60 protein-coding genes and 1 pseudogene (1 of these 61 running past the window's edge) are annotated in these 54,654 nt (G+C 62.2%); 37 read left to right on the top strand and 24 right to left on the bottom strand.

Features of this window, described 5'->3' with window-relative positions; all coding sequences use genetic code 11:
• The 6 genes from eboE to B9A24_RS17520 all read left to right on the top strand — a co-directional run.
• Positions 1-260, top strand: the 3' end of a protein-coding gene (gene eboE, locus B9A24_RS17545) for a metabolite traffic protein EboE (RefSeq protein WP_084447306.1). Its footprint begins 973 nt before the window's first position; only the last 260 of its 1,233 coding nucleotides appear in the window; its start codon lies off the left edge, out of view; its stop codon occupies positions 258-260.
• An 82-nt stretch (positions 261-342) separates the two neighbouring features.
• Positions 343-1,716 carry an alkaline phosphatase family protein gene (locus B9A24_RS17540; RefSeq protein ID WP_084447305.1) on the top strand — a complete coding sequence of 458 codons (1,374 nt, stop codon included), beginning with the start codon at positions 343-345 and terminating at the stop codon, positions 1,714-1,716.
• Positions 1,717-1,902: 186 nt separating this feature from the next.
• Entirely contained in the window at positions 1,903-3,477 is a 1,575-nt protein-coding gene (locus tag B9A24_RS17535; protein ID WP_084447304.1) for a PQQ-dependent sugar dehydrogenase, read from the top strand.
• Between the two features lie 147 nt (positions 3,478-3,624).
• Positions 3,625-4,071 carry a GAF domain-containing protein gene (locus B9A24_RS17530; RefSeq protein ID WP_234997460.1) on the top strand — a complete coding sequence of 149 codons (447 nt, stop codon included), beginning with the start codon at positions 3,625-3,627 and terminating at the stop codon, positions 4,069-4,071.
• 144 nt (positions 4,072-4,215) lie between these two features.
• On the top strand, positions 4,216-5,682 hold the full coding sequence (locus B9A24_RS17525) for a PQQ-dependent sugar dehydrogenase (RefSeq protein WP_084447302.1): 1,467 nt from the start codon (positions 4,216-4,218) through the stop codon (positions 5,680-5,682).
• Between the two features lie 48 nt (positions 5,683-5,730).
• The gene (locus tag B9A24_RS17520; protein WP_234997458.1) at positions 5,731-6,147 is read left to right on the top strand and encodes a c-type cytochrome; all 417 of its coding nucleotides are present in this window, start codon (positions 5,731-5,733) and stop codon (positions 6,145-6,147) included.
• Here B9A24_RS17520 and B9A24_RS17515 read toward each other — a convergent pair.
• The gene (locus B9A24_RS17515; RefSeq protein ID WP_084447301.1) at positions 6,144-6,452 is read right to left on the bottom strand and encodes a nitrilase-related carbon-nitrogen hydrolase; all 309 of its coding nucleotides are present in this window, start codon (positions 6,450-6,452) and stop codon (positions 6,144-6,146) included. The genes B9A24_RS17520 and B9A24_RS17515 overlap by 4 nt on opposite strands.
• Positions 6,453-6,588: 136 nt before the next feature.
• Here B9A24_RS17515 and B9A24_RS17510 point away from each other — a divergent pair, with 136 nt between their 5' ends.
• From B9A24_RS17510 to B9A24_RS22425, 3 genes are read left to right on the top strand one after another with little or no spacing between them, the layout of a single operon-like run.
• Positions 6,589-7,356, top strand: coding sequence for a DUF6503 family protein (locus B9A24_RS17510; RefSeq protein WP_159452093.1), 768 nt, complete (start codon positions 6,589-6,591; stop codon positions 7,354-7,356).
• A 15-nt stretch (positions 7,357-7,371) separates the two neighbouring features.
• Positions 7,372-7,890: an SDR family NAD(P)-dependent oxidoreductase gene (locus B9A24_RS17505; RefSeq protein ID WP_200813958.1), complete on the top strand. Its 519-nt coding sequence runs from the start codon at positions 7,372-7,374 to the stop codon at positions 7,888-7,890.
• A 12-nt stretch (positions 7,891-7,902) separates the two neighbouring features.
• On the top strand, positions 7,903-8,160 hold the full coding sequence (locus B9A24_RS22425; protein WP_200813957.1) for an SDR family oxidoreductase: 258 nt from the start codon (positions 7,903-7,905) through the stop codon (positions 8,158-8,160).
• A 201-nt stretch (positions 8,161-8,361) separates the two neighbouring features.
• Here B9A24_RS22425 and B9A24_RS23005 read toward each other — a convergent pair whose 3' ends face one another.
• The 3 genes from B9A24_RS23005 to B9A24_RS17495 all read right to left on the bottom strand — a co-directional run bounded on the left by B9A24_RS23005 (position 8,362) and on the right by B9A24_RS17495 (position 10,153).
• Entirely contained in the window at positions 8,362-8,820 is a 459-nt protein-coding gene (locus tag B9A24_RS23005) for a nitrilase-related carbon-nitrogen hydrolase (RefSeq protein ID WP_262490608.1), read from the bottom strand.
• 40 nt (positions 8,821-8,860) lie between these two features.
• Positions 8,861-9,283 (bottom strand): nitrilase-related carbon-nitrogen hydrolase, encoded by a 423-nt coding sequence (locus B9A24_RS23000; RefSeq protein ID WP_200813956.1) that lies wholly within the window; start codon positions 9,281-9,283, stop codon positions 8,861-8,863.
• Between the two features lie 102 nt (positions 9,284-9,385).
• Positions 9,386-10,153, bottom strand: coding sequence for an SDR family NAD(P)-dependent oxidoreductase (locus B9A24_RS17495; RefSeq protein ID WP_084447299.1), 768 nt, complete (start codon positions 10,151-10,153; stop codon positions 9,386-9,388).
• Positions 10,154-10,329: 176 nt separating this feature from the next.
• Here B9A24_RS17495 and B9A24_RS17490 point away from each other — a divergent pair, with 176 nt between their 5' ends.
• Together B9A24_RS17490 and B9A24_RS17485 are read left to right on the top strand one after the other, a co-directional pair.
• Positions 10,330-10,746, top strand: coding sequence for a winged helix-turn-helix transcriptional regulator (locus B9A24_RS17490; protein ID WP_084447298.1), 417 nt, complete (start codon positions 10,330-10,332; stop codon positions 10,744-10,746).
• A gap of 288 nt (positions 10,747-11,034) precedes the next feature.
• The gene (locus tag B9A24_RS17485; RefSeq protein WP_143435012.1) at positions 11,035-11,301 is read left to right on the top strand and encodes a DUF1223 domain-containing protein; all 267 of its coding nucleotides are present in this window, start codon (positions 11,035-11,037) and stop codon (positions 11,299-11,301) included.
• A gap of 1,091 nt (positions 11,302-12,392) precedes the next feature.
• Here B9A24_RS17485 and B9A24_RS17480 read toward each other — a convergent pair.
• On the bottom strand, positions 12,393-13,967 hold the full coding sequence (locus B9A24_RS17480; RefSeq protein ID WP_143435011.1) for a PQQ-dependent sugar dehydrogenase: 1,575 nt from the start codon (positions 13,965-13,967) through the stop codon (positions 12,393-12,395).
• A gap of 574 nt (positions 13,968-14,541) precedes the next feature.
• Between B9A24_RS17480 and B9A24_RS22995 the strand changes: the two genes are divergently transcribed.
• The 7 genes and pseudogenes from B9A24_RS22995 to B9A24_RS17460 all read left to right on the top strand — a co-directional run bounded on the left by B9A24_RS22995 (position 14,542) and on the right by B9A24_RS17460 (position 19,426).
• Complete coding sequence (locus B9A24_RS22995; protein ID WP_262490606.1) at positions 14,542-14,670, top strand: hypothetical protein; 129 nt, start codon at positions 14,542-14,544, stop codon at positions 14,668-14,670.
• A gap of 222 nt (positions 14,671-14,892) precedes the next feature.
• Entirely contained in the window at positions 14,893-15,213 is a 321-nt protein-coding gene (locus B9A24_RS17475) for a hypothetical protein (protein ID WP_084447295.1), read from the top strand.
• A gap of 329 nt (positions 15,214-15,542) precedes the next feature.
• Complete coding sequence (locus tag B9A24_RS21765) at positions 15,543-15,767, top strand: DsrE family protein (RefSeq protein ID WP_159452092.1); 225 nt, start codon at positions 15,543-15,545, stop codon at positions 15,765-15,767.
• A 351-nt stretch (positions 15,768-16,118) separates the two neighbouring features.
• Positions 16,119-16,577, top strand: a pseudogene (locus B9A24_RS23280) (MFS transporter); the annotation flags it as partial.
• 97 nt (positions 16,578-16,674) lie between these two features.
• Positions 16,675-17,208, top strand: coding sequence for an MFS transporter (locus B9A24_RS23100; RefSeq protein WP_394334645.1), 534 nt, complete (start codon positions 16,675-16,677; stop codon positions 17,206-17,208).
• On the top strand, positions 17,177-17,314 hold the full coding sequence (locus B9A24_RS22130) for a hypothetical protein (protein WP_159452091.1): 138 nt from the start codon (positions 17,177-17,179) through the stop codon (positions 17,312-17,314). The genes B9A24_RS23100 and B9A24_RS22130 overlap by 32 nt, the downstream gene beginning before the upstream one ends.
• A gap of 66 nt (positions 17,315-17,380) precedes the next feature.
• Positions 17,381-19,426 (top strand): HelD family protein, encoded by a 2,046-nt coding sequence (locus tag B9A24_RS17460; RefSeq protein WP_084447294.1) that lies wholly within the window; start codon positions 17,381-17,383, stop codon positions 19,424-19,426.
• 166 nt (positions 19,427-19,592) lie between these two features.
• On the opposite strand, the gene B9A24_RS17455 is transcribed toward B9A24_RS17460, so the two are convergent.
• Positions 19,593-19,784 (bottom strand): hypothetical protein, encoded by a 192-nt coding sequence (locus B9A24_RS17455; RefSeq protein WP_084447293.1) that lies wholly within the window; start codon positions 19,782-19,784, stop codon positions 19,593-19,595.
• Between the two features lie 452 nt (positions 19,785-20,236).
• On the opposite strand from B9A24_RS17455, the gene B9A24_RS17450 reads away from it, so the two are divergent.
• A complete protein-coding gene (locus B9A24_RS17450; protein ID WP_084447292.1) occupies positions 20,237-21,004 on the top strand; it encodes a TIGR04283 family arsenosugar biosynthesis glycosyltransferase in 768 nt (255 codons plus the stop codon).
• Here B9A24_RS17450 and B9A24_RS17445 read toward each other — a convergent pair.
• From B9A24_RS17445 to B9A24_RS17405, 9 genes are all read right to left on the bottom strand, one after another.
• Complete coding sequence (locus tag B9A24_RS17445; RefSeq protein WP_084447291.1) at positions 21,001-21,975, bottom strand: radical SAM protein; 975 nt, start codon at positions 21,973-21,975, stop codon at positions 21,001-21,003. The genes B9A24_RS17450 and B9A24_RS17445 overlap by 4 nt on opposite strands.
• On the bottom strand, positions 21,965-22,714 hold the full coding sequence (locus B9A24_RS17440) for an ABC transporter ATP-binding protein (protein WP_234997453.1): 750 nt from the start codon (positions 22,712-22,714) through the stop codon (positions 21,965-21,967). Before B9A24_RS17440 ends, B9A24_RS17445 begins: the two co-directional genes overlap by 11 nt.
• 101 nt (positions 22,715-22,815) lie before the next feature.
• Positions 22,816-23,469, bottom strand: a complete 654-nt coding sequence (locus B9A24_RS17435; protein ID WP_084447290.1) for a hypothetical protein — start codon at positions 23,467-23,469, stop codon at positions 22,816-22,818.
• Complete coding sequence (locus B9A24_RS17430; RefSeq protein WP_084447289.1) at positions 23,462-24,082, bottom strand: hypothetical protein; 621 nt, start codon at positions 24,080-24,082, stop codon at positions 23,462-23,464. The genes B9A24_RS17435 and B9A24_RS17430 overlap by 8 nt, the downstream gene beginning before the upstream one ends.
• A gap of 20 nt (positions 24,083-24,102) precedes the next feature.
• Complete coding sequence (locus tag B9A24_RS17425; RefSeq protein ID WP_084447288.1) at positions 24,103-24,867, bottom strand: ABC transporter permease; 765 nt, start codon at positions 24,865-24,867, stop codon at positions 24,103-24,105.
• Positions 24,857-25,705: an ABC transporter permease subunit gene (locus tag B9A24_RS17420; protein WP_084447287.1), complete on the bottom strand. Its 849-nt coding sequence runs from the start codon at positions 25,703-25,705 to the stop codon at positions 24,857-24,859. Before B9A24_RS17420 ends, B9A24_RS17425 begins: the two co-directional genes overlap by 11 nt.
• Positions 25,686-26,918, bottom strand: a complete 1,233-nt coding sequence (locus tag B9A24_RS17415) for an ABC transporter substrate-binding protein (RefSeq protein WP_084447286.1) — start codon at positions 26,916-26,918, stop codon at positions 25,686-25,688. The genes B9A24_RS17420 and B9A24_RS17415 overlap by 20 nt, the downstream gene beginning before the upstream one ends.
• A gap of 27 nt (positions 26,919-26,945) precedes the next feature.
• The gene (locus tag B9A24_RS17410; protein WP_084447285.1) at positions 26,946-29,969 is read right to left on the bottom strand and encodes a TonB-dependent receptor; all 3,024 of its coding nucleotides are present in this window, start codon (positions 29,967-29,969) and stop codon (positions 26,946-26,948) included.
• Between the two features lie 107 nt (positions 29,970-30,076).
• A complete protein-coding gene (locus tag B9A24_RS17405) occupies positions 30,077-30,772 on the bottom strand; it encodes a TIGR04282 family arsenosugar biosynthesis glycosyltransferase (protein ID WP_200813955.1) in 696 nt (231 codons plus the stop codon).
• A gap of 427 nt (positions 30,773-31,199) precedes the next feature.
• On the opposite strand from B9A24_RS17405, the gene B9A24_RS17400 reads away from it, so the two are divergent.
• From B9A24_RS17400 to B9A24_RS17380, 6 genes are all read left to right on the top strand, one after another.
• Entirely contained in the window at positions 31,200-32,690 is a 1,491-nt protein-coding gene (locus B9A24_RS17400) for a cellulose synthase family protein (protein ID WP_200813954.1), read from the top strand.
• A 48-nt stretch (positions 32,691-32,738) separates the two neighbouring features.
• Positions 32,739-33,206: a GNAT family N-acetyltransferase gene (locus tag B9A24_RS17395; protein WP_084447283.1), complete on the top strand. Its 468-nt coding sequence runs from the start codon at positions 32,739-32,741 to the stop codon at positions 33,204-33,206.
• A 480-nt stretch (positions 33,207-33,686) separates the two neighbouring features.
• The gene (locus B9A24_RS21760; RefSeq protein WP_143435009.1) at positions 33,687-33,977 is read left to right on the top strand and encodes a YgaP-like transmembrane domain; all 291 of its coding nucleotides are present in this window, start codon (positions 33,687-33,689) and stop codon (positions 33,975-33,977) included.
• Between the two features lie 4 nt (positions 33,978-33,981).
• A complete protein-coding gene (locus B9A24_RS21755) occupies positions 33,982-34,389 on the top strand; it encodes an SRPBCC family protein (RefSeq protein ID WP_143435008.1) in 408 nt (135 codons plus the stop codon).
• Positions 34,386-34,799, top strand: coding sequence for a hypothetical protein (locus tag B9A24_RS17385; protein WP_143435007.1), 414 nt, complete (start codon positions 34,386-34,388; stop codon positions 34,797-34,799). Before B9A24_RS21755 ends, B9A24_RS17385 begins: the two co-directional genes overlap by 4 nt.
• Positions 34,796-35,692 (top strand): RNA polymerase sigma factor, encoded by an 897-nt coding sequence (locus B9A24_RS17380; RefSeq protein ID WP_084447280.1) that lies wholly within the window; start codon positions 34,796-34,798, stop codon positions 35,690-35,692. Before B9A24_RS17385 ends, B9A24_RS17380 begins: the two co-directional genes overlap by 4 nt.
• A gap of 96 nt (positions 35,693-35,788) precedes the next feature.
• Here the strand turns inward: B9A24_RS17380 and B9A24_RS17375 are convergent, their stop codons facing one another.
• Positions 35,789-37,141, bottom strand: a complete 1,353-nt coding sequence (locus B9A24_RS17375) for a dihydrolipoyl dehydrogenase family protein (protein ID WP_084447279.1) — start codon at positions 37,139-37,141, stop codon at positions 35,789-35,791.
• Positions 37,142-37,585: 444 nt separating this feature from the next.
• On the opposite strand from B9A24_RS17375, the gene B9A24_RS17370 reads away from it, so the two are divergent.
• The gene (locus tag B9A24_RS17370) at positions 37,586-38,185 is read left to right on the top strand and encodes a sigma-70 family RNA polymerase sigma factor (RefSeq protein WP_084447278.1); all 600 of its coding nucleotides are present in this window, start codon (positions 37,586-37,588) and stop codon (positions 38,183-38,185) included.
• Between the two features lie 22 nt (positions 38,186-38,207).
• On the top strand, positions 38,208-38,489 hold the full coding sequence (locus tag B9A24_RS17365) for an anti-sigma factor family protein (protein ID WP_084447277.1): 282 nt from the start codon (positions 38,208-38,210) through the stop codon (positions 38,487-38,489).
• Positions 38,490-38,494: 5 nt separating this feature from the next.
• Here B9A24_RS17365 and B9A24_RS17360 read toward each other — a convergent pair whose 3' ends face one another.
• The 3 genes from B9A24_RS17360 to B9A24_RS17355 are packed head-to-tail and all read right to left on the bottom strand — an operon-like array spanning position 38,495 to position 40,126.
• Positions 38,495-39,385 (bottom strand): alpha/beta fold hydrolase, encoded by an 891-nt coding sequence (locus B9A24_RS17360; RefSeq protein ID WP_084447276.1) that lies wholly within the window; start codon positions 39,383-39,385, stop codon positions 38,495-38,497.
• Positions 39,386-39,413: 28 nt separating this feature from the next.
• A complete protein-coding gene (locus B9A24_RS22990) occupies positions 39,414-39,542 on the bottom strand; it encodes a hypothetical protein (RefSeq protein WP_262490605.1) in 129 nt (42 codons plus the stop codon).
• Positions 39,539-40,126 (bottom strand): NAD(P)H-dependent oxidoreductase, encoded by a 588-nt coding sequence (locus B9A24_RS17355; RefSeq protein WP_084447275.1) that lies wholly within the window; start codon positions 40,124-40,126, stop codon positions 39,539-39,541. Before B9A24_RS17355 ends, B9A24_RS22990 begins: the two co-directional genes overlap by 4 nt.
• Positions 40,127-40,380: 254 nt before the next feature.
• Here B9A24_RS17355 and B9A24_RS17350 point away from each other — a divergent pair, with 254 nt between their 5' ends.
• Positions 40,381-40,977, top strand: a complete 597-nt coding sequence (locus B9A24_RS17350) for a carboxymuconolactone decarboxylase family protein (RefSeq protein WP_200813953.1) — start codon at positions 40,381-40,383, stop codon at positions 40,975-40,977.
• Between the two features lie 154 nt (positions 40,978-41,131).
• Positions 41,132-41,977 (top strand): HAD family hydrolase, encoded by an 846-nt coding sequence (locus B9A24_RS23375; protein WP_449404357.1) that lies wholly within the window; start codon positions 41,132-41,134, stop codon positions 41,975-41,977.
• 114 nt (positions 41,978-42,091) lie between these two features.
• On the opposite strand, the gene B9A24_RS17340 is transcribed toward B9A24_RS23375, so the two are convergent.
• Positions 42,092-42,535: a DUF6789 family protein gene (locus B9A24_RS17340; RefSeq protein ID WP_143435006.1), complete on the bottom strand. Its 444-nt coding sequence runs from the start codon at positions 42,533-42,535 to the stop codon at positions 42,092-42,094.
• Between the two features lie 232 nt (positions 42,536-42,767).
• On the opposite strand from B9A24_RS17340, the gene B9A24_RS17335 reads away from it, so the two are divergent.
• The 3 genes from B9A24_RS17335 (at position 42,768) to B9A24_RS17325 (ending at position 45,049) form a co-directional block, all read left to right on the top strand.
• Positions 42,768-43,373 carry a peroxiredoxin-like family protein gene (locus B9A24_RS17335; RefSeq protein WP_084447273.1) on the top strand — a complete coding sequence of 202 codons (606 nt, stop codon included), beginning with the start codon at positions 42,768-42,770 and terminating at the stop codon, positions 43,371-43,373.
• 50 nt (positions 43,374-43,423) lie between these two features.
• Positions 43,424-44,281 (top strand): AraC family transcriptional regulator, encoded by an 858-nt coding sequence (locus B9A24_RS17330; RefSeq protein ID WP_084447272.1) that lies wholly within the window; start codon positions 43,424-43,426, stop codon positions 44,279-44,281.
• A 216-nt stretch (positions 44,282-44,497) separates the two neighbouring features.
• A complete protein-coding gene (locus B9A24_RS17325; RefSeq protein WP_084447271.1) occupies positions 44,498-45,049 on the top strand; it encodes a carboxymuconolactone decarboxylase family protein in 552 nt (183 codons plus the stop codon).
• 125 nt (positions 45,050-45,174) lie between these two features.
• On the opposite strand, the gene B9A24_RS17320 is transcribed toward B9A24_RS17325, so the two are convergent.
• From B9A24_RS17320 to B9A24_RS17310, 3 genes are all read right to left on the bottom strand, one after another.
• Positions 45,175-46,623, bottom strand: a complete 1,449-nt coding sequence (locus B9A24_RS17320; protein ID WP_084447270.1) for a dihydrolipoyl dehydrogenase family protein — start codon at positions 46,621-46,623, stop codon at positions 45,175-45,177.
• Positions 46,624-46,749: 126 nt separating this feature from the next.
• On the bottom strand, positions 46,750-48,891 hold the full coding sequence (locus B9A24_RS17315; protein ID WP_234997427.1) for a thioredoxin domain-containing protein: 2,142 nt from the start codon (positions 48,889-48,891) through the stop codon (positions 46,750-46,752).
• Positions 48,892-49,247: 356 nt separating this feature from the next.
• Positions 49,248-50,300 carry a cysteine hydrolase family protein gene (locus B9A24_RS17310; protein ID WP_084447268.1) on the bottom strand — a complete coding sequence of 351 codons (1,053 nt, stop codon included), beginning with the start codon at positions 50,298-50,300 and terminating at the stop codon, positions 49,248-49,250.
• A 512-nt stretch (positions 50,301-50,812) separates the two neighbouring features.
• Here B9A24_RS17310 and B9A24_RS22780 point away from each other — a divergent pair.
• The 5 genes from B9A24_RS22780 (at position 50,813) to B9A24_RS17285 (ending at position 53,780) form a co-directional block, all read left to right on the top strand.
• Positions 50,813-51,160, top strand: coding sequence for a GDCCVxC domain-containing (seleno)protein (locus B9A24_RS22780; RefSeq protein ID WP_449404356.1), 348 nt, complete (start codon positions 50,813-50,815; stop codon positions 51,158-51,160).
• Positions 51,161-51,270: 110 nt separating this feature from the next.
• Positions 51,271-52,164: an IPT/TIG domain-containing protein gene (locus tag B9A24_RS17300; protein WP_084447267.1), complete on the top strand. Its 894-nt coding sequence runs from the start codon at positions 51,271-51,273 to the stop codon at positions 52,162-52,164.
• 2 nt (positions 52,165-52,166) lie between these two features.
• Positions 52,167-52,391, top strand: coding sequence for a hypothetical protein (locus B9A24_RS17295; RefSeq protein WP_084447266.1), 225 nt, complete (start codon positions 52,167-52,169; stop codon positions 52,389-52,391).
• 160 nt (positions 52,392-52,551) lie between these two features.
• Positions 52,552-53,031 (top strand): hypothetical protein, encoded by a 480-nt coding sequence (locus tag B9A24_RS17290; RefSeq protein WP_084447265.1) that lies wholly within the window; start codon positions 52,552-52,554, stop codon positions 53,029-53,031.
• A gap of 428 nt (positions 53,032-53,459) precedes the next feature.
• Positions 53,460-53,780 carry a hypothetical protein gene (locus B9A24_RS17285; protein WP_143435005.1) on the top strand — a complete coding sequence of 107 codons (321 nt, stop codon included), beginning with the start codon at positions 53,460-53,462 and terminating at the stop codon, positions 53,778-53,780.
• A 180-nt stretch (positions 53,781-53,960) separates the two neighbouring features.
• Here B9A24_RS17285 and B9A24_RS17280 read toward each other — a convergent pair whose 3' ends face one another.
• Positions 53,961-54,509, bottom strand: a complete 549-nt coding sequence (locus B9A24_RS17280; protein WP_084447263.1) for a chlorite dismutase family protein — start codon at positions 54,507-54,509, stop codon at positions 53,961-53,963.
• Between the last annotated feature and the right edge of the window lie 145 nt (positions 54,510-54,654).

The following is a 54,654-nucleotide window of genomic DNA, read 5'->3' as shown; positions in this document are numbered from 1 at the left end:
AGGTGCGGGAATGGCGCTCCCACTTTCACGTCCCGGTGTTTCTGGCCCGCTACCAGCGGCTACAGTCCACGCAGGCTGAAATCGAGCAGGTGCTGCACCTGCTCGCCACGCGGCCCTTTACCCGCTACTTGGAAGTGGAAACCTACACGTGGGAAGTGCTCCCCGAGGCAATTAAGCAGGACCTGGGCACTTCCATCGAGCGGGAGCTTCGCTGGGTGCAAAGCCAACTCCAGCCGCTACTGGAAGCCGTGAGGCCGTGAAGCCAGCCCCGTATACCAGCACCATACCGCATGAAAACCGTCATGGGGCACCTCATAAAGCGGCCCCGAATAGCAAACCCCTATGAAAAAAACTGTCGTCATTGATGTGGTGGGCCTGACGCCAAACGCTATTGGAGCAAACACGCCCTTTCTCCAGCAGTGGTCCCAAAGCGCCAGGATGGCTTCGGTGGGGCACGTACTACCAGCCGTAACCTGCTCCGTACAGGCCACTTACCTCACCGGTAAATGGCCCACGGAGCACGGCATCGTAGCCAATGGCTGGTACTTCCGCGATGAATGCGAGCCGCGGCTGTGGCGGCAATCAAATAAGCTGGTCGAAGCCCCCAAGATTTGGGAGGTGGCCAAGGCCGAAGACCCCACGTTCACTTGCGCCAACATCTGCTGGTGGTACGCCATGTACAGCACCGCTGATTATGCTGTCACGCCGCGCCCGCAGTACCTGTCGGACGGCCGCAAGCTGCCCGACTGCTACACGTACCCCCTGGAGCTCCGCGGGCAGCTGGAAGCCAAGCTGGGCACGTTTCCGCTGTTCGATTTCTGGGGCCCGCGCACCAGCATCAAGTCCAGCCAGTGGATTGCCCAGGCCGCCATTGAAACCGACAAGCGCCACGATCCCACCCTGACGCTAGTGTATCTGCCCCACCTGGACTACAACGCCCAGCGCTACGGCCCCGCCGACGCCCGGGTAGCCGCCGACCTGCGCGAAATCGACACTGTATGCCGCGACCTGGCCACTTATTTTGAGGGCCGGGGGGCGCAGGTGATTTTTCTGTCCGAGTACGGCATTGCGCCCGTCTCGCGGCCCATCCACCTAAACCGGGTGCTGCGCGAGCACGGGTACCTTTCCATCCGCGAAGAGCGGGGCCTGGAGCTGCTCGACGCCGGCACCTGCCAGGCTTTCGCCTTGGCTGACCACCAGGTAGCCCACATCTATGTCAACGATGCGACGAAAATCGAGGCCGTGCGAAGCCTGCTGGCCCAGGTGCCGGGGGTTGAAAAGATAATTGGTCCCGAGGAGAAAGCCGCTTACCACCTGGACCACCCACGGGCCGGCGAGCTGATTGCGGTAGCGGAAAAAGACGCGTGGTTTACCTATTACTACTGGCTCGATGACGCGAAGGCCCCGGACTTTGCCCGGATTGTCGACATCCACCGCAAGCCCGGCTATGACCCCGTGGAGATGTTTGCCGACCCCACCATCAAGTTCCTGATGCCCAAAGTAGGTCTGAAGCTGCTGCGCAAGAAGCTGGGGTTCCGGATGCTGATGGACATCATTCCCCTGGACGCCACGCTGGTAGGGGGCTCGCACGGCCGGCCGCCCGCTACTCCCGGCGAAGGCCCACTGCTCATGAGCCGAAGGGCGAACCTGCTGCCCGGGGATGCCATCGACGCCCCCGCCGTCTTTGACGTTATTCTCGCGCATTTGCGTGGTTAAAAGGAAGCGACCGGCATTAAGTGCTGATGGGACCTGCCGTAAACCAAGCAAAATGCTCCGGCAATGGTTTCTCCGTTTTTGGGGCAGTTAAATAGAAAATATTCGGCATTTCTTTCCTGTTTTCAACCAGTTCCAATGGCTGTCTCGTACTAAAAATCAGCTGATTCCTCACTTAAACCCAACACCATGAGCACAGAAGAAGAACCAAAACGTGGTCCTATTGCCTCGGCCATGGCGGGCTCGGTCAGCGTCGGCATCAACATGCTGAGCGAAAAGTTTACCGAGCTAACCCACGACGCCGACAGCAAAAAGCTGACGGCGTCCGCTAACTTTCCCATGGTGCGGCTGCCGGAAGGCTATGAAATTGAAAAGATAGCAGCGGGCCTTACCTACCCTACCTCCGTTGCCTGGGACGACCAGGGCAACCTGTACGTGGCCGAAGCGGGCGGCACCTTCCTGGCGGAGGAAGGCGCCTCGGCCCGAATACTGCGCGTAGGAGCCAACGGTACGACCACGGAAGTGGTTAATCTGGATGGCCGGATTTACCCGGCCATCTCCGGCATGACCTGGCACGAAGGCGCCTTCTACATTACGCACCGGGACCAGGAATTGAATGGGGCGGTGTCCCGGGTGACCCTGAACGGGGAGGTAACCCAGATACTCGGCGGCATCGTCGACAGCAAGTCGGACCACCAGCCCAACGACCTGCGCATGGGCCGCGACGGCCGCATGTACGTCTGCGTGGGCATCGCCGGCAACTCCGGGTTTATGGACGAAAACATGATTCCGTTTGTGCTCAAAGCCCCCGACGGACGTCCTACCGCGGCGCAGGACATTGTTCTGAAAGGCGTTAACATTGAATTGCCGGACTTTCGCGAAGGCGGCAAAGGAACGGTTCTGACCGGGGCATTCGTGCCCTTTGGCACCGCGACCGAGCCGGGCCAGGTCATCAAAGGCAGCAACAAATGTGGCGGCTCCATCCTGGTGTTTGACCCGAACAATGCCGAGGCGACGGTACGGCCCTATGCCTGGGGCTTCCGCAATGCCATCGGCATTGCCTGGAACCAGAAAAATGAGCTGTTTATCGCGGTAAACGGGTACGATAATGCCGCCGGCCGCCCCATTAACGACTACCACGACGGCACCTACCGGGTGAAAGAAGGCGCCTGGTACGGCTGGCCGGATTTCGCGGCTAATTTCAGCCCCGTGACCGATGCGAAATTCAAGCCCAGCAGCTCCGCTATTCCGCCTACTTATATCGGCACAAAACGAGTCGCCAAGGAGCTGCACTTTTTGATTGACCACGAAGCCAGCGGCCTGCAACAGCCCGACACCTCTCTGATTCTGGGCTTGCACGAAGTGAATTCCTCGCCTTCGAAACCCGATGTAGCGCCGGAGTCCTGGGGAGCGTATGCGGACCAGCTGTTTGTTCCCGAGTACGGGGATTTCCAATGGATTACCAACCCCCTGCGGGACAAGTTTTCCGGGAGCCGCATCACCCGGATAGAGACCAGCGGCAGCGGGGAAAACACCGTCCACGCCTTTGTTCAGAACGAAAAATCCGGTCCGGCTTCGCAGCAGGGCCAACTGGGCGAGGGGATTGAAAGACCGTACGATGTGAAGTTCGGCCCGGACGGCGCCATGTACATCGTTGATTTCGGCTCGAACCGGACCAGCCTGAAGCGCATCGCGGACGGGCATTTCCCGATTGAGTTTGATAAGGAGTCCGGGATGGTCTGGAGAGTGACCAAAGTAAAATAAGCACTCGAATAAACAGCAGGCCTGACTTTCGTCAGCCCTGCTGTTTATCTATAAACGCCTTTCCGCTAAGTGGTTTAGGCAAATAAACCGTGAATCTAAAAATGCCCCAATATGGCTTCTGTCATTTCCCCTTTACTCGCTGCATCCGTGAATCAACCTGCTGTAAACTGGCAGGAGGCGCTGTCGGATATCATTTCAGCCTTTGGCTGTACGACCGGTACGCTTCACTTTCTGGATAAAAGCACCGGCCTCCTGAAGCTGCAGGCCCACCAGGGCCTGCCCGCCTTTTTACTCCCTAAAATGTCGGAGATTCCCCTCGGAAAAGGCATGGCCGGCATTGCCGCCGAACGCCGCCAACCGGTGGAAATGTGTAACCTGCAGACAGATGATTCCGGCGTAGCGCGGCCCGCGGCGAAGGACACCAAGGTAGAAGGCTCCATTGCGGTGCCTCTGCTGCTGGAAGGAGAGTTGTATGGCACATTGGGTATCGCAAAGCCTGTTCCGTATGATTTTACGGAGAAAGAAGTTGCTGACCTGATGGGCATTGGGGCAGAAATAAGTCATTTCATTCGCTCCAACTCAGTCCAGCTTTGAACGAAGAACCCCTAAAAGCCCCGGGCGGCCAGGAAGTTAAGCCAGGGCAAAAGAAAGGCACAATCCCACTGTAACCTATTTATCTTCGACTTAGTATAGCCCTGACACCGGGTTCCCTCCCTCCCTTTTACGGCTTTCTTTTTTATGGTGATTTCGACCCTTGCGCGTCGGGTGGGCCTGCCCGTGGTCCTGGCTTGCGCTGCCGCGCTTTCGGGCTGCTACAAGCTGCGCGGCCACTACGGCGGACCCCAAAGCTTCGAGCCCGTGCCCCGTGCTGTGAGTGTTGCCGACGTAGCGGTGCCCGCCGGCTACCGCGTCGAAGCCGTGGCTCAGGGCCTGACGTATCCGACCGGCGTGGCCTTCGACGCCCAGGGCCGTCCCTACGTGCTGGAGGCGGGCTACTCCTACGGCGAGGTGTGGACCGCCCCGCGCCTGTTGCGCCTCGAAGCCGGCGGCACCCTGAAAGAAGTGTACGTGGGGGGCAAAAACGGCCCCTGGACCGGCCTGGTTTTCCACGACGGCGCCTTTTTCATCTCCGAAGGCGGCACCCTGGAAGGCGGCCGCATCCTGCGCGTCACACCCGAAGGCCAGATGAGCGTGCTGGTGGACAAGCTGCCCAGCTTCGGCGACCACCACACCAACGGCCCGGCCATCGGCACCGACGGCTACCTGTACTTCGGCCAGGGTTCGGCCACCAACGCGGGCGTCGTGGGCCCCGATAACGCCGACTTCGGCTGGCTAACCCGCAACGCCAAGTTTCACGACGTGCCCTGCGAGGACATTACCCTGACCGGCGAAAACTACACGTCCGACAACCCGCTCACCGAAGCCAAAGACGACAAGGTGACCACCGGCGCCTACTCCGCGTTCGGCACGCCCACCACCAAGGGCCAGGTCATCAAAGGCCAGCTGCCGTGCACCGGCGCCGTTATGCGGGTGCCGCTGCGGGGTGGGCCGCCCGAGCTGGTGGCTTCGGGCCTGCGCAACCCCTTCGGGCTGGCCTTTGCGCCCGATGGCCGCCTCTTCACCACCGAAAACGCCTACGACAGCCGCGGCAGCCGTAGCCCCTTCGGCGCCGGCGACGTATTGTGGGAGGTGAAGCCCGGCGGCTGGTATGGCTTTCCCGACTTCTCGGCGGGCCAAGCCCTTAACCTGCCCGATTTTGGGGGGCCGGGACACGGACCGGCGTTTGTGCTGGCCAACCACAAACCCATTCCGGTAAAGCCCGCCGCCATTCTCGGGGTGCATTCCTCGTCCAACGGCTTCGACTTTTCGCGCAGCGCGGCCTTCGGGCACGTGGGCGAGGCCTTTATCGCGCAATTCGGGGACCAAGCACCGGAAACCGGCCGGGTGTACGGGCCGGTGGGCTACAAAGTGGTGCGCGCCAACGTGCAGACCGGCGTCATCGAAGATTTTGTAGTGAACCGGGGCCGCGTGAATGGGCCCGCCTCCGAAATCGGCAAAGCCGGGCTGGAGCGGCCCGTGGCCGCGCGTTTCGACCCGAGTGGTCAGGCGCTCTACGTGGTCGATTTCGGCCAGATGCCCATGACGGAGCAGGGCCCCGCGCCCAAAAAGCAGACCGGGGTGTTGTGGCGCATCACCAAGGAATAAGTGCGAAGCAGCCGGGAGTTACAGCCTCACCTTTTATTAATCGGAACGATGATGAACACAACTCGAATCCGGCTGCTGCTCGCGGCTTTGGTGTACCTGGGCGCCGCCGCCTGCTCCACTGCCCGCCGCAGCGAGCCCTTCGCCGCACAACCGCTGAACCTGAGCAACCCCGCAATCGCGCGGGGTCAACTGGTCTTTATGGCCAACTGCCAGCGGTGCCATCCCAACGGCGAAGCGGGGGCCGGCATGCCGCTTAACAACGTGCACCTGCCCGGCCTGGCCCTGCGCTTCAAAATCCGCGACCGTGCCTTTCTGGCTGGCCTGGGCCGCATGCCCTCCTTCAAGAAAACGGAAATCTCCCGGGCTGAACTCAACGACCTGCTGGCTTACATGAAGGCCAAGCGCCGCCTGAAGCCCGACCCGGCCCTCACGCAGGGCCCCGTGCGCGACCCGAGCCACCCTTAGGCGGGCCCAAACACGTCGGGGCGGGCGTAGTGGCCGGTGACGTCGAGGGTAAGCTGCTCTTCGGGAATCCGGGCCAGGTCGATTTCGGCGGTCAGGATAGTTTCCACGTCGTACACCGGACCCGCCAAAATGGCCCCGTCGGGCCCGATAATGACGCTGCCCCCGCTCAATACCACCGCGTCGGGGTTGCCCCGCAGCTCGCCGGCCGGCTCCAGCTCGGCGGGCAGGTCGCGCAAATCAACAAGCCCAAGGGCATCGCGGGCGGCTGGCTTCCCCGGTGGTGTGCGGGTGGATGCGTCGGTCACCCCGTCCTAGTGGCGAGGCCACCACTGGGCCAGCAGAACGACTTAATAAAAAAGCGTAGAAAAGTCATGCCTTCCTCGCTTTTAGGAATAAGCAGCTGGTCTAAGAGTAGTCTTCTTATCTCCTCTAATCCCCATAATGATGAAAAAAATACTGCTGCTGGCTGGACTATTCCTGCTCGCCGCTGCTCAGCCCCCGCCCCTGACGGGCCCGGAGCTGGTGCAGAAGTCCATTGCTTACCACGACCCGCAAGGCAAGTGGCCCACGCTGCGGACGCGGCTGTTTTTCCAGTCGACCACGGCCGCCGGCAAGGCCAGCACCTTCGAGGTGGAACTGGACAACGCCACGGGCTACTTCTGCCACATCAGCCACCCCGGGGGGCGCGAAGTCGTCAAGGGCGTGGTCAACGGGCAGGAAGTTTTCCTGCTCGACGGCCAGCCGAACCCCAGCGACGAGGACCGGAAGAAATTTCGCCTGGCGGCCGGGGCCGCGCAGGGGGCGCGCAATTTCTACACTTACCTCTACGGCCTGCCCATGAAGCTGCGCGACACCGGCACGCGGGTGGCCGAAGAGGTGCCCATGCAACCGCTGCTCGGCAAGACCTATCCTGCCGTGCAGGTCAGCTACGACCCGGCCGTGGGCCAAGACACCTGGTCCTTCTACCTCGACCCGCGCACCTACGCGCTGCAGGCGTACCGCTTTTACCAGCACAAAGAGCCCAACGACGGCGAATACGTGCTGCTCAACCAGGTGCTGAGCGTGGAGGGCATCCAGCTGCCCAAAGAGCGCAAGTGGTATCTCAACAAAGACGAGTCCTTTCTGGCCACCGACCTGCTACTCAAAGCCGAGCCCTTAACCACCCGCCGGCTGCAGACGACTGAGCCAGCCGGGGCAACAAAAAAATAGGAAAAAGCTCGCCCTATGGACTTGAAAAACAAGAAAGTACTGATTACCGGCGGCAGTGCCGGCATCGGCAAAGCCATCCTGGCCGAGCTGGAGTACCGCGGCGTACGAGACATTGCCGTGATGGGCCGCCGAAAAGAGCCGCTCGCCGCGCTGGCTGCCGAATTCCCCGCCGTCAACTTCCGGCTGCTTACCGGCGACGTGGGCCGGGCCGCCGACCTGGACCGGGCCGTGGCCACCGTGACCGAGGCCTGGGGCGGGCTGGACATCCTCATCAACAACGCCGGGGTGGTGAGCGCCGGCCTGCTCACGGAAGCAAGCGACGAGGACGTCATCAACCAGATAAATATTAACCTGACCGGCCTGATACTGTTGACCAAAAAGTGCCTGCCCCTGCTGCAGCAAAGCAAGGAAGGCGCTATCATGAACATCTCCTCCGGCTACGGCTACATCGCCATGCCCTTCTACAGCGTGTACGCCGCCACCAAAGCGGCGGTGAGCCAGTTTTCGGACGCCATGCGCCGGGAGCTGGCCTAGTACCCGCTGCACGTGATGACGGTCTACCCGTCCGCCACCGACACGGACATGATGAAAACGGCCGTGGTGCTTAACATGGACTCGGCTAAGGACGTGGCCCGGGCCGCCGTGGAGGGCTTGCTCAACGGGGAAATCAACGTCATTCTAGGCGGCGCGGAGCGAGCAGAGCAGATTAAAACCAATTTTCTGGAGCCCAGGAAAATCGATGCGTTCGCCCAAGCCAACTTTGAGTCCCTGCGCGAACGCACGCAAACCCACCGCTCCATGTAGGTGCGGTGGCTGGTCCCAAAAAAGCCAGAATTCGGCGGGGCCAGCCCGGCCAGCCCGCTGGTAAATTGGCACCGCTAGCGAGGCAACCCAAGGGCCTAGCGTAAGACTGAAGCGCATAGCGTGTAAAACTGCCCTTTTGGAAGAAAAACCCCCAGCCCCATAGCTTCGAAAAGGGTACATCTGCTGGCACTTGCGCTTACCTCACCGCTGCCCGGTGGGCCCAAACACGTCGGGGCGGGCGTAGTGGCCGGTGACGTCGAGGGTAAGCTGCTCTTCGGGAATCCGGGCCAGGTCGATTTCGGCGGTCAGGATAGTTTCCACGTCGTACACCGGACCCGCCAAAATGGCCCCGTCGGGCCCGATAATGACGCTGCCCCCGCTCAATACCACCGCGTCGGGGTTGCCCCGCAGCTCGCCGGCCGGCTCCAACTCGGCGGGCAGGTCGCGGGCGTGCATAATGGCCCCGCAGGCGATGACGAAGCAGCGGCCTTCAAAAGCGTAGTGGCGGCTGGCCACCAGGTTCATTTCTTTTACCTGCGGCCAGGCAGCAATGTGGATGTCTTCGCCGGAGGTGTGCAGCACATGGCGGGCCTGTGGCATCCAATGCTCCCAGCATATGAGGCCGCCCACGCGCCCGGCTGGTGTATCGACAGCCTGCAGGCTGCGCCCGTCACCCTGGCCCCAGATCAGCCGCTCGGTATTAGGTGGGCATGAGCTTGCGGTGGTGGTTCAGCAGCGTGCCATCGGGGCCGAAGGTAAGCATGCTGTTGTAGAGCGTGCCGCGACCAGGGCCCGCGAGCACCCGCTCGTGCACACTGATGTTGAGCACCACGCCTTGGGCACGGGCGGCCGCCGCCAGCGCCTCGGTTTCCGGGCCGGGCACCACCACGCTGTTTTCTACCAGGCGGCGGTACACCTGCTTGACCGGGGCCGAGTCCCACAGGTTGACGTCCCGGCAGCAGTCGAGCCAGGCCGGATAGCCCGGTAGCCACGTTTCGGGAAACACCACCACCTGCGCCCCTGTAGCCGCGGCCTGGCCGATAAGCGTTTCGGCCTTGGCCAACGAGGCCGCCAAATTCAGGTAAACAGGCGCTGCTTGCACTGCCGCGACGGTAACACGCATACGTTCAATAAAAGCCTAATAAGAGAAAGTTGGCCCATGCCTTTGCAAAGACATGGGCCAAGAACAAAGACTAGAGTACTACTCAGCGTAGTACGGCCGTCGCTAATTGCGGCCGGCCATTACCCCACCGTCTACATCCCAGACCGCCCCCGTTACCCAGGCGGCTTGTTCGGACAGCAAAAAACAAATGGTCTGGGCCACGTCGGCGCTCTGGCCCACGCGCCCGATAGGGTGAAAGGCGTTGAAGCCTTGCAGCGCCGTGTGCACCTCGGCGGGGGCAATAAAGGATTCGTAAATCGGCGTTTCCACCACGGCCGGCGAGACGGCGTTGACGCGGATGTTGTAGGGCCCAAGCTCCATGGCCAGGTGCTGGGTGAGGGCGTGGAGCCCGGCCTTGGCCATGGAATAGGCCGACGAGGGCGTGGCCAGTACCGCTTGCTGAGCCCACATGGAGCCCACGTTGACAATGGCGCCGCGGCGCGCCTGCATCATGGGCCGCACCACGGCCTGGGTGAGCAGAAAGGTGGCCCGGTTGAGTTCCTGATAGGTGTCGTAATCGGCCTCGGTGTGCTCCCAGAAGGGCTTGGGCGTGAACACGCCGGCCGCGTTCACCAGCAGGTCCAGGGCGGGCTCGGCGGCCAACTCTGCGGCGAAGCGCTGCACTTGGCTGCGGTCGTGCAGGTTTAGTTGCCGGGCCGTGACGGCACCGTGGGACTGCAGCTCCTGCGCGGCGGCCGCGAGTTTGTCCGCACGGTTGCCGACGATGCGCACGACGGCTCCGGCCTGCGCTAGCTGCTGCGCCACAGCGCGGCCGATGCCGCTGCTGCCTCCAATTATTAAAGCCGATTTACCGGCGAAGGTGTTTGCCATTTTAGGTAGGTAATTAAGTGACTGCTTTATAAAAGTAAGCCAACTGACAATCAGCGGAAAGTACGCAGAAGCTACGGACTATGTCCGAACTTTGCGTCACTGCTGAGTAGTAGGCGCTTAGCGCGCCAGCTCATCGCGGCCGTCCTAGCCACCATCAACTCCCTCTCCTGAAAGCTATGAAATACGACCTGCTTGGGGCCACCAACGAGACCTGCCCCACCCGCTACCTGCTCGCGCGGCTGGAGGGAAAATGGAAAACACTCATCCTCTACCACCTGCTCAACGGCACGCAGCGGCCGGGCGAACTGGAGCGGCGCATCGGCGGCGTGTCGCGGCAGGTGCTCACCCAGCAACTAAAGGAATTGGAAGCCGACGGCCTGGTTCAGAAAACGGTATTTGCGGAAGTGCCGCCACGCGTGGAATACACCCTGAGCGACTTCGGCCGGAGCCTGGAGCCCGTGCTCGACCAACTCTACGCGTTGGGCCGGCACTATGTTCAACACGTGCGTCCCCGCCCCGGTCCTGACCAACCCTATTGCCGCAAACTGGTACCAACCGCCGAGGAAGTGCTTTTCGGACCAGCAGCCGGATAAGCCGCCGCCTTTTGGGAGGCGCGCCGGAGTAGCTCCTGCTTCCTCCGCAGCATCGCTCCGCAGCCCTGGGGCCGGCTGACTTCGTCGGACCGGTAGCGGGCAGCACCGAGCGAGGGGAGGTCCGCCATCAGAATGCCGCCGGGCTTCCCGGCACCCACCGGCCGCGCACGATGGCACACGAACCGGGCGTCGTAACAGGCAGGGATAGCGCTTGTCTGGGGCGCCGATGGCAACCTGAACGTGCAGGTGAGCAACCTGCCCGCCGGCACCCAAGTGGCCACGGTGTAGCTGGCCCTAACCGAAACCGGCCTTTCGTCGCAGGTGGGCCGGGGCGAAAACTCGGGGCGCCTGTTGCGCCACGCCGCCGTGGTGCGGGCCCTGCGCCCGCTCGGCGCGGTAGCTGCCGACGGCACTTTTTCGGCCACCGCCCCGCTCAACCTCAGCGCCGCCTGGAAAACTAATAATCTGAAGGCGGTGGTGCTGGTGCAGGAAACGGGCTCGCGCCATATCGTGGGCGTTGCCGCCCTGCCATTGGGTAGCCCCACGCAGAACTAAGTCCCGCTGCTACGAAAAAACTGGCCTGCGCGCTGTTAGCCGGCCTTGCGGAAGCCTTTCACCGTCTCTGCCGTCGTCACGGTCTCGGTGGCGAGGAAGGCCTCGGTTAAAAGTTTGGTCCAAATGTTAATTGGCGAGCTTGTCAGTTGCCTCACTACCCCAGGACTAAGGTACTAACACGCTAAAAGCCAACAATTTAGCGTCATCAGGTGCCCCCTTTCGGAATCAACGTACAGCTGTTGCGTCGCGGCAGGCGGGTAAATTGTACATGGATGGCTGAACAAGGTATCCGTACCAGATGGGCCTGTTTTCCATCCGATGTGCCCAGTACTAGGTGGTCGACAGAGTTGTACAGAAATAGGGTCGTGGCTATTGCAGAACATTTGGATGCGCTCCCCTTTAGGCAACAGTGCGCCTTGACTCGTCCCAAATAGCTCATGTATCCGCCTTTCTGGCGCTCAGGCGCGGGCCTTCCGGGTTCGGAATTCGCTAGGTGGGGGTTCTGCAACAGCCACGGTCGTTTTACTGTACAAATAGCCCTGATAACCCCTGAATGCAAGATTTTGGTGTGTAGCTGCCACTGTTGGCAGCAACTCGCTTAACTTCTGTACCAAACTTTTAACTGAGGCCTGCCTTGTGGGCTGTTCGGACCTCGTTTAACGGTTTTCGCGTGCAAGATGTGTTTTGCGTGCCGCAAAACTCCCCACGGTAAGGCGATGAGGTGGCATCTTGTCACCTTGTAACAATGTAGAATCTGCTCTACCCCGTACAGTTAGGGGGTGCTTTATGCCTGAAAAAACCTATCAACATAAACGCGTCGCAGACTCTTATAACAGGGATAAAATACAAAAATGCCAGTGGTAACATACGATGTCACCACTGGCATTTTTTCAAGACCCCGCTTATAACTCAGATTATGTTATTCGGTTTTCCCTCGAAACCAGTCAGAACCACAGATACACCCTTAACCCTGAAAAATATCAGGAGCGCTTACCGGAAAATAAACATTACCTCCGGCATGTGCCCTACATAGTCTACCAGATTAAGATTGGGCGACTGGTCTATCAGTAAACCCCAAATGGGGTGTTTGTTTACCGCTTTGTTACTTTCCAGATGACGCCCGTGCCGGGGACGTACTCATAGGGTTCACGGTTATTATCCTTTCGGGCCGGATTGATTTTAACGACGCCGTAATCGACAATGTACATGGCGCCATCGGGGCCAAATTGTACATCGAAAGGCCGCTCCAAACCTGCTCCCACGGGGCCCTGCTTGGAAGCCGGTCCTGGCTGGCGGTTAGCCAGGAATGGCTCCACCTGCTTGGTGGCCGGATTGATGCGCACAATGCGATAGCCCACCGGCCGTAGGTCCGTCGGGTCGGTCGGTGGAGTCAAATCACCCCACTCGGCTACGAACAGATGACCAGCAAATGCCCCCCAGGAAGCAGGCGCTACGTCAATCATGGACGGCGACGAGTGAAACGGGTGTAGGCCCGCTACCAATGCGCGGTCCGGTGGCGTTAACCCGCTGGCCGCGTGATTGATGACAAAACCTAGCTTTTTACCCTGAGAAACATTATTGATAAAAGCCGTCGCCTGTAGACTAGCAGGCGGGTTGAACTTATCCATCGTGAGCGGTTCCAAAGCCGCCGAAAAGTCTGGAAAGCCATACCAGGTGCCTTTAACCACCTTGTAGGTGGCATCGTACTCATCCTTAACGGGCCGCGGACCGCGCACGTCATAGCCATTGACGGCGGTGTACATCTGACCGGTAGCGTCCCAGGTCAGGCCGATGACGTTGCGCATACCCGACGCATGAGTTTGCAGGGTTGCTTCGGCATTCATGGGATCAAACGAAACAATGGCTCCGCCGGGCTTATTCGTGCCCGCAATGCGCTGTCCCGGCGTAGTGGCCACGCCAAACGGAACATAGGCTCCGGTCATCACCGAATCAGTCAGGTTGTCCTTCGTCCGAAAATCGGCCACTTTGAAATTTCGGCCCGTTAGTACCAAGTCTTGAGCTGAGGTGGTCCGCAGATTGGGGCTGCGCGAAATAAAGGGAGCTAAATCCATGCCCGGCACCGCCGAGTTGGCCGCCGGTCCGGTCGCTAAATACATCCGCCCATCGGGGCCCATCCGCAAATCGTTGAGCGGGTGTTCAGCCTGGCTGTCTAAGAAACCACCCAGAATCTGGTTGACACTACCGCCATCGGCCGATACACGTGACACGGCTCCCATTAGGTCGGCACTCCGGTGACTGATGTAAAACGCGCCGTTGTGAAAAGCCAGCCCCACGACGGGGGCAACGACTCCTTTTGCGGTTAGATTGACTACTTCAGTGAGCTTACCGGATCCAACGCGCAGGATACGAGCGGGCTGAGGTTCGGGCAGAAATCCACCCCCTGCTTCAACCACGTGGAGTTTTCCCTGAGCGTCCCAGGCCAGTGAGGTAGGGAAGTTAAGCCCATCAACTACCTTTTCGAGTCGGTAACCATCCGGCACTTGGGTAGTCGGGAAGCTAACGGTCCCCTCCTTTGTGTCCTTGCAGCTACCCAGCAACAAGGCACAGAGTCCGGAGAACAAGGGAAGATACAGCCCTGACCTGACCCAGCGCCGGCCAGCGGGCAGGGCTAGTAAGTGGCGGTTGTGCATGGCGGTTGTTTTCATGAGCTTGGGGGTTTGGTGACGAATAACAGTCTATGACTAAGGGAGTACGCGCTCTGCTTCATTAAGTTTAATTAAATTTTTGGGGTTGGCAAGGAGCGGGAACGCGCCTGGGCCAAGCAGGATCTCAGCGCCTGCTATTAGTTATAAGCAAGGCGGCACAGGCTGAATAAACAGAAGACTGCTCCGCCCAGCGCCGGTACCTGGCCATAGTCGCGGCTCGGGCGCTGGGCTAGATCAGCCGCGTGATAGAGTGCCTCGCAGGTCGGTGGTTAGGAACCGGCAGACAAAATTTGGGTGCTCTTAAACAAATAGGGGAAAACCTTCGGGTCCGTTGTTGAATAGTACGGTCGCTTCTGATAAGGTGCACATACTGCTTAATAGGACTGAAAACGGGGAATCTTGTACGTCCCTCAAGACTAGCGAAATCCATCAGCGAAAACGAACGCTAAGCCTATAGATTTGCCCTAATTCTAGGCAATACATTGTCAGCCAGAGCACTAATTACAACAATTAGGTGGCTGTGCGGCCGGGTCGGAGGTTTTCCCCTATTTGTTTAACAACACCCAGGGTTCGGTTGAAAGTGACCGAAACCGGCCCGCTAACCGATGCGGCCCGGGCATTGGCTGCCGAGCTGGTGCTGGTGATGGTTGGCTGCGCCCCCACCGGGTGGGATAGTAGCAGGGGCCCGGCCAGCAGCAAGTAGGCAAGTGGGGCGGACCTAGCCCGCGCGGGCCACCCGCCGGATGGGGCGGTGTAAGGGTTTTCCATAAGCAAAAAAGGGGACCAGTCGGGTGAATGCCTCGGGTCCGCTTCCTGACTAGGAAAGCCTGCTGTATCTCCTTAAGTATAAGCGGAAGAAAGGGTAAAGCTACTCGCAAAATCCCAATAATGGTATTATGACCAGACGTTTTTGTCTGCTGCTTAGGTGATCAAGTCTATCGTGCTCAGGCTGAGGGAAAAGCAGCCGCTGACGAGTAGGGCCGCTTGGGCCGACGTAAGGGGAAGGACTAGCCACTACTACCTGCCCGACGTTCGGGCTTTTCGCCTCAACAAGTACGGCATGCCCTCGTACAGCCAGCTTAACGCCTCCCTCAGCTACCCCTTTCGCGGTTGGGCGAAAGGGCTGCGGGGCCAGCTGCTCTACCTCTACAAAGCCTCCCTGGGTGACACTTACGGCGAGGCCCGCTACGTGGTAAACAAGGTAGACATGCACCAGCTGAACCTGATAGTGAACTATGATTTCTAACCCCTCTAACTGCCTGCCGATGAACTCCCTGTCCCGCTTGCTCACCGCCGCCGCCCTGTGGGCCACCATGGGCACAGCCCAGGCGCAGACCACACCTGCTGCTACGCCTCCGGCGGCCCCGCCGGCTCCCGCAGTTGCTCTGACGCCGCCCAACGCGGCCGTGGCGGCGAAGGCGGCCACTTTTCAGGGCGCACCGGCTACCAAAAAGCAATATCGGGCCGTGTACCAACTAGATAGTAACGACCCCAAGCTCATCAACCAGACCCTGCGCAACATGCAAAACGCTCTGAAGGACCCGGCGCCTGAAAGGCAAGCTCGAGCTGGAGCTAGTGGTGTTCAGCGGCGGCACGGTGGTGTTCAAAAAAGACCAGCCCTACGAGGCCGACGTGCTGGCCCTGCAACAGGCGGGCGTTATTCTGGCCCAGTGCGAAAACTCGATGAAGGCCCATAAGCTGACCAAGGACGACATGCTGCCTTATATCTCCTTCGTGCCCACCGGCAACGGCGAGCTGATTATCCGGCAGGCCGAGGGCTGGGCGCTGGTGCATCCGTAGGCTGTTTCGTTCTGGCGTCAACCTCACCCCCTGACCCCCTCTCCAAAAAAAAGGGTGCACCGGAAATGCTCCTGTTAGAATTTCAGTTGACAAAAACAGCCCGAACCATTGCGGCGGGTCCTTTTAGTTTAGAATATGCGCCGAACTGGTGCCCCTTCTCTTTTGGAGAGGGGGTCAGGGGGTGAGGTTGACGCCAGAACGCAACGACCCATCAAACGCAGGCAGCATGACCTGCTGTCTCCCTTAACCTAATCCTCCCTCCTTGCTCCATGCCCATCCAGCTTGGCCTGCGCGAAAACGCCTGGCAGTTCACCCTGCTGGCTGGTTATCGTCAATGCCTTCGTGGGCGGCATGGTGGGGCTGGAGCGCACCATTCTGCCCCGGCTGGCCGAGCAGGAGTTTCACTTGGTGGCACGCACGGCCATTCTCGCGTTCATCGTCGTCTTCGGCCTCACCAAAGCCGCCGCCAACTACTACGCGGGGGCCTGGGCCAACAAGGTGGGACGCAAAAACCTGCTGTTTATCGGCTGGCTCTTCGGGCTGCCCGTGCCGCTGCTGCTGCTTTGGGCGCCGAGCTGGGGCTGGGTGATTTTTGCTAACGTGCTGCTGGGCCTCAACCAGGGCCTGGCCTGATCGAGCACGGTGGTGATGAAGATGGACCTGGTGGGCCCGAAGCAGCGCGGACTGGCCATGGGCCTGAACGAGTCGGCCGGCTACCTGGCCGTGGCGGCCACGGCTTTCGCCTCGGGCTGGCTGGCCACCGAATACGGCCTGCGGCCCTACCCGTTCTACCTAGGCATCGCCCTGGCGGTGCTGGGCCTGCTGGGCAGCCTGCTGGTGCGCGACACCCGCGCCCACGTGGCCCTGGAAGCGGCGCAGGCACCGGCCGTGCGCCGTGCTGCTGACCATGCTGTTTGCCTCATCTTACCCGGTGTTTCTGCTGCTGGCGGCGCTGCTCGGCGCGGGCACGGCGCTGGTCTATCCCACATTTCTGGCCGCCGTGGCCGAATACGCCCCGGCGCCGCAGCGGGCGCGTAGCGTGGGCATCTTCCGCCTCTGGCGCGACGCGGGCTATGCCGTCGGGGCGCTGCTCACCGGCCTGCTGGCCGATGCCTTCGGGCTTCCATCGGCGCTGGCGGCCATTGGCGGGCTCACGGTACTTTCGGCGCTGGTTATCCGCCGACGCATGCACTGCCCGCCCGTGGAAGCGGACAGCGCAGCTGTGCGCGGCCCGCCCCAGCTGAGCGGCCCACCATTTCCCGGCCGCTTCAGCTGGCGCGATAGGCCAGAGCAATTTCGTCGTCACTGTAGCGTAGCGCGGACTTTTAGTTCGCGCTACTCACTCGAACGTACACAGACTCCGAAACCGCTCTTGCGTTCTATCTACCCCACCACTTTCCCTCTACGCTATGCCTACAACGCTCACCCTATGTCAGCTTAAGGATATGCACGGCTACCTGAACCTGCACCAGGAAGCATTTTTCGGCTTGGCGGGGCTCGAATACCGCCGCGGCGGCGACTACGCCCGCATTGCCATGCTCCAATGAGCAAAAAGCTTCGCCAAACCGAAATTTGAGGTCACCTTTGAGGTCCATTTCCAAGCACCGCCCGGGATGAACGCAACGCAGCAAGAAGAAAAAGAATACCTGGAAGAAATCAAGGAGAAACTGACGCTGGCCATTCGGCGGATAGACGGTGCCGTCAGGCAGTCTTCCGATGAGCTGCGGGAGAAAAAGCAGTACATCCATGAGCACCAATCCGGTATGGATGATGCCGACATGGTGGCGGCCGGCCAATCCATTGACCGCATGGCTTTTACGGGCGAAGCCGCCGTTAGCCGAAAACGTAAACTCCTCAAGCTGGGACAATCCCCGTACTTTGGCCGCATCGATTTTGCCCCCCAGGGGAAAGGGAAATTGCCCGTGTACATCGGGGTGTATTCCTTCATAGACGAGCGGCAGCGCCAGAACCTCATCTACGATTGGCGGGCCCCTATCTCGTCTATGTTTTACGACTTCGAGCTGGGGGAAGCCTCCTTCACCACCCCTTCCGGATTGATTCAGGGCACCATCGACCTCAAACGGCAGTACAAAATCCGGGACGGCCGCCTGGAGTTCATGATTGAAAACGACGTGAACATTCACGACGATGTGCTGCAGCGCGAGCTGGCTAAGTCCTCCGACGATAAGATGAAGAACATCGTCGCGACCATCCAACGGGACCAGAACGCGGTGATTCGCAACGAAACCGCACAGGTGATGGTCATTCAGGGGGTGGCTGGCTCGGGCAAAACCTCGATCGCCCTGCACCGGATTGCGTTTCTGTTATACCGCTACCGGGAGACCATTGCGGCCAACGATGTGCTCATTATTTCGCCCAATAAAGTCTTCGCCGACTACATCTCGAACGTCCTGCCCGAGCTGGGGGAAGAACACATTCCCGAGTTGGGCATGGAAGAGCTGGCGGCCGATTTGCTCGACCACAAGTACCCGTTCCAGACCTTCTTCGAACAGGTATCCGCGCTGCTGGACAATCACAACGCGGCTTTTATTGAGCGTATCCGGTTCAAATCGTCGTTTGAATTCCTCAGCCAGCTGAACCAATACCTTATCTATGTTGAGAATACCTACTTCACGGTTACCGAGCTGCGGGTCGGCAACATCATCGTCCCCTTGCCGTTCCTGCTGGCCAGGTACAAAACCTACCATCGGGTTCCGCTCCTCAAAAGATTTGCGCTGGTCGCCGAGGATGTGCGGACTTACGTGCGGGACGCCACTCGCCGGAAATTAACCAGGCAGGAGAAAGCCATGATTGGGGAGGCAATTCCGCGTATGTTCAAGTTCCACCAAGTGCTGGACCTCTACCGGGACTTTTATCGCTGGGTTGGTAAACCCGAACTATTCCGCATCGACTACCGCCTGCATCTGGAATACGCGGATGTCTTTGCCCTAATTTACCTGCGCCTGCGCCTGGAAGGCATCACCGCCTACGACCACGTGAAGCATTTGCTGGTAGACGAGATGCAGGATTATACGCCCGTGCAATATGCTGTGCTGTCCCGCTTGTTCCTGTGCCGAAAAACCATTCTGGGCGATGTCAGCCAGACGGTGAATCCATACAGCGCTTCGTCCGCCGAAACCATCGAACGCGTCTTCTCGCAGGCCGATGTAGTGAAACTGTACCGCAGCTACCGTTCCACCGTCGAGATTACGGCCTTCACCCAGCGTATCACCCCAAACCCGCGCATCATTCCCCTGGAACGGCACGGGCAGGAGCCCGTCGTGGCGCGCTTTGCTAACAACGAAGAGGAGCTGCAAGCCATCCAACGGATGATTACAACCTTCCCCGGCTCCGAGAATCATTCCCTGGGCATCATCTGCAAAACCCTGCGGCAGGCAGTGGAGGTGCATCGGGCACTGGAAGCCTCCGGCGTTTACCTGCTCACCAATGAGTCCACACTCTTCAAGGAAGGCATCATCATTACCACGGCCCATTTGGCGAAGGGACTGGAGTTTGATGCAGTCATTGTGCCCTTCGCCTCCGCCCAGAATTATAAAACGGAGGTCGATAAAAGTATGCTCTACGTGGCGTGCACCCGGGCCATGCACCAGCTGACGCTGACCTACTCAGGGGCTATCACCGCATTCTTGTCCGCCTAAAGCGCATTGGCCCCAACTTACTTGCAGCAGTGGTAGCCTTGATAAAAGCCCGGTCCAGAAGTCGCGTCGAAACATTCGTTTTGCTAGACGGCCGGCCCACGCAAACCTGGGCCGGCTAAAACCCAGCCGACCGAGTAGCATGACAGTAGTTTTTCGGTCCTAACTATTATGCGACCCCGACTACTGGTCTGAATCGGCGGGCCCGGGCCCCAAGATAACGCGCACTAGCGCCCATGGCGAGGGGCACGAGCCCTAGCGCCGACAAGGCCCAGCCTTTCCGGCCCAGGGCTAGGCCCTTACTAATCAGGCCGGTGCCCAGGGCCACGCGGGCCACCCGGCCCCCGGGAGAAGCAATCAAACGCAGGAAAATATCCTTAGGGAAAGGGAGTAGAGATGATAAAATAACTGCCAAAGAGCAGCGGCTACGCTATACGGAATTTTGGGCTGGCCGGCCGCTCAACAGTCACCGGAAGCCTCATTAAGAGGTGCTTCCAGTGACTGTTGAGAAATTCAGAAAAAATACTCAGAACGTCCTGCTGAGCTTGTCGACCTGCTAAAAACAGCTTCTACAGAAAAAAGCATGAATTAGCATCGGCTCACAAAAAAGTTGTCTGACAACCTGTGGTTGGATGCGGAATAAATGCCCTTGCTACCCGGCCCCCTTTTGTTTGTTCGGCCGGGCAACGCCCCGCGCCGAGCGGGCGTACACCGGGCAGAAGCAATATGCTGAAAAGTCCTGCCATTCGCTCTTAATGCCGAAAAGCGGGCGTGAGCAGGGCGTTGTCACCCCCTCCTCCCCAAAGCTGATATATGTGGCATACCGCCCCCGTTCCCTCGCTGCTGTCCCGTGTCCCCGGCGGAGCGGGCGCAGCATTGGCGACGGTCAGCATCATCATTCCGGCCTATAACGAAGCATCCGGTATCGGGGAGCTGCTGGCGTACCTGCGACGGACCACGGCCGATGAGCCGGACCTGGAAATTATCGTGGCCGACGGGGGCAGTACCGACGACACCCGGAAGCTGGCACGGCGGGCGGGTGCTACCGTGGTGCGCAGCCCACGCAAGGGCCGGGCCGCCCAGCTCAACTACGGAGCCCGCCAGGCCAGTGGCCACATTCTCTATTTCCTGCACGCCGACTCCTACCCCCCGCCGGGCTTCCTGGCTGACTTGCGGCGGGCCCGGCGGCAGGGCTACGGCAGCGGCTGCTACCGCCTGGCCTTCGACCACGGGCACTGGTTTCTGCGCTTCAGCGCCTGGTGCACCCGCCTGCCGCTGCTGCTGGTGCGCTTCGGTGACCAGAGCCTGTTCGTGCAGCGCAAGCTGTTTGCGCAGATAAGCGGCTTCCGCGAGGACCTGCTGGTGATGGAGGACCAGGAAATCGTGCGGCGGCTGCAGGCGTGCGGGCCGTTTCGGGTGCTGCCGCGTGCCGTCACCACCTCGGCCCGCAAGTATCTGGATAACGGCGTGTTTCGCCTGCAGGCGGTATTCACCCTCCTGGCCGGGCTCTACTGGCTGGGCGTGTCGCAGCCCCGGCTGGTGGAGCTGTACCGGCGGTTGATTCGGCAGGACAAGCTTTAGGCCGCGCCGGCCGCGGGAGTGCTGAAAGTTGCAGCCGGGACGGGCGCGGCCAGCGGCAGCATGGGTCCTTCGAAGTGCTGCTCGAAAAACTCATCGCACCAGCGGCACACGTTCTGCAACTCCTCGCCCCGGGCCAGAGCGTGGGCCTCGGTGACGCCGATAGACTCGCCCATCTTCCAGGGGTCGCCCTCGTTCAGGCGCTGCATGATTTCGGACTTCGACGCGCGCAGCAGCACGTCGGCTACCTTTTCCTGCCGGGCATCGCCGAGCGGAAACTTGGTGCCGGGACAGCAGGGGTTGATTTTCCAGAGCTGGATGCTGATTTCCTGCGGCAGCTCCGTACCGCCCAGAAAGCCCTTGGCCCCCGAGAGAATGGCGCAGAAGTTATGGGTAGGGTCGCGCAGCCAGATGTCCTTTTCCAGGGCCCGGCCCCGCGCCCAGTTGCCGCCCAGCCACATGTCCTCGGTGGCCCCCCAGTAGCCCCAGCTCAGGCGGTGGCCTTCCACCAGCAGGTGCTCCTTGTCGATGAGCGGGTCGTGGTCGTCGCCGTTCACGCCCCGGCTCTCAAAGAGGTCGGCCAGGGTCATCAGGCGGGCGCCGGCCGCCTTGTGGTAGCGGTCGATGCTGGCAATGTCGAAGCGCGTGACGCCCTTGGCAATGAGCAGGTCCAGGATTTCGGGCGTGAGCAGGTCGCCGTTGGTTTGCAGCATAATCTGGGTGCGGCCCTGGTACTTCGCCTGCAGCGCTTCCAGAATGGAATAGAGCTTCACGCGGTCAGCCAGCGGCTCGCCGCCCGAGAGAATGAGCCGGTCCACGCGCTCGGGCAGATTACGGATGATGCGAAAACAATCCTGCACGCTGATGCGCGTGCCCTGCGGGCCGGAGCTGTTGTAGCAATGGTCGCACTTGTCGTTGCAGAGCTGGGTGAACACCCAGTAGATAGACTCGCAGTGCGTGAAATCAGGTTTCATAATCGGGCTGAAAAGCAGTACGCTGAATGGATTCCCAGAAGGTGAGCTCGGCGGCAATGCTGGTGCGCGGGTCCTGAATGAACTCCCGCACGCTGGGAAAGCTCGTGAGCAGGCCCCGGTCTAGGTAGGCAAAATGGGTGCCCACGGTGAGGGCCTCGCGGCTGTCGTGGGTAACGAACAGGGAGGTAATCTGGTGCTGTCGGGTCACGCGCAAAAACAGCTGTTGCATGTCGGCGCGGGTCTGGGCGTCGAGGTTGCCGAAGGGCTCGTCGAGCAGCAGCAGGCGGGGCCGGATGATGAGGGCCCGCCCGAAGGATACCCGCTGCCGCTGCCCGCCCGAGAGCTGGTGGGGGGCTTTTTGGGCGTGAGCCCCAAGGTCGAGCTCCTCCAGCATTTTGCTGACGCGCTGTACTATTTCGTTCTTCCCCACCTGGCGGATGCGCAGTCCGAAGGCCACGTTCTCGAATACCGTGAGGTGGGGAAAGAGCAGCGGCTCCTGGTAGAGGTACACCATCTGGCGCTCGTTGGGCGGCACCGGCAGCAGGTCCTGCCCGTCGAGCAGCACCGTGCCGGTATCGGGTGTTTCGAGACCGGCCAGGATTTTCAGCAGGGTAGTTTTGCCCCCGCCCGAGCGGCCCAGCACGGCCAGCACCTGCCCGGCCGCCAGCCCGCAGGTGATGTCGCGCAGCACCGGCTGGTCGCCGAAGCGTTTAGAAAGATAAGCAACAGTTAGCAGCATAAGCGAAGCAGGAGCAGGGTGGGAAGGGGCTTGTTCCAGGTTTTACCCCCCACAAACGAAACAGAACGGAAAGCAACCAACAGCCAGGAGCGGGAGCGTGCTCATAGGCGGACCCCGGCTCCGTAGACCGCCGCGTCAATCGTCAGGCGTTCGGGTGCGGGGCGCACCCCGCAGAGCCACTCAGTAAGGTGGTCGACGTAGTTATCCAGGTGGGTGATTTGCTGCACGCCGTGCTCCACAATCGGGTCGAGCGTGGTGGCCAGCAGGGTGCCGCCGTACTGCTGGGTTTGCCAGGTAATAACCTCGCCTTCGGCGTTGGTCTGGATGATTTCGGCCGAGGCCGGCACCCGGGTGTACACGCCGTGGGTGTGCCAGCAGGCCTGGCGCGGGGTGAGGTCCTGGTACACGGGGTGCTCGTAGTTGGTATCCGACACGGGCGGGTTGGTCGGGTCCGTCACCCACCAGTAGTTGTTCACCGGCCGGTCTTCCCACTGCGCATCGAGCCAGGCCGTGGACGAGTCGCCTTCCAGAAACACCTTTTTGCCCGCCGCCAGAAAATCGTAGATGACAGCCTGCTTTTCCGTCAGCACCGCCTGGTTCGACTGAAAGGGAATGGCCAGCGCGTCGAGGTCGCGCACGGCTTCGCCGTCGAGGTCGTGCACGTAGAGCAGGCGGTAGAGGTCGCGGTATTTCGGCGCGGTGGCCAGGGCGTAGTGCGACCATACGCCGTTGAAAATCAGTCCAATCTTAGCCATGAGCGGGAACGGATGAAGTGGAAAGCAGGTGAATAAAATTACGGTACAAGGCCACCAAGGCACTGTCGGACTGGCCGGCGTAGGTGACGTCGGCCAGCGGGCCGCTGGCGGTGAGCAGCATCCGGCCGCCGGTGCTCACCTCGTCGAGCACCACGATGGGGCGCTGCCAGGTGTCGGCCAGCAGCACGTCGGCCCCGGGCGCGGCTTCGATGTAGCCGCAGGCCCACCAGCCGCTCATGCCGTGCGAGAAGTTCAGTTGGTCGAGGTCAAGGTTATCGAGCAGGTGGTGGCGGTCGGTGCCGGGGGCGTAGCGCACATCTTGGGTGCGGCGGGAGTTGTCCATCACCCACTGGTTGCCGGGCACCCAGGCCGTAAAAAAACCATCGCAGCATACCAGCGCCCGGCCCGCATCGAGAAACGCCCGGACTTTGTCTTTAATTTTGAGCATGGCGACGTGGTCGGAGCCGTTGGGCACCACCAGCAGGTCGTAGGGCAACAGGTCGGGGTCGAAGTCCTTGGTAATAAGACAGGTGGTGTACTGCACCTGCTCATTCGAGACGTAATACTTTTCGAGCCCCTGAAGGCCGTTGGAGATAAGCAGGGCGTGGAGCATGGCAATGGGGAGTAATTGAATTACGGGGTGTTGCGCAGCAGGGCGGCGCGGTTGAGGCGCAGCAGTAGCGCCGGGGGCAGCAGCAGCAGCAGGGAGGCCACGGCCGCCAGGGGGGCGTTGGCCTCGCCCACGTAGGCAAACACCTGCACCGTGAGCGTGCGCACCTTGCCTACGCTCAGCACGTTGGTCAGCCCGAAGTCAAACCAAGCCAGCAGAAACGTCTGGAACAGGGCCGTGCGCAGCAGCGGCCAGGCCAGCGGCAGCAGCACCTGGCGCAGCGCCTGCCCCGGCGTGCAACCCAACGTGCGGGCCAGCTGCTCGTACTCGGTGGCCTGCTGCGTCCAGAAGCTGCGCAGCAGCAGCGTGGCAAAGGGCAGGGCTACCAGCAGCAGCCCCAGCAGCACCCCGCCCACCGAACCCGACAAATGCAGCCGGATGATAAACGGCTGGATGAGCACGGCCAGCAGCACCGGCGGCAGGGCGTAAGGCAGGTAGCTGGCCACTTCCCAGTGCCGCGCCCAGGCCGAGCGCGCAATGGCCCGCGCCAGCCCGAAGCCCCCGGCCGTGGCCACCACGGCCACCGTGCCGGCCAGCAGCAGGCTGCGGCCCAGGCCGGCGAGCAGGTCGTTGCCCGACCCCAGAAGGCTGCGCACAGCCGCCAGCGAGAAGGCCGGGGGCAGCGCGGCCGGAAAGCGCCAGCCCTCCCCCACCGCCAGCAGCGCCAGCAGCAGAAAGGGCAGGCCAAACAGCACGGCCAGCGTGCCCACGAGGAGTTTAGAGCGCATGGCGACGGGTATAGCGAAGAGCTGGCACCAGCAAAACCAGCAGCCCGCCCGCCACCACGAAGCCGGCCAGGTAGGCGGCCGGCAGCTCGCGCAAATCGAAGCGCTGCAGGCGGGTAGTGAGGTACACCGAGAGCATCTGCGGGTAAGGGCGGCCCAGCAGCAGCGGAATGTCGTAGGCCCCGAGGGTGGCCACCGTGCTCAGCAGCAGCGTGGGGGCGGCACGGCGCAGCAGCAGCGGCAAGGCTACCCGCCGCCGAAACTGCCCCGCGCTGGCCCCCAGCGTGCGGGTGAGCTGGTAGTAGTCGTCGAGGCGGCTTTCCTGATAGATAGCCTGAAACAGCAAGGCCAGGAAGGGAAACGTGAGCAGCACGTGCGCGAGCACGATGCCCACGCCGGCCGCGTCCTGCACCAGCTCCGGGAAGGCCTCCAGGCGGCTGGTAAGCCCCGCCTGGTAACTGAGCCGCGACAGCCAGCCGCTCCGGCTCAACAGCTGAAACAGGTAGAAAGCCAGCACCAGCGCGGGCATCAGCAGCGGCACGTAAAGCAGGCCCAGCAGCGGCCCCCGCCGCAGCGCGGCCTGCGCACCCAGCACCAGGGCCAGCGCCAGGCCGGTGGATAGGCCCACCGCCACCAGCGCCACCCCGGCGCTGTACAGGGCGGCGTAAAGCAGGCCCGGATCGTGGCCCAGCGCCAGCCAGTAGCGTCCCGTGAAGCCCGCCGCCAGGGGGCCGGCCAGCCCCACGCTGCCCAGCAGGGCGTAGGCCAGTCCTGCCAGCGGCAGGCCCACCACCAGCAGGCCGTAGCCGCCCAGCAGCAGCTTAGGAAGCCGGAACCGCATGACCTTCGATAACATAGGTGCGAAAATCCTTAAACAGGCGGGTCATATATTCCGGGTCGGGCTCGGGCAGGGCTAGGCCCTGAAGGGCGGCGCGCCGGGGGGCGTAGCGCCGCGACGGGAGCCGCTCGAACTGCTGCCGCTGGGCGGCAGGCAGGGCCACCAGGTTGAGCACCGTGTGGTCGCCCCACACATTGGGGTCCATCTTTTTAAGCTGGGCCTCGGGCGAAATCAGGAAGTTGATGACCAGCAAGGCTGCTTCCGGGTGCCGGGCCCCGCGCACCACGCCCAAGTAGTGGGAGTTCTGGATGGTGCCCGGCAGGGGCACGTAGGCGCGGGCCGTGGCCGGAAACACCTTCTGATTGACCTTATTGTCTACCTCCGCGTCGTTGTTGGAAAAGGTGAAGGCCACCTCGCCATTGGCAAAAAGCTGGTGCAGTGGGGCCAGTTGCTCGGGGAACGTCTGCCCCTGCTTCCAGAAGTAGGGCTTGCTGGCGTTAATTACCCGCCACAGCTCGTCCGACCACTGCTTATACACGGCCTCATCAAACTTGCCCCGGAACAGCGCCGGGTTGCCCGACAGTGCCATCATCCACGATTTGAGCAGGGTCATGCCCGTAAACTCGTTCGGGATGGTGAACTGGCCAGGATGAGCTTGCAGGTAAGCCGGCAGCTCGGCAAACGAGCGGGGCGGGCGAGCCACCCGCGCCGAGTCGTAGATAAAATTGAACTGCACGTTGCCCCAGGGGCACTCCATGCCGGCAATGGGCTGCTGAAAATCGGTGTTGATGAACGGATTCTGCAAGTCCAGCAGCCGGGCATTGGGCAGCTTTTCTACAAAGGGTCCCAGCAAAGCATCTACCTGCCGCAGCTGGTAGAAGGTTTCGCCGTTTATCCAGACCATATCGGCCTCGCTGGGCTGGCCGGCCTGCTGCTCGGCGGCCAGCGTCTGCACCAGCCCCGCGCCCTGCCCGGCCACCAGCTGCAAGTCGATGCCGTAGCGGCGCTGCACCTCGGGCTTCACGTAGGTGTTCATGTACTGGTTGATGAGCGGGTCGCCCTGCCACATCACCATCGTCACCGGCTGGCCCTGCCCGGCCTGCTCCACCTGGGCCCACGATTGCCCCAGGACCTGCTGCGGGGTGCGCGGCTGGTCGGTACCGCAGCCGCTGAGCAGACCTAATAGGCCTAAAAACGAAAGAACTAGCTTCTTCATCTAAATTGAAATATCTGAAAAAGCCCCCTACAGTGCGTAGCGCAGGCCAAACTGGAACTGGCGCGGGGCACTGGCGTTGCGGCGCACGATGCCGGCGCTGGGCGGTCCCGTCTGAATCTGGTTGCTCTGGGTGGCATTGTTGGCGTAGCCGCTCAGGTTCTGGGTGTTCAGCACGTTGAACACGTCGGCCGTCAGTTCCAGGCGGCTGGTTTTCTGCCCGAAAGGCAGCGTGTACTGCGCCCCCACGTCGAAGGTGCGGGCCCAGGGCAGGCGGTCGGAGTTGCGGCTCTCGCCGGGGAAGCGGTCGGCGTTGCCCAGGTAAGCGGTGCTGAAGGAGCTGCCGTCGCCGTTTAGGTCATTGGTGAAGACGTTGGTGGTGCCCGGCACCAGGTAGGCCCCGGTCACGCGGTTGACCGGCTGGCCGCTTTGCAGCAGCGCGGCCAGCGTAAAGCGCAGGCTGCGAATCGGGTAGTAGCTGCCAATGGCGTTGATAACGTGCGTGCGGTCGTTGATGGAGTTGGCAAACTCGGGCCCGTAGTTGTTGGCGTCGGCCGCCCGGAAGTTCACGTCCTCCGTGTCGTTTTTCAGATTCGAGAGCGTGTAGGACACGCGGTAGCCCAGCTTGTCTTCGGCGGCATCCTTCTGCAGGTTAAAGCTGGCAGCCATGTACCGCGAGCGGCCCGCCGATTCGGTCATCACCACGTTGCGGGCCACGCCCGTCACGGGCTGACCGTTGATAACGGCGCTGCCATCGGCCCGGATGGGTACCGGCCGGGTGGCATCGGCCTGCTCCGGGGTGCGCACCACCACGTTGTCGGGGTCGTTCTGCGCGTATTCCGACACGGCATTCACGTTGCGCAGGCGGAACAGGTCGTAGCTGCGGTTGTACATCGCGTCCACGTAAAACAGCGTTTTGCTGCTCACCTGGTACTGGTAGCCCAGCGTGCTTTGGTGCGAGTAGGGGTTGCGGTAGCCATCGGGGTTCAGGATGCGGCGCTCGAAGCTGGGCACGCCGGCGCGCTGGCCCTGCAGACTGGCGGCCGAGGGACCGTTGAGGTAGGCCACGCCGGCCACGTTGCCGCTCAGGTTGCCATCGAAGGTGATACGGTCCACGTTGGTTCCGGCGGGCAGCGCGCCCACCCGTACCAGCTCGCGCAACTGGGTTTTGTAGTCGGCCGAGGTCGTGTTCTGCTGGAGCGCATCGCTGTACACGGTGTACAAAATCTTGTCGTAGAACAGGCCATAGCCGCCGCGCAGGGCGCTGCGCTCGCTCAGCTGCAGGTTGAAGTTGGCACGCGGGGCAATGTTGTTGCGGTCGCCGTGGTCGGCCCCGCCCTTGGAGAGGTTGTCGTAGTCGTAGCGCAGGCCCAGCGTCACGTTCAGGCGGTCGGTCACGGCCACTAGGTCCTCCACGTACACGTTATACAGGTCCTGGGTGGTGCCAAAGGAAGCCGGCCGCAGCTCCACGCTGTAATTGTTCACCCGAACCCCGGCCGGAATGTCGGTGATGCTCAGGCCCGCGCCCAGGTTACGGGCACGCAGGGCATCGAGCTGGCCCTGCGTCAACTGCACGCTGTAGCTGCCGTTGGGGTTGCCGCCCCCGAAGAGCAGGTGGGCGGTGCTGATGATGCCAAAGCCACCCTTGAAGGTGTGGCGGCCCTTGAGCAGCGTAAACTTTTGCTGGGCTTGCCAGGTGCTCTGGTGCGAGTCGAAGAGGTAGCCGGGGTGGCCCAGCACGGCCACGGGCTGGCCGGCGGGGGCGTTCACGGTCACGTCGGGGCTGTCGGGGTTGGCAGCGCGGGCGTAGTTCCAGCGGAAGCGCGCATACTGAACATCGGTTTCGGCGGTGAAGTTGCGACCCACATACACGTTCTGGGTGGCAATGTTTAGGGAGTTGCGGTCCTGCTGGTTGCCCGTCGAGGGAAAGGCCACGCCGCCATCGAGCCCGCCGCCCTGGCGCTCAATGTTCACGATGCCCACGTTGGCGCGCAGCGACGAGCGCAGCCGCTCCGTCCAGCGCTGGTCGAGCTTGCCCGAGAGGTAAGTGAAGCGGTTCTGGCCGCGCACGGTGGCGTTTACCCCCAGCTCCGGCGAGGTCAACACGTTGTCCTTGAAGTCGAAGGTTTGCTCGGCGTTCAGGTAGAAAAACGTCTTGTCCTTTACCAGCGCGCCGCCCACGCCGAAGCCGAACTGCTGGCGCTGGAAGCCGCTTTTCACCTGATTGCCGGACAAGTCGCGCTGGGCGAAATCCGTCTTGCCGTCGATGCCGGGGCCAGGCCGGGTGAGGTAGAATACCTCCGCTTTCAGGTCGTTGGAGCCGGACTTGGTGGTCACGTTCACGATGCCGTTGGCCGAGTTGCCGAACTCCGTCGAGAAGTTATTGGTGAGCACGTTCACGTTCTGGGCAAAGCCCACCGGAATAGCGAAGCGCTGCCCGCCGAGGAAGTTCTCGTTGTTGTCGAGGCCGTCAATCAGGTAGTTGGTATACAAGCCATTGGCCCCGTTGATGCTCACGTTGGGCGCTTCGGAGAAGAAGCCGGTGGCCAGCGTCACGTTGGGCAGGCGGTAGAGGGCGCGAGTGATGTCGCGGGCCTCAATCGGAATCTCGCGCAGCTCGCGGGCCGATAGCTGCGAGGCCACCTCGGCGCTCTGGGTATTGATGGTGGTGGCGTTGTTGGGGGCGCGTACGGTCACGCCTTCCAGGGTCTGGTTGCTCACCAGCGGCAGCACCAGCGTCACGCTTGGGCTGGAATTGGCGCGCAGCGTGAGGCCCGCCTCGCGCACGGCCTGAAACCGTTGGGTCACCGTCGTGCTCACGGCGTAGGAGCCGGCCGTGCTCAGGCCCCGAAAGCGCACCTTGCCCTGGGCGTCGGTGGGCTGCTGGGTACTCAGGCCAATGGCGGCATTATCCAGCTGCACGGGCAGGCCCACCACGGGCTTGCGGGTAGCGTTGTCGAGTACCGACACCACCAAATCGACCTGGGCCCAGGCCGGCAGGGCGGGCAGCAGCAAGCTCACCACGAGGGCTAAAAGCGAAAAAAATCTCTTCATAAAATCTCTGAAAACAAGCTGAAACGAAACAAGTGGGCCGGCCGGCGCCGACGCGGCTGCCCACGGGCAGGCCCCGTCCGACCCTGGACCGGCAATTCCCGGAAGTTTCAGCTGGTTGGCGGCCCCCGGTGGGGGCGGCCAGCCAGGCGGCCCCGCTGGCCGGCCCGTTGCCAGACCGGGCGCGCCACGCACCGCCCGGCGGTGCGCAGTCGATGCAGGCCTCGCCGCAACGGCCGGGCCAGGGCCTGCCGCAGCGCCCGCGCCAGTCCGGCCTCATCGTCGATATCGGCCAGAGCGGGCAGCTGGTGCACCGCCGCTCCCAGCCGCCGCAGCTCCCGGCGCAGGGCCGCCCCTAGGTGTCGGGTTTGCCAGGGCAGCGCCAGCCAGGGCGTGCTTTCAAACAGGGGCCGCGAAAGGCCCAGCAGGTACACGCCGCCATCGGTGGCGGGCCCCAGCACCGCGCCGGTGGCCTGCACGGCCGCCACGGCCCGCCGCAGGGTAGCGGCGGTGAGCTGCGGGCAGTCGTTGCCGATGATGAGCAGGTACTCGTAGCCCCGGGCGAAGGTGGCCCGCACGGCCCCGGCCAGCCGCTCGCCAAACGTGGCCCCGGCCTGCCGGGCCGAATCCACGCACACGAAATCGACCCCGGCCCGGTGGGCGGTGGCGGTGGCATGGTCGATGAGCCGGGCCGCCACGGCCGCGTTGTCGGCCCGGCTGCCGTGGCTCAGGAACTGCTTGCGCGCGCCCTCCTCCCCCGCCGAGCGGGTGAAAAGCAAAATGGCAACGCGGGCAGTAGAGGACACGAAAAAAAGGAAATGGATCCGGAAGGAAGCGGTGGACTACCTGACTCCTGGCCAGCCGGGGTAATATGAAACCGAAGGTCGGGACACCGGCCCCAACCTTACACCATACGAGAAAAAAAAACGTATCGGTTGGGGGCGTAGCTGCCCAAAGCACAAAAAACCTTGGCGGGCGTGTAAGGGTGCCCTCGCGCCCGCGACTGTTGGACCTGTCCGTCAGCCGTCCGGCCCGGCTCCACCCTCCTGCTGCCCCGTATGCACCTCCTCCCTATTTGCAATGGCATCACCGGCGTTACGGCTGTCCTCACGGCCCGCCGCCTCAACCCGCCGGCGCGCATCACCTTGGTTTCGGCCGAAAATGGCCCCCCGCGCCGACTCGCTCCGCCTCCTGAGCTAGGTCATCGGCCGGTTACCCTTATTTTTGTTCAATATGCTGATTCTGGAAGTGGGGGCCGTAGCCCTGTATGGCATGTGCCTCGTATTTATGCTGGGCTTTAGCCTGGCACAGTGGCAACTGACCCGGCTGGCCCGCCGCGCGGCCCTGGCCCCGCCGGTGCCCGCGCCGCCTGCCCAGTGGCCCCACGTCACGGTGCAGCTGCCCGTATACAACGAGCGGGCCGTGGTGGAGCGCATCATCGACGCGGCCGCCGCCCTGGACTACCCCGCCCACCTGCTGCACATTCAGGTGCTCGACGACTCGACCGACGAGAGCGTGGCGCTGGCGGCCCGTCGGGTAGCCTTCCACCAGGACCGGGGCGTGCGCATCGACCACGTGCGGCGCCCCAGCCGCGTGGGCTACAAGGCCGGGGCCCTGGCTCATGGCCTGACGGAAACCGACGGCGAGTTCGTGACCATCTTCGACGCCGACTTCGTGCCCGCGCCCGACTTTCTGCGCCGCACCCTGCCCTACTTTGCCGAGCCCGAGGTGGGCGTGGTGCAAACCCGCTGGGGCCATCTCAACGAGGGCGAGTCGCTGCTCACCCGCCTGCAGGCCTTCGGGCTGAACGCCCACTTTCTGGTGGAGCAGGTGGGGCGCGCGGCCGGCGGGCATTTCCTCAACTTCAACGGCACCGGCGGCGTGTGGCGCCGCACCTGCATCGAGGACGCCGGCAACTGGCAAGCCGATACCCTCACAGAAGACCTGGACCTGAGCTACCGCGCCCAGCTGCGCGGCTGGCGCTTCGTGTACCGCCCCGACATTGTCGCGCCCGCCGAGCTACCCGCCCACCTGGCGGCCCTCAAGTCGCAGCAGTACCGCTGGAACAAGGGCGCCGCCGAAACCGCCCGCAAGCACTTGGGCCGGGTGTGGCGCTCGGCCAGCCTGCCCCTGGCCACCCGTCTGCACGCCACCTTCCACTTGCTGAACAGTTCCGTGTTTGCCGTGATTCTGGTGATGGCCCTGCTGAGCGTGCCGCTGGTATGGGTGCGGGCGCACCGGCCCGAGTTTCGGCCGGTCTTTCAGCTGGCGGCGGGCTTTCTGCTCACATTCGTGCCCCTCACCTACTATTACTACACCACCTGGCGGCTGGCCGGCGGCCGGGCCACGGGGCGTTGGTTTGTCCCGCAGTTCCTGCTGTTTCTGGCCGTGTCGATGGGCCTGGCCCTGCACAACGCCCGCGCCGTGGCGGAGGGCTTCTGGGGGCGGGCCACACCGTTTGTGCGCACGCCCAAGCAGGGCAGCGCCGCCGGGCAGTCTACGCGGGCTACCCACAGCCGGGGCGCGTTGCCTTGGGCCGAGGGCCTGCTCACGCTTTATTTCCTGGCCGGGCTGGGCGCAGGGCTCTACTATGGCGACTATAGCCTGCTGCCGTTTCACCTGCTGCTGGTCGTGGGCCACGCCACGGTGGTCTGGTACGCGTGGCGGACGGGGCCGGCGGCCACGCCGGTCCTGGTGGGGGGGGCATCCGTACTGGTAGGCTGAGGCCCGCCTGGACTGACCCGTTTCTTACCCTACTACTATCCTTCGCCAATGCCCCTCACGCTCCGCCCCGTGACCCCGGCCAGCCTGGCCACGCTGCTGCCCCTGATGGCCGCCTTCTACCAGCACTTCGGCTACGACCACGACACCGCCGCGCAGCAGACCTTGGTGGCGGAGTTCGTGGCGCACCCGGAGTGGGGGGCACTGTACCTGCTGGATGATGCCGGCCAGGCCGTGGGCTACGTGGCCCTCACCTATGGCTTTACGTTCGAGCGAGGCGGCCGTTATGCCCTCGTGGATGAGCTTTATGTGAAAGACACGGTCCGCGGCCGGGGCGTGGGCCGCGCCGCGCTGCAGCTGTTGCAGCACCAGGCCCGGGCCGCAGGCTTGGTGGCGCTGTATTTGCAAACCGAGCCCGATAATACCCGCGCTCAGCAGCTCTATGAGTCAGTAGGCTTCGTGAATGACGGGCGGCGCAACCTAGCCTGGCTAAGCGGGGCAGCCCTGTCCAAGGCGTGAGTTCTCGTAGCGCCGCTGGTTAAGCCGGGAGATAGTTGGGCTTGGTTAAAAGTTTAGTCCAAAAGTCGCCTTTGACGAGCGCGGACTACGCGGGTGCTTACCGCCCTCAAACTGTGGTGCTAGCCGCGGGGAAGCCATCAAGTGGCGGTCAAGTTGGGTAATCCCTGCGAGCTGAAGGGCCGAACCGAGTAGGCACAACCCAGTCAGTGCCCGCTCAAACGTGCGGACGCTGACTGGGTTGTCCAGTTGTTGCGGGGGCCTACAAGAAATTCTTCTCCCAACGCGGTGGATTCACCCGCCATGCAGAGTGTGAACCAGCATTCCGCTCCCGTTGTTGCGGCGCGCTCGGGCCCTGGCGACACTGCGGAGGCCACGGGCCAGCGGTTTCAGCTGGTTGGCCCCAGCTGTTTTGTCACACCTGGCCGGCGCGGTTGTATCAGGGATAATTCCGCACAGGGCGGAAGGATGAACTGAACCAACATGAACCGCTTCCTCACGGGAATCACCTATGCCTATCGCCGCAACATCGGCTGGCAAGACCGCACCATCCGAACCCTGCTGGGCGTCGCGGCCACCGCCGGCGCCGTGTACTTTCTGCCACGCAACACCCCGGCCGCGCTGGTGCTGGGCGTGTTCGCCCTGGCCCAGTTCGGGACGGTGTTTTCGGCCCGGTGCATTGTCTGCTATTTCGCCGGCCAGTGCACCATTGACCACCGGGAAAAAAGCCGCCTGCAAGCCCAAGGGGTTCCGTACGAATCACAACCCGCCTAAGGCCATGAAAAAGCTTATTCAGACCACCCACACCCTCCAGGCTCCTCCCCACAAGGTATGGGCCGCCATCAGCCAGGCGACCGGAGTACACGATTGGCTGCCCGTGATAACCGCCTGCCGGGTGGAGGACAACCAGCGGATTTGTTCCACCGCGCAGGGCGAGATGCACGAAACCATTTTGCGCGTGGACCATGACCACCACCTGTTTCAGTACGCCATCGACCAGCAACCGCTGCTGCCGGTGGAAAACTTCGTGGGCACGATGCAGGTCCGGCCCCACGGCGAGCACACGCTGCTGCTCTGGGACGGGGAGTTTACCCTGCCGGACGAGTCCCAGTTTCCGATGGTCAAGCAAGCCCTCGAAGACCTGTACGCGGCCGGGGCCCAGGGACTGGAACGTATTTCACAATGAAACAAATGCTTAGCTCCATCGCCCTGCTATTAGCGGGGTGTTTTCCAACCAGCTCCCGCCCCATGAACCCCACCGATAATGCCCACCGCTTTGCGGCAAACTATTCGAGCTTCAAGATGAACATTGAAGCGGTGGGCATCGCCCGGATTCCGGCGGCGCACTGGGCGCACGACACGCTGGTGGTGGACTATGCGTACTTTTCCGAGGGCGAGCAGCGGCAGGGCCGGATGTCGCTCGCGTGGCAGCCGCCGGCCAACCGCTTCGAAGGAACGTGGCGAACCCAGGCCGACAACGGGAACGTGTACCAGGGCCCCTTGTACCTGGTGTTCCAGGAAAACGGCGAGGCCACCGGCCAGTATACCTTTCTGGGCTCGCGCTACGCCATTACCCTTTTCCTTGCCGCCCCATGAACAGCCCGGTCAATCCATTTAGCGGCGCGGCGTACGACGACGCGCAGGACCACGACTTAATTGCCAAGGCCCTGGCCGGCGACCGCCAGAGCCTGAGCGACTTGGTCCAACGGCACCAGCCCTATATCTACAACGTAGCGCTGAAAATGCTGAACCACATGGCCGATGCCGAGGACCTCACCCAGGAGATATTGGTGAAGCTGGTGACGAGCCTCTCCCAATACAATCCCGCCAAAGGCCGGTTCCGGACGTGGCTGTACCGGATAACCTTCAACCACTTTCTCAACCTGAAAAAACAGCCGTACGAGCAGGCGGTGCCCAGCTTCGAGGTGTTTTTCGAATACATCGAAAACACGCCCGACGCGGCCCTCACCCCCGACGAAGAACAGGACCTGCAGCTGGCCATCGAGGAAAGCAAGGTGGCGTGCATGGCCGGCATGCTCATGTGCCTGGAACGCGAACAGCGGCTGGTGTACATCGTGGGCGAGGTGTTTGAAATTGACCACCAGCTCGCCAGCGAGATTTTTGCGGTATCGCCCGCCAATTTCCGCCAGAAGCTCTCCCGGGCCCGCAAAGACCTGTACCAGTGGATGCACAACCGCTGCGGCCTGGTCAACCAGAACAATCCCTGCCGGTGCCCCAAAAAGACCAAAGGATTTATCCAGAACGGCTGGGTGAACCCGGTTGAGCTGAAATGGCACAGCCACTACACGCACACCACCCACGAACTCGCGCAGCAGAACCTGGAAGCCGTCCTGCTGGACGTGGACGACCTCTATGCCCGGCTTTACCAAGACCACCCCTTCAAACTGCCGCAAACCAGCAAAGACATCATCGAAGCCATCATCAGCAACGACAATTTGCGCGAGTCGTTTAAACTGACGCGGGAGTAACCACGCGCAGAGCGCCCTTTTACTCCCGCACCCAGTCGTTTCCAAGTCAGTGTACATTGGCGTCAGGCTTCCCTCTCCTGCGGAGAGAGGAACTGCTCATAGCATATAAATAATGTCGGAGGATGCCGTTGGATAGGCAAAAATGAGTTGCCGCACCTCGCTGGCCGGCAGCTTGGCGTGCATGGCCAGCATGAAGAGGTTAATGACTCCCTCGGCATTGGGGCTGAGCAGGTGGGCTCCGAGAATCAGGTCCGCATCTTCCGCCACCAGCACCTTAAAGGCCGAAACGGGCGCACTTAACCGTTTGGAGGTAAACCAGCCGGTGGTAACGTCGGTCTTTACCCGAAACTTTAGTCCCTGCCGGGTTGCCTCCGCTTCGGTGAGGCCCACGCTGGCCAACACCGGGTGGGCAAACACAGCCGACGGAATTACGCCGTAGTCAACGGTTTTGTGGTTGCCTTCCAGCAAGTTGGCCGCCGCGATGTGCGAGGCCTTACCGGCGACCGGGGTCAGGGGCTGGCCCGAGGCGGCGGCATCGTCGGCAGCGTACACGCCGGGGTAGGTGGTGCTCTGCAGGTAGTCGTTCACCGTCACGCCGTGGCGGGTGTAGGCCACGCCGGCGGCTTCCAGGTTCAACTCGGCCAGGGCCGGCTCGCGGCCGGCCGCGTGAATGGCCATGCTGGCGGTGAACTCACCGGCCTGCTCCTGTGCGGTGGTGCGCAGCCGAAGGCGGCCGTCGGGCAGGCGCTCGGCCCCCGCTACTTCGGTGTGCAGCACCACCTCGATGCCCGCCGCGCGGGTGGCCGCGAGCAGGTGGTCAACCAGGTCGGCGTCGAAGTTTTCGAGGGGCCGCGCGCCCCGGTGCACAATGCGGGCCTGCACGCCGCAGCGGGTCACGAGGTGGGCAAACTCGAAGGCGATGTAGCCGCCCCCGACAAAGGTGATATCGGTGGGCAGCTCCGGCAGCTCCATGAAGTCGCTGCTGTCGAGCAGCAGCTCCTCGCCGGGAATGCCCAGCGGCCGGGGCCGCGCCCCGGTGGTAATCACAAACTGGGCGGCATCGAGTAGCTCCTCGCCTACCTGCACCGTGTGAGGGCCGGTGAAGCGGGCCACACCGTGAAACGTGCGAATACCGGCCTGCTCAAAGCTGGCCTCCTTCTTCGCCGGCACCGGCTCGGTGAACGTGCGCTTGAAGGTCATCAGCTCGGGCCAGCTGATGACGGCTTCCTGCGCCAGCCCGTGCCCCAGCAGCTGCCGCGAGCGGGCCACCGCTTCGGCCGCGCCGATCAGTACCTTCTTGGGGACGCAGCCCCGCAGGGCGCAGGTGCCGCCGAAGGGCAGCGTATCCACGATGGCCACGCGCTTGCCGGCGGCCGCGCACTTGCGGGCGGCCACACTGCCCCCGCCACCGGTACCAATTACAAGGACATCAAAGGAGTGGTGCGACATAATGCAGGAGAATAAGGGGTGGGGAAAAGGACAAAATGAATAGGGAATTTTTCTTGAAAATGCCAGCGTGCGGCTTCTTTAAGCGGCTAGTCATGGGAGAAAATTGATGGTAGCGTCGGAGGGAGCGGCAGCGGCCGGAGTGCCGGCGAGTACCAGCAGAAGTAACGCCGTGCCGGTGCCCGACACTGCCGATGGTCGTGCTACCAACGGTCCACCTTACATGGCACCACCGAAAAAGCAGCTCGTTTTTTAATTCCGGAAAAAAGTTGCCCGGTCCTGTAAGGTCGCCCCCCGTGCCAACGACTGCCGCATCCGGAGGCCGGCTGAAAAAACGTGGTCGGACTTACCGATGCGTGCTCACCCGGCAGGGAGCTGCCCGGCTTTTGCTACCTTAGGCCTTGTCCATAGGGGCGACACCGCCTTCGCTTAGAGATTGTATGCCTTATGCTTCTTGCCACCGCTTCCGTTGCTGCGACCCCGCCTGAGCCCCACCTGTGGCTGAGCCGCTACGGGAGCGACCTGTTCCGCTTTGCCCGTCGCCGGGTGGCCACGGTGGCCGCCGCCGAGGAGCTGGTGCAGGAAACCATTGTGAGTGCGCTGGGCACGCTGGCCTCGTTTCGGCAGGAGTCGTCGGAGCGTACCTGGCTGTTCGTTATTATGCGGCGCCGGCTCGTGGATTACTACCGCCAGCAGGCCCGCTCGCCGCTGGTGCCGCTGCCCGGCGCGGCCGACGAGGCCGGTAACGGCCCTTATTTTGAAACCGGGGCCCGCACGCACTGGCGCCAGGGCGAAGAGCCCCGGGAGTGGGCCGCCGCCGATGCCCAGCTGGAACAGCGCGAGCTGGCCGAGCAGTTGTTGCGCTGCCAGGACCAGCTGCCCGCCCAGCACCAGGCCGTGTTCAGTCTGCGCTTCGTGGAAGAAGTTTCGGGCGAAGAAATCTGTCAGCAACTCGCCATCACGCCGGCCAACTACTGGGTCATCCTTCACCGGGCCAAGCTGCAGCTGCGCAAGTGCCTGGAAAAGCACTGGTTTTCGGGCTCGTAATACTTTCCTTCCCCCCACGTCTATGTCGGCCTTATTCAACTGTAACGAAGCCACCCTGCTTATCGAGAAGCGGGCCGAGCTGCCCCTCTCCCCCACCGAGCGCGCCAGCGTGTGGGCCCACCTGCGCATGTGCGTGCTGTGCCGCCGCTACGCCAAGCAAACGCAGGTAGTGGCGGCCCTGGCCCACCGCCTGGCCCGGCCCGACGCGGCCGGCGCCCCCGACGACACCCTCCCGCCCGAACTGGCGCAGCAGCTGGGCCAGCTCATTCGCCAGGCCGGCCATCCCGACCCGGCGGCGAGCTAGGCGGCTTACGTGGCCGGCTGCGTGCGGGCCACCAGCCCAGCCACCAGGCGGGCAATTTCCGGCCCCATCTCTTCCGGAAAGAAGTGTTTGGACGGCAGCTGGTGCACCTGCGGGAGGTGCGCCGCCTGCTGCACCATTTTGCCGAAATGCTCGAAGTCCAGGGCTGGGTCTTCCGCGCCCCAGATGGCCTGCACGGGGTAGGGCGGCTGGTCGACGGCTTGCCGGAGCAGGTCCTGCAGCTCCTGGGAGTGGTCGAAGTGGCGCATGATTTTCAGGAAGGCCTTGCCCCCGTCGGTGCGCTTGAGCAGGTCGACGTAGGCATACACTTCCTCTTTGGGCAGGTCCTCGATGTGGCTCACGCCCATGGCCTTGAACAGCAGGTACCAGGTAGGGTGTTGCAGCGTCATCAGCTCGGCCTCCCCCAGCAGGGGCATCTCAAATGGCCGCATGGGCAGGGGCTTTTTGAAATTGACCACGTCGATGAACATGTTGAGGATGGTCAGCGACTGGATGCGGTCGGGGTGCTCGGCGGCCAGGGCCAGCCCGATGGCCCCGCCGATGTCGTGCACGACCAGGTGGTAGCCGTCCTGCAGGCCCAGGGCCTCGGTGGCGCGGTGCAGGAAGCGGGCAAAGCCCCGGAAGGTGTAGTCGAAGTCCTCGGGGCGGTCCGACAGGCCCAGCCCCGGCATATCCACGGCGATGCCGCGCAGGCCCAGGTCTTCGAGGCTGCGTAGCATTTTACGAAACAGGTAGGAGGAAGTGGGCACGCCGTGGAGGCAGAGCACGGGTTCGCCCTGCCCGTAGTCGAGGGCAAAGGTGCGCACGCCGTCCACGTCGAAATAGCGGCCGGAGGCTTCGTGGCGGGCAATTATCTGGTCTACGGTGGTAGTACTCATAGGTAAGTGGGGAAGCAGGTGCGTGGGGTTAGACTTTTGGCAAATCGGGGCGCAGGGGCGTGTCCAAGTTCAGGCCCTGCTCCTGCTGGGCTTCGGGCGAAGAGCCGGCGGGCGGCACGCCCAGGGCCAGCTGCGCCGTGCGCCAGCCCAGCTTCACATCGGCCCAGGCGTGGCCGGGGGCTTCGTGACCGTAGGCGCGGTAGCGGCCGTGCGTCCCTCCAGGTGGTTAAGGCTGAGCTTTTCCCACTCCGGCATATGCTCCAGGGCCATGGCCATTTCGGGATTCTTGTGGTCGATGAGGCTTTCGTCGGGGTTGCCGCCGTTCATGCACACCAGCCGGTCAAACATGAGCTTGAGCGTGGACGTGGGCCCGTACCAGTTCACCGGCCCGATGATGCACCAGGCATCGGCCTGGTCGAGGCGGTTGTAGAGGTCCAGGTTCCACATCAGGTCGGGCTCGCGCAGGCTGTTTTTCTCGTAGCAGTTGCAGGGCCACACGCACAGGGCCATGCTGGTGCTCACGCAGGCGTTGCAGCTCTGGATTTTATGGCGGCCGTACACGTTGCCCAGGTCTTCAGTGTCGATGTCCCAGGTGGCGGGCAAGCGGTCGGCCAGGCGGTTGAGCAGGGTGCGGGCCTTGCTGTCTACGCCGGGGCAGTTGTACTCGCGGCGGTTGGAGCCGGCAATGAGCAGCACGCGCAGGCGGCGCGGGGTGGGATTCTGGTCAGCTGAGGGGGGCATAAGGGCGTAGGAATGAGGTGAGAAGCAAGTGTGTAACATGGCCCGGGCCGGCGTCCAACAAGCCGGGCACTTACTGTTACGGGGAAGGCCGGGACGGGGGTCGGGACAAAACGGACTTTTGTCGGGCAGCCGACAATTCAAGCGAACAGGCCACGGGGTTGCCACGGCCGGGGCAGCAGGTTCGTGCCAATCCCGGTATTTGGTGCAGCTTTGTTCGCTGATTCATTTACCCCCTAAGGCTTTCCCACCCGCCCATGTCCATGCCCCTTGTCGCGCCCCTGGCTGCCGATGCCAACCCCGAAGTTGCGCAGCTGGCCACTTTCTTCAACGAAACCCTGGGTTTCTGCCCCAATAGCGTGCTCACCATGCAGCACCGGCCGGCCGTGGCCACCGCCTTCATCGAGCTGAACAAAGCAGTGATGGCCAACCACGGCCGCGTCACCAGCGCCTTGAAACGCCTCATCGGCTACCTCAGCAGCCACGCGGCGGGCTGCCAGTACTGCCAGGCCCACACCATTCTGGCGGCCGAGCGCTACGGCGCCGAACAGGAGCAGCTCGACCACATCTGGGAATTTGCCACCCACCCCGCCTTCAGCCCGGCCGAGCGGGCCGCGCTGGCCTTTGCCGTGGCCGCCTCGGCGGTACCCAACGCCGTAAACGACGCCCTCAGCGACGACCTGCGGGCGCACTGGAACGAGGGCGAAATCGTGGAAATCCTGGGGGTGGTGAGTTTGTTCGGGTTTCTTAACCGCTGGAACGACTCGATGGGCACCACTCTGGAAGACGGGGCCGTGGCTGCCGGCCGGCAGCACCTGGCCGGCCAGGGCTGGGTGCCCGGCAAGCATGCCTGAGCCCGGGCAAGGGCCGCGCTGGGCGCAGCCGCTGAGGCGGCGAAACCGCATAGGGCGGCCGCTAAGGGGAAGTTGGTTTTTTTCAAAAACCGCGGCTCCGGCCAGCCTGGCGTTGCGCACCTGCGTAAGCAGGCAGATGGTGACCCGTCGCTTTGTGTTATCCTCCCTCGCCCTGGCCACTGCGGCCGCGGCCCTGCCCCTTGCCTTACCCGCCATGACTGTTGCCCCCAACCGCCCCAAGCTGCTGATTTTCGACGTCAACGAAACCCTGCTCGACCTGAGCAAGCTGCAACAGGCCGTCAACCAGGAATTCAAGTCTGAAACGGCCTTCAAGCAGTGGTTTGCGCTGCTGCTCCAGTACTCGCTGGTCGATACCGTGACCGGCAACTACCACAACTTCGGGCAGATTGGCGACGCGGCCCTCGACATGCTGGCCCAGGCCCTGGGCCAGCCGGCCCGCCCGGTTGCCCGCAAAAAAGAGCTGCTCACCATCATCACTGAGCTGCCTCCGCACCCCGACATTATTCCCGGCCTCACAGCCCTGCAAAAGGCGGGCTTCCGCATGGTCACGCTCACCAACTCGCCCGATGCCACGGTGACAGAAGCAGATGGCCTACGCCGGCCTCACCGGCTTTTTCGAGCAGCTGCTGAGCATCGATTCGCTCAAGCGCTACAAGCCCCACCCCAACACTTACTACAGCACCTGCAAGCAGCTGAAGGTGGCCCCCGCCCAGGCCATGCTGGTAGCCGCCCACGGCTGGGATACGGCCGGGGCGCAGCTGGCGGGCCTGCAGGCTGCCTTCATTGCCCGCCCGGGTCAGCAAATCTACCCGCTGGCACCCGCGCCCACCCTCACCGGCTCCACCCTGCCCGACATTGCCCGGCAGCTCATTGGGTAAGCCACCGAACTGCCGTTGTACAACAAAGCCGCCGGACCATCCCGGATACAAATGACGTATCCGGGCGGACCAACGGCTTTTTTCAGCGGCAAATCAGCTAGCCGGCGCTAGACGGCCGGGAAGTCTACTGCCACGTCGGCCAGGTGCTGCACGTAGTTATTGAAGGAGTTGGCAGCCACGAAGGCCACCGGTCCGGTTGGGTAAGCAAAAGAGCGTTACACTAAGGGGCGCGTCACGGTCGCGCGCTGGGTGCTGAAAAAGCCACCCAGCACGGCTCCGAACAACAGGTGGCCCATCAGGCTGCCCATCATTCCCAGCAGCATGCCCTCGCCGGCGGAGGGCATCAGGCCCATGGCGCGCATGAGGGCAAACATCACCTGGGCCAGTACAAACACCAGCCCGCCATACACCGCGCCCCGGACCACGGGGCTGCTGATGGGGAGGCGCTTGTTGAAGAAGAAGGCGTAGGCCGCCGTGAAGACGACGCCAATCATAAAGTGCATCATCCAGCCCACGGTGGCCGAGGTGCCCAGCATGCCGCCGAGCATGGCCCCGATGTTCATGGGGGGCATTCCCATCATGGGGGCCATCAGCAGCAGCAGGGTCATGGCGCCAGTGGCCACCAGGCCGGCTACGAGAATTTTTACGGAAGTAGTCATGGCAATCAGCACGTTGAAAAAGAGTTGGTGTTGTGAGTATGTCTGGCCCCGGCCGGCGGCCGTTCCGGAGACAGGGCGGTAGTCCGGGTCTCCTGCCCCAACCTTACACACGGGCGCAAACTTTCTTCATCCCGCCGTGCGCCTAGCCGGTTCTTACGTTCCTTCGGCGGGTTCTGGCAGCCGTGCCCGGGGGCACAAGCAGCCTTGCAGGCCTGATGGCTACCTTGCGGCCATGAACAACTGCCTGCTCCTCTCCTTCGCCACGCTCGCGCTGGCCCTGCCCCAGGCCAGCCACGCCCAGCAAACGTCCGCCCGCACAGCTGCGCCGCTGGCCGCGGGCTCGGTGGCCCCAGCCTTCAAGGGAAAGGATGCCGCCGGACGGCCCGTGGAGCTGAAGCAACTGCTGAAGAAGGGGCCGGTGGTGCTCTACTTCTACCGGGGCCAGTGGTGCCCCTACTGCAACAAGCAGCTCAGCCAGCTGCAGGACTCCCTGCAGCTGCTCACGGCCAAAGGGGCCCAGGTAGTGGTGATAACGCCCGAAACCCAGGAGAACATCGGCAAGACTGTGGAGAAGACCAAGGCGGCCTTCCCCATCGTGCAGGACCGGGGCTTCGTCATCATGACAGCCTACCACACGACCTTTACCGTGGACGAGCCCACCGCGAAAAAGTACCGCGGCTTCGGCGTGGACCTGCGGCAGGCCAACGGCGCGCAGGAGGACGTGCTGCCGGTGCCGGCCACCTACGTCATTGGCTGCAACGGCCGCATCAAATTCGTGTACTTCAACCCGGATTATAAGCAGCGAGCGTCCGTGCACCGCATTGCCGCCGCCCTGTAAACTTGTCCTGCCTGCCCACCCAACGGGGCGGGCCTGCCGCCCCACCGTTCATGAAACTGCATTACCGCGACGTCCTTACCCAAGGCGAATTTAAGCTGACCGTCGACGAAGCCGATTTTGACCACACGCCGTTTCAACGCGGGCGCAACGACACGTTTCTGACGCTGGCCTGGAACAACGGCCCCGCCCAGACCGTGACCATCGACGAGGTTCCCTACGACTTTCCTGAGCAAAGCCTGCTGCCGCTGATAATGAACCAGACCTTTCACTTTGCCCGGCCCGGGCAGGTGGTAGCCTGGCAATACAACCGCAACTTCTACTGCATCGTGAGCCACGACAAGGAAGTCAGCTGCGTGGGCTTTCTGTTCTATGGCGCGTCCGAGCCCATGTTCATCGACCTGCGTGGCGAAGCCCAACCGAAGCTGGCCGCTCTGCTGCTGGTGTTCATCGACGAGTTCCACAACGGAGAATCCTTGCAGCAGGAGATGCTGCAGATGCTGCTCAAGCGCCTCATCATCATCGTCACGCGGCTGGCCAAAGCCCAGTACCAGGCCCCGACGGGGCTGAGCGACGACAAGCTGGACACCATCCGCCGCTACCACCTGCTGGTGGACACCCATTTCAGGACCCAGCACCAGGTACAGTTTTACGCCGGCCAGCTCAGCAGGTCCCCCAAGACGCTGGCTAACCTGTTTGCGCTCTACAACGAGAAGTCGCCGCTGGCTGTCATTCAGGAGCGGCTGGTGCTGGAAGCCAAGCGCCTGCTGCTGTACAGCGACAAGTCGGCCAAGGAAATTACCTACGAGCTGGGCTTTGAGGACGCGGCCTACTTCAGCAACTTTTTCAAGAAGCACACGGCCCTGGCGCCCTCCGTGTTCCGGGCCAGCAAGGTGGGCGCCCCCGCCTGAGCCGGTAAGTACAAGCCTTCGGGAACTTTCTCTATGTCGGGCGCCAAGCCGGGGCCGGACCTTTGCCCTGCACTTTCGAAGTTCTCTTCGCCAGCCGAAGGCCGGCCTCCGAGACTCCCGGCAACGGGAGACCAGGCGGGTCCCCGCAGGAAAGTGCGCAGCCGCCTTCTGGGAGCTGCCGACTACCCTTTTACCTTTTTTATTTCCCCATTACCCATGAAAGATTTCCCAGTTCCCACCCGCGAGCAGGTGGCCCCGGCCGCCCAAGGCGTCTTCGACAACTTGCAGAAAGGCCTCGGCTTTATACCCAACATTTTCGCCACCATTGCCCACTCCCCCAACGCCCTGACCAACTACCTGGCCTTCCAGCAGGGCCAGGCCAAAGGTGCTTTCAGCGCCGAAGAGCGCGAGGCCGTGTTCCTGGCCGTGTCGCAGGTGAATGGCTGCGTGTACTGCCAGGCCGCCCACACGGCCATCGCCAAGATGAACGGCTTTTCGGAGGAAGAAACCCTGCAGCTGCGCGCTGGCACCCATGCAGACCCCAAGCTGAGCGTGCTCACCCAGCTGGCCGCAAGCATTACTACCAACCGGGGCCGGGCCGACGAGCAACTGGTAGAGGCCTTCTTTAACCTGGGCTACAGCGAAGGCGCCTTTATCGACCTGATTTCGCTGGTCACCGACATCAGCTTCGCCAACTACGTACACAACGCCACCCAGGTACCGGTGGACTTCCCCGCCGCGCCGAAGCTGGAAGCCCAGCCGGCATAACAACGCCTGGCTGTTCCCCGCGGCCCGCATTCCGGAAAAGCCGGCCGGTGTTCCTGCTGCTTACGTCAGCAAGGGCACCAGCCGGCTTTTTTAACTACGGAAAGCAATGAGTGAGCTGCCGTTTACTACAGTTTGTAGGCCACGTCCAACGCCTTTTGCAGCAGCGGACTTACTTCGCGGTGCTCCACAATCAGCTTCTGGTTGATGCGCGCGGCCACGGGGTAGGGGTATACTTTATCAAAAATCTCGCTGATGTCCAGCCCGCTGGTATTGGCTAATATTAATTCCTGAATAAGCTCCCCGGCGCCGGGGGCCACCATCTGCCCGCCCAGAATGCGGCGCTTCTGGCCGGGGATGGGCAACGCATTTTTCTCGATGAACAGCAGCAGGCGCCCGTAGCGGTAGCTGTCCACCACGGCGCGGTCGTCGTCGGCAAAGTCCGTCTCCCACCGCTCATAGGCGCTGCCGCGCTTGTCGAGCTCGGCAGCGTCAAGGCCGAAGTGAGCCACCTCGGGGTCGGTGAAGGTGACCCAGGAGAAATGGTCGTAGCTGAGCTTTTTCTTGAGGGGCGAAAAGAAGTTGAATAGCAGCAGGCGCATGTGCAGCTCGGCGCCGTGGCTGAATTTAAGGGAGTTGGCCGCGTCGCCGGCCACGAAGATGTCCGGGTTGGTGGTTTGCAGGTGCTCATCGAGCTTGATGTGGCCTTTCTCGTCCACTTCCACGCCGGCTTTTTCCAACTGCAGCCCTTCGAAGCTGACCTCGCGGCCGATGGCCACGTAGCCGATGTCAAAGTCTAGGGCGAAAGCCTCGCCCTGCCTGGGTTTAATCTGCGCCTGGGTGGCCGAGGAAAAAGATGCCACCTCGCTTTCTAGGTGAAACGTGATGCCTTCGCCGCGCAGGCGCTCGAGCAGCACGGCGTTGATGCTGGGGTCTTCTTTTTCGAGTAACGCCGCGCCGCGGTGCACCACCGTAACCTGCGCACCCAGTCGTTGCATGGCCTGGGCCAGCTCCATGCCGTTGGGGCCGCCGCCCACCACCAGCAGGCGGCGGGGCAGCTCGCGCAGGTCCCACACGTGCTGGTTGTCGTAGAGGCGCACTTGCTCGGCGCCGGGCACCTTCAGCTGCCGGGGCCGCGAGCCGGTGGCCACCACGATTTTGCGGCCCCGGTAGGTTTTGTCATTAATCTGCACGTCGTGGTCGCCCACGAAGGTCGGCTCGCCGATTTCTACCGTGATGCCCAGCCCGCGCAGGTACTCGGGGTTTTCGTGGTGGCGGATGACGTCCTGGCGCTCGCGCACGTAGTCCATTACCTTCGCCATATCCGCTTCGCCGCTCACCTGCAGGCCAAAGCACGCGGCCTCCCGCGCCTGATGCACCTGCCGCGAAGCATGAATCAAGGCTTTGCTGGGCACGCAGCCGTAATTGAGGCAGTCGCCGCCCACGTCCTCGGGGGTTTTGTCGATTAGCAGCACGCGCTGCTTGATGCGGACCATGAACAAGCTCAGCCCCAGCCCGGCCGAACCGGCGCCCAGCACAATCAAATCAAAGTCGTAGGTTGGTTTTTCTTCCGTCATGGGTCAGGGGATAGGGTGGCAAGCGGCCTGCTGGCAGCAGTCTTTTCACGTTGGAGTTTTCCCCAGAGCATGGGCGTGTCCACGGCGCCGGGCGAGATACTTTACAGGGGAAGCCCAACTCAGATTTCAGGGCAATAGCTGCTGCATGGCCGCTTGCACTTCTTTCACCGGCATCTTACAGGTCTTGTTCCGACACACATAAATAAGGGTTCCCTCCTCCACGCCTTTGCTTTCCAGCAGGGGCAGGTTTTCTTCCTTCCCTCCCATAAATAGCGCGGTGGGCAGGTAGTACTGCTGCATTTGGTGACTTTTTGCAACTGCTTCTTTTCCCATGATGGCAATTTCAAAAGGCCCGTAAGCCATCATTCCCAGCAGACTCGCCCAATTGGCGTAGTAAGGCCCGCCTGCCGGAACTTCGCCGGCAACGTGGTTGAGCATGGCCTGGCTCATCTGAAGGTAGGTCGGGTGGTCGTAGTACTCGCCGAGCCGGTAAAGCACGTTAGCCATTACGGAATTGGACGCGGGCATCACGTTATCGGTCAGCTCCATCTTTCTCACAACCAGGCCTTCGGACTGGCCGGAGGTATAAAAGAACATGCCGCTTTTGGCATCCCGGAAGTGCGCAACGGCATAATCGGTTATCACCCGCGCCTTTTTCAGCCATTGGACCTCCAGGGTGGCCTGGTAAAGTTGGATATAGGCATCTGCCAGCAAGGCGTAATCATCCAGAAAAGCGTCGATGCTTGGTTTTCCATCCTTATAGTTTCTCCACAGCCGGCCGTCTTTGCGGACCATGTTCTTCTCCAGGAACCGGGCATTTTGTAGCGCAGTCTGCAAATAGGCGTCGTCTCCCAACGCCAGGTAAGCGTCGAGGTAGCCCTTCAGCATCAGGGCGTTCCAGGAGGTCAGCACCTTGTCGTCGGTGGAGGGCCGGACGCGTTTGCTGCGTTCTTTCAGCAGCTTCTTTTTGGCGTTAGCCAGCAGCTTATCCCATTCATCTGCCGTCAATCCGTTGCTTTTCGCAAAAGCCTCTTTGGTGCTTTCCCGGTGGAGAATGTTCTGGCCCCGCTCCCAGTTGCCCGATTGCTTTACCTGGTAATAGTCCCCTACCAGCCGGGCAGGCTTCTCCTCCAGCGCCTGTTGAATTTCTTTCTGGGTCCAGACGTAGAATTTGCCCTCTTCGCCCTCGCTGTCAGCGTTGAGGGAAGCGTAGAAGCCGCCCTCCGGGCTGGTCATCTCCCGTTGGATAAAGGCCAGCGTTTCCCGTATCACCTCGGCATAAAGCGGGTTTTTTGTCACTTTATAGGCGTGGGCATACAGACTGACGAGTTGGCCGTTGTCGTACAGCATCTTCTCGAAATGAGGCGCAAACCAGTCGGCATCGGTCGAGTACCGGGCGAAGCCCCCTCCTAGCTGGTCATAAATGCCGCCCTTGGCCATCTCGTCCAGCGTGGTCACCACCGCTGCCAGCGCTTCCTTGTTCCCGGTCAGGTAGTAGCTCTGAAGCACGAACTCCCAGCCCACGGGCAAGGGGAATTTGGGCGCCCGGCTGAACCCTCCTTTTTTAAAATCGATGGAGGACTTCCAGTTCGCGTAAAGCCCGCTATAGGCGGCCTTGGTGAAGGTTTTGGAACTGCCCGTTGCAAGCGCAATTACCTCCTGACCCTGGATGCCTTGCGTGATGGCCGCTGCCTGCTGCTCCACCTTTGGGTGCTGGGTTTTATAGGCCTCGGCCAGTTGTTGCAATACCTGCACCCATTGGTCTTTCGGGAAGTAGGTGCCGACGTAGAACGGCCGCCCGTCCGGCAGGGCAAAGGCGTTGAGGGGCCAACCGCCGCTGCCGGTTATCAACTGGGCGGCACTCATGAATACCTGGTCCACGTCGGGACGCTCTTCCCTATCAACCTTCACGGCAACAAAGTTTTCGTTCATCAGCCGGGCCACCGTGCTGTCCATGAACGACTCGCGCTCCATGACGTGGCACCAATGGCAGGCCGCGTACCCGATGCTGACAAGTAGCGGCTTGTTTTCTCGCTTGGCTTTTGCGAGCGCCTCCGGTCCCCACTCATACCAATCCACGGGGTTGTCGGCATGCTCGCGCAGGTAGGGGCTGCTGGCTTTCGCCAACCGGTTGAGGGTTTCGCTGCTTTGCTCTTTGGCTGGTTTTGCCCGGCCTTCGTCTTTCACCGGCTTGCTGTCCTGGGCACAGCCCGACAGGATGAGGAATTGGATACCTATGCTTAGTAGTATGCTTTTTCTTAACATCATGGTGATTGTATTTATCTAAGCTGTTTAGAAAATCAAAAGGACTCCCAAACATATGATTTGTACCCAGCTGGCCTGTGCGATTCCGCATGTGGCGGCCCGGGTGCTGCGGCTTTCGCCAGCCTGGCGCAGGGCTTCGGCTTGGAAGGCATCGTCGTAGGGACGCCGTTTATCCGGCGTGGATGCTTGTTGTGGCGTTGCTCTGGCAAGGGGAAGACACGTCCCGATTCTGTCCGGCCAGATTAACCTCCCCACTTTCCGCCACCAGCGGCAGGGAGGTGGCCCGGCCGATGCCGGAGCTCCGGCTGCGAACACGCGGCGGACCGGGAAAACCAATGGCTGCGCGAGGCAGCCATTGGCTATATCAACCCCACATAAATAGGACAGTTGCGGCACGCAACGCGCCGGCTCAGGCCCGGCCCGTGGGGGCGTAGGAGCCGTAGAGCTTGTCCACGGCGGCGGCCGGCGGGCCCTGTTTGGCGCTGGTCGTGGCGGCCGTGGGCGGCTCGGTCCAGGGCATCTTGCCCACTATCAGTTTGGGCAGGTTGATGAACACGTCGGTACCGCTGCGCCGCACCACGGCGTCGAGGGGGATGTACACGTCGCTCTTGAGCAGGCCCTGCCCTACTACCAGGTAGCCCGGGCCGGCGCCGTCGTTCACCACTTTCTTTACGTTGCCAATCTCGCCGTCGTCGGAGCCGTGCACCGTGTCGCCGGCTTCGACGGCGGGCACGGCCGGGTGTTCGATGCTGGCCAGGAAGTCGTCGACGGTGATGACGCCGTTGGCAATCAGGGGGAAGTTGATGTGGATGGCGGCTTCGTACTCGGGCAGGCCGGCGGCGCCGATGGCGTCGGCGAGAGGTCACGTCGTAGCCGGCTTCGGTGCCGTGGCGGCCGGTGCTTTCGCAGCACAGGTTGGCCGTCATGCCGGCAATGACCAAGTGGGTGATGCCGCGGCTTTCCAGGTGCCCGGCCAGGTCGGTCTGAAACACGTCGCAGCTTTTGTGGGGCAGCAGCACGATGTCCTGGGCCTGGGGCTGGATTTCGGGGTGAAAATCGGCGCCCCAGCTGCCGGCCAGAAACATCCTCTTCTCGAACATGAGGCGGTTGATGCCGCTGCGCTTCTGCAGGTGGTGCTGGGCGTAGTCTTCCTCGGTGTAAGCCATGGGCCCGAACAGCACCGGAATGCCCTGGGACCGGGCGCCGTCGATGGCGCGCTTCAGGTTGGGAATGACGTTGTTTTTCTCCACCGTGCCCTTGGTCATTTCCCAGGCCGCGCCGCCTTCGGATAGGAAATCATTGACGGGGTCGATGACCAGCAGCACGGTGCGGTCGGCGGGCAGGGTGCGCCCGGTTTCGGCCTTGGGTAGGTAGGTGGCGGGGCCAGCGGTGGGGCGGGTGGGGTGTTCCATAGGGGTGGGGTGGGTTTGGTGAAAGAAAGGTGCGCGGTCCGGCCAACTGTCGGGGCCCAGGAAACCCGACCGTGCCGGGGCGGATGAAGCAGGCCAATGACAGCCGGCCGGAGCGCCGGACAATGGCCCAGCTTGCTTGTTGATACGTGCGGTGCTAAAGGCTAGTTGTTAAGACCGGGGTTGGCGGCAGGCGTCCAACCAACCGCCTTTCGGCAAACTTTTAACCGGGTTGCAGATGGTTACCGCTTCGGCCTTGTAGGTAATGCTATGATTATTAAGTAATTGAAGGCTAATTGCTTGCTGCGGAATTCCTCTGGACAGGCTCCAAAAAGCCTTCTTCGGGTCGATGGGAGCTGTTCGCCGCATTTGAATCATTGCTTTGATTATCAAGTAATTGGTTGTGGGTGTGTCAGATTGCCGACAATAAGGCTACTTTCTACGGCGTTCCGGTGGCGGCCCGGTGGCTATGGCCCGTAAAGCAAGGAGCTTAACAACTCTGGTTACCGTCCTCTATGGCAAACGATAAAGCACTTATCTCTCCTTCCCTGACTTCCGTGCTCACCTGTCCGGTGTGCCAGCACCAGCAAGCCGAGCAGATGCCTACCGACGCCTGCCAGTACTTTTACGAATGCTCCGGCTGCCACACCGTGCTCAAGCCGCTGGCCGGCGAATGTGCGTGTATTGCTCCTACGGCTCGGTCCCCTACCCGCCCATTCAGGAGCAGGGAAAAGGCCCCTGCGGGTGTAGTTAAGCTGCCGCTTTTCTTCTTCCCACTCTTTTGGTTTTACTCTGCTTTACTCTCTGCCTCATGCGTCTTTTCCGCCATTCATTTCCGTTGGCCTTGCTTGCTCTGCTCGTGAGCCTGAGCTCCTGCAACAAAGAAATAAGGGACCCCGACCCCGTAAAAACGCCCCCAGTCCTACCCTCATGGTAGCGCCGGCTAGCCGGCTAGCCTGGCCGATTTCAGCGGATGAGAGCGGCTTCGGCGGCCCAGAGCTTCACGGTGAGCGGCACGGCCCTCACCGACCGTATCAGCGCCACGGCCCCAGCCGGCTTCGAGCTGGCCCTGGACCCAGTTGCGTCCTACGCGCCGACCGTTTCGATAACGCCCGCCGCGGGGGCCGTCGTGGTAGTGTACGTGCGCCTGGCAGCCGCTGCCGCTCCTGGTTCGCCGAGAGGCACTATCGAGGTGAGCAGCCCCGGCAGCCTGGTCCGTAGCGTGGCGGTAACGGGCACGGTAGCGCTTACTCCGCCTACTGCGTCCTCAGCGCCTACGCTCACGGACTTTTTGCCCGCTATGGGCTCAGTGGGCACGCTTCTCACCATCACGGGCACCAATTTTACGGGGGCCACGGCCGTCACCTTCAACGGCACCAGCCTGCCCGGCTTTACGGTACTATCGGCATCGGCCATCTCGGTGTCGATACCCGGTAGCATCAGCCCCGGCAGCGGCTTGTTGACCGTAGTTACGCCCACGGGCACGGCTAGCAGCGCCACTTCGTTTGCGGTGGTCGTTGCCGGGCCATCCACCCTGCGCACGGGCACCATGATGCCCCAGGGCGGCGTACCCAGCAGCGGTACGCTGGCCATCGACCGCAACGCGGCCGGTACCGAATTCGTCCGCTTCGATGCCAATTTCCGCACCGACTTCCATACGGGCTCCCTGGGGGTGTACCTGGCCCTGTCCAGCGCCTCTATTCGCAGCCAGCGCACCGCCAACCCGAATAATGTGCTGCGGGTAGGCACTATCACCCGCGAAGGGGCTCAAACCTTAGCTATTCCGGGTAGTGCCGCCGGGTTTACGCATGTCATCATTCACTGCGACCCGGCCCAGATCAACTTCGGCGCCGCTCAACTCCAATAGGTATGATAACGGCCCCACTGCTTTCCGCCCGCTCCCGGCGCTGGCCCCTGCTGGGGCTGGCCCTCTGGCTCTTGGCCACCACACCCACCTTGGCCGGGGGTGGCTGGACCCGCAAAAAGAAGAAAGGCTACGCAAAAGTCGGCCTTACGACGGTCAGCACGGATAAGTATCACCCGCTCACGGGGGGGCACCATCACTACTTCCCAGTTTCGGCAGCAGGTGTATAGTCTCTACGGAGAATACGGCCTCACCGACCGCCTGGAAGCCACCATCAGTTTTCCGTTTTTTCGGCGCGCTACCTTCCCTGGTCTCTCGCCCGGCTAGGGTATCGGCGACCCGGAGGTAGGGCTGCGCTACGGCCTGCTGACGGGAAAATGGCGCCTGGCGGTGGGCCTGGCCGTCGAAGCACCGCTGGGCAACCCCAACGAGTTTGGCATCAGCCGCGACGACCCCAGCACTTTTCTGCGCCTGCCCACCGGCGATGGCGAATGGAATGTGTGGTCGCGCGCGGCCCTCTCGCACAGTGCGGGGCCGGCCTATTTCACCCTGAGCATCGGCTATAACAAGCGCACCGGCGGCTTCACCGATCAGTACACCTACGGCGGCCAAGTGGGCTACCAGCCGTTCACCAAGCTGTGGCTCACGGCTCAGGCTCGCACTCTCGATAACGTGCGCCCCCCCGACCTTACCCAGTTCAGCACCATCGGGCTGGGCGAAGGCGTGGCTTACTCCACGGCCGGCCTGGGCGCGAGCTATTCCCTGACCAAAAACCTCTCCGCCACCGCCGATTGGGCCGTGGGCTTCGGGAAGCTACGCAACGTGTACTCGGGCAGTCAATACACGTTTGGGGTGGCGTGGGAATGGTAAGTGGGAGTAGAAAGCTGTCTGCGTTGGCTGGGAAAATGTAGAGACTGTTTACTAATTGACCATTGGGGCAGTCCGGCCGCTGAGGCAAACAAAAACTTACTGGTATGACCACCATCATTTGAACGACTCCACTCCAGGTGCTCACCACCTTACCTCTCTTCCCATGAACAAGATTCATTTATTCGACCAGTATTACGTGGCCGCCGTTGAGGCTGAGCAGTGGGAAGCCGTCTTCCAAGAACACCACCAAACCGTCTTTCCACACGAGGATTCTCCTTCCCTGGCCAGGCTACTGAGCGAGGCGGAACAAGCCCAGCAGGCACGCTTACAGCACAATCTGGGGCAGCTGTTGCACCAGTATTTTCTGCTGCTCGCCGACGACGAGCCCATTGGCTGGCACTACGGCCTGCAGCGAGCTAGAGTACTTTATGGCCAATACGGGCGTCTTGCCTGCCTACCAAAATCGGGGCATTTACTCGGCCTTCCTGCGCTTCATCATTCAGCAGGTCACGGACCTGGGCTTTCAATTCCTGACCAGCATTCACCACAGCGACAACAACGCCGTGCTCGTGCCCAAACTCAAAGCCGGCTTTCTCATCCAATCCTTTGGCTACCTGATTCAGACCATGCTGCTGGAAGCCAAGTATGGCCCCATGATTCAGCTAGTGTACCCGACCAAGCCCGAATACCGGCAGTTTCTCGGGTTTCAGCGCGGGTTGGCGGGTCTGCGGCGAGGGCTGGACGAATAGGCGGCGGACAAGACGAAATTACGGTCCGCAAACACATGTCAGATGCCCTGGCTTAATAAATATCTGGTAAAAAGATAGGTTGGGGGGCAATTTAAGCCTCAGCTATTCCTCACTCCAATGTGATGTATGAACGACGCATTTACTGGCCCACCGGGTAATGGCTCGCCCTAAAAAAGCCCCCTAGCACCTCACCAACCGGATGTCAATTTCCCGATCGACGTATTGCCATTCCGGGGTGCTGCGCAGGCGGGTGAGCAGCTCCTCAAACCTGGCTTCGTCGGCGGGGGCGTACTCAAACCACGTTAAGAAGTCGAAGGGCTCGCCCAAGTCACGGCTGTGGTAGAGCTGGCGGGCCACGGCCGGCAAATACGCCAACCTAGTTTGCGTGTGATGAGACTGCTGCTCAAACAAGGCCCGACGCTCGTCCTGAGCCAGGGCCCACCACGCTTCCGATTTGCGCAGCGGGATGAGGGCGGCGCACGTGGCCTCGGCGCGGCCCAGCGGAGCCTGCACCGAGGCTAAAGCCGCCCGCTCCGCTTTTTCGGCGTAACGCACGTTGCTCATTACCCCCGTGAGCTGCCAGGTGCCGGAGTTGCCTGCCAACGCTGCGGGTGGCCCTAGTTGCAGGTGGGAAGTGGGCATCAGCGGCTCGCCGGCTACCGCGCGCATGCTACTTATTTGCCACGGCCCGGCGGCCCCGCCGATAAAGTGAATTAAACGTGAGTTCATACGCAGAAAAGTAGCGAGGAATACAGGCTAAACTTCGTACTACAAGGGCCTGGGTCAAGGATTGAAACGCCAAACCCGGAGCCGCAACGAGACCCAATTAGTTGAATGTAAACATACTGACAGTAAAAGAAAGCCCCCGTTTTGG

It is taken from the genome of Hymenobacter roseosalivarius DSM 11622, assembly GCF_900176135.1.
Taxonomy (GTDB): domain Bacteria; phylum Bacteroidota; class Bacteroidia; order Cytophagales; family Hymenobacteraceae; genus Hymenobacter; species Hymenobacter roseosalivarius.
Note: the sequence above shows the minus strand (reverse complement) of the source record. Positions and strands in the feature narration are given on the sequence as shown.

Excerpts from the sequence above, each read along its gene's own strand:
- B9A24_RS17540 (WP_084447305.1), top strand. The coding sequence starts at position 343 with ATGAAAAAAACTGTCGTCATTGATGTGGTGGGCCTGACGCCAAACGCT.
- B9A24_RS17535 (WP_084447304.1), top strand. The coding sequence starts at position 1,903 with ATGAGCACAGAAGAAGAACCAAAACGTGGTCCTATTGCCTCGGCCATG.
- B9A24_RS17525 (WP_084447302.1), top strand. The coding sequence starts at position 4,216 with ATGGTGATTTCGACCCTTGCGCGTCGGGTGGGCCTGCCCGTGGTCCTG.
- B9A24_RS17520 (WP_234997458.1), top strand. The coding sequence starts at position 5,731 with ATGATGAACACAACTCGAATCCGGCTGCTGCTCGCGGCTTTGGTGTAC.
- B9A24_RS17510 (WP_159452093.1), top strand. The coding sequence starts at position 6,589 with ATGATGAAAAAAATACTGCTGCTGGCTGGACTATTCCTGCTCGCCGCT.
- B9A24_RS17505 (WP_200813958.1), top strand. The coding sequence starts at position 7,372 with ATGGACTTGAAAAACAAGAAAGTACTGATTACCGGCGGCAGTGCCGGC.
- B9A24_RS23000 (WP_200813956.1), bottom strand. The coding sequence starts at position 9,283 with ATGCGTGTTACCGTCGCGGCAGTGCAAGCAGCGCCTGTTTACCTGAAT.
- B9A24_RS17495 (WP_084447299.1), bottom strand. The coding sequence starts at position 10,153 with ATGGCAAACACCTTCGCCGGTAAATCGGCTTTAATAATTGGAGGCAGC.
- B9A24_RS17490 (WP_084447298.1), top strand. The coding sequence starts at position 10,330 with ATGAAATACGACCTGCTTGGGGCCACCAACGAGACCTGCCCCACCCGC.
- B9A24_RS17480 (WP_143435011.1), bottom strand. The coding sequence starts at position 13,967 with ATGAAAACAACCGCCATGCACAACCGCCACTTACTAGCCCTGCCCGCT.
- B9A24_RS23100 (WP_394334645.1), top strand. The coding sequence starts at position 16,675 with ATGCTGTTTGCCTCATCTTACCCGGTGTTTCTGCTGCTGGCGGCGCTG.
- B9A24_RS22130 (WP_159452091.1), top strand. The coding sequence starts at position 17,177 with ATGCCTACAACGCTCACCCTATGTCAGCTTAAGGATATGCACGGCTAC.
- B9A24_RS17460 (WP_084447294.1), top strand. The coding sequence starts at position 17,381 with ATGAACGCAACGCAGCAAGAAGAAAAAGAATACCTGGAAGAAATCAAG.
- B9A24_RS17450 (WP_084447292.1), top strand. The coding sequence starts at position 20,237 with ATGTGGCATACCGCCCCCGTTCCCTCGCTGCTGTCCCGTGTCCCCGGC.
- B9A24_RS17445 (WP_084447291.1), bottom strand. The coding sequence starts at position 21,975 with ATGAAACCTGATTTCACGCACTGCGAGTCTATCTACTGGGTGTTCACC.
- B9A24_RS17440 (WP_234997453.1), bottom strand. The coding sequence starts at position 22,714 with ATGCTGCTAACTGTTGCTTATCTTTCTAAACGCTTCGGCGACCAGCCG.
- B9A24_RS17435 (WP_084447290.1), bottom strand. The coding sequence starts at position 23,469 with ATGGCTAAGATTGGACTGATTTTCAACGGCGTATGGTCGCACTACGCC.
- B9A24_RS17430 (WP_084447289.1), bottom strand. The coding sequence starts at position 24,082 with ATGCTCCACGCCCTGCTTATCTCCAACGGCCTTCAGGGGCTCGAAAAG.
- B9A24_RS17425 (WP_084447288.1), bottom strand. The coding sequence starts at position 24,867 with ATGCGCTCTAAACTCCTCGTGGGCACGCTGGCCGTGCTGTTTGGCCTG.
- B9A24_RS17420 (WP_084447287.1), bottom strand. The coding sequence starts at position 25,705 with ATGCGGTTCCGGCTTCCTAAGCTGCTGCTGGGCGGCTACGGCCTGCTG.
- B9A24_RS17415 (WP_084447286.1), bottom strand. The coding sequence starts at position 26,918 with ATGAAGAAGCTAGTTCTTTCGTTTTTAGGCCTATTAGGTCTGCTCAGC.
- B9A24_RS17410 (WP_084447285.1), bottom strand. The coding sequence starts at position 29,969 with ATGAAGAGATTTTTTTCGCTTTTAGCCCTCGTGGTGAGCTTGCTGCTG.
- B9A24_RS17400 (WP_200813954.1), top strand. The coding sequence starts at position 31,200 with ATGCTGATTCTGGAAGTGGGGGCCGTAGCCCTGTATGGCATGTGCCTC.
- B9A24_RS17395 (WP_084447283.1), top strand. The coding sequence starts at position 32,739 with ATGCCCCTCACGCTCCGCCCCGTGACCCCGGCCAGCCTGGCCACGCTG.
- B9A24_RS21760 (WP_143435009.1), top strand. The coding sequence starts at position 33,687 with ATGAACCGCTTCCTCACGGGAATCACCTATGCCTATCGCCGCAACATC.
- B9A24_RS21755 (WP_143435008.1), top strand. The coding sequence starts at position 33,982 with ATGAAAAAGCTTATTCAGACCACCCACACCCTCCAGGCTCCTCCCCAC.
- B9A24_RS17385 (WP_143435007.1), top strand. The coding sequence starts at position 34,386 with ATGAAACAAATGCTTAGCTCCATCGCCCTGCTATTAGCGGGGTGTTTT.
- B9A24_RS17380 (WP_084447280.1), top strand. The coding sequence starts at position 34,796 with ATGAACAGCCCGGTCAATCCATTTAGCGGCGCGGCGTACGACGACGCG.
- B9A24_RS17375 (WP_084447279.1), bottom strand. The coding sequence starts at position 37,141 with ATGTCGCACCACTCCTTTGATGTCCTTGTAATTGGTACCGGTGGCGGG.
- B9A24_RS17370 (WP_084447278.1), top strand. The coding sequence starts at position 37,586 with ATGCTTCTTGCCACCGCTTCCGTTGCTGCGACCCCGCCTGAGCCCCAC.
- B9A24_RS17365 (WP_084447277.1), top strand. The coding sequence starts at position 38,208 with ATGTCGGCCTTATTCAACTGTAACGAAGCCACCCTGCTTATCGAGAAG.
- B9A24_RS17360 (WP_084447276.1), bottom strand. The coding sequence starts at position 39,385 with ATGAGTACTACCACCGTAGACCAGATAATTGCCCGCCACGAAGCCTCC.
- B9A24_RS17355 (WP_084447275.1), bottom strand. The coding sequence starts at position 40,126 with ATGCCCCCCTCAGCTGACCAGAATCCCACCCCGCGCCGCCTGCGCGTG.
- B9A24_RS17350 (WP_200813953.1), top strand. The coding sequence starts at position 40,381 with ATGTCCATGCCCCTTGTCGCGCCCCTGGCTGCCGATGCCAACCCCGAA.
- B9A24_RS17340 (WP_143435006.1), bottom strand. The coding sequence starts at position 42,535 with ATGACTACTTCCGTAAAAATTCTCGTAGCCGGCCTGGTGGCCACTGGC.
- B9A24_RS17335 (WP_084447273.1), top strand. The coding sequence starts at position 42,768 with ATGAACAACTGCCTGCTCCTCTCCTTCGCCACGCTCGCGCTGGCCCTG.
- B9A24_RS17330 (WP_084447272.1), top strand. The coding sequence starts at position 43,424 with ATGAAACTGCATTACCGCGACGTCCTTACCCAAGGCGAATTTAAGCTG.
- B9A24_RS17325 (WP_084447271.1), top strand. The coding sequence starts at position 44,498 with ATGAAAGATTTCCCAGTTCCCACCCGCGAGCAGGTGGCCCCGGCCGCC.
- B9A24_RS17320 (WP_084447270.1), bottom strand. The coding sequence starts at position 46,623 with ATGACGGAAGAAAAACCAACCTACGACTTTGATTTGATTGTGCTGGGC.
- B9A24_RS17315 (WP_234997427.1), bottom strand. The coding sequence starts at position 48,891 with ATGATGTTAAGAAAAAGCATACTACTAAGCATAGGTATCCAATTCCTC.
- B9A24_RS17310 (WP_084447268.1), bottom strand. The coding sequence starts at position 50,300 with ATGGAACACCCCACCCGCCCCACCGCTGGCCCCGCCACCTACCTACCC.
- B9A24_RS22780 (WP_449404356.1), top strand. The coding sequence starts at position 50,813 with ATGGCAAACGATAAAGCACTTATCTCTCCTTCCCTGACTTCCGTGCTC.
- B9A24_RS17300 (WP_084447267.1), top strand. The coding sequence starts at position 51,271 with ATGAGAGCGGCTTCGGCGGCCCAGAGCTTCACGGTGAGCGGCACGGCC.
- B9A24_RS17295 (WP_084447266.1), top strand. The coding sequence starts at position 52,167 with ATGATAACGGCCCCACTGCTTTCCGCCCGCTCCCGGCGCTGGCCCCTG.
- B9A24_RS17285 (WP_143435005.1), top strand. The coding sequence starts at position 53,460 with ATGGCCAATACGGGCGTCTTGCCTGCCTACCAAAATCGGGGCATTTAC.
- B9A24_RS17280 (WP_084447263.1), bottom strand. The coding sequence starts at position 54,509 with ATGAACTCACGTTTAATTCACTTTATCGGCGGGGCCGCCGGGCCGTGG.